This is a genomic window from Peribacillus folii (assembly GCF_030271255.1).
Lineage (GTDB): Bacteria > Bacillota > Bacilli > Bacillales > DSM-1321 > Peribacillus.
In genome coordinates this window covers 459,329-516,999 of sequence record NZ_JASJOM010000001.1, presented here as the reverse complement: position 1 = coordinate 516,999, position 57,671 = coordinate 459,329, and the positions used below count along the sequence as shown (strand labels likewise).

General features: G+C 45.5%; 54 protein-coding genes and 1 riboswitch (1 of these 55 cut by a window edge). Of the genes, 42 read left to right on the top strand and 12 right to left on the bottom strand.

Annotated features, from left to right (window positions below; genetic code table 11):
- Positions 1–62 precede the first annotated feature (62 nt).
- The 21 genes from QNI08_RS02505 (at position 63) to QNI08_RS02405 (ending at position 22,396) form a co-directional block, all read left to right on the top strand.
- The gene (locus tag QNI08_RS02505; protein ID WP_285765836.1) at positions 63–1,649 is read left to right on the top strand and encodes an ATP-binding protein; all 1,587 of its coding nucleotides are present in this window, start codon (positions 63–65) and stop codon (positions 1,647–1,649) included.
- 2 nt (positions 1,650–1,651) lie between these two features.
- A complete protein-coding gene (locus QNI08_RS02500; protein ID WP_285765835.1) occupies positions 1,652–2,341 on the top strand; it encodes a response regulator in 690 nt (229 codons plus the stop codon).
- A 196-nt stretch (positions 2,342–2,537) separates the two neighbouring features.
- Positions 2,538–3,830: a CitMHS family transporter gene (locus QNI08_RS02495; RefSeq protein WP_285765834.1), complete on the top strand. Its 1,293-nt coding sequence runs from the start codon at positions 2,538–2,540 to the stop codon at positions 3,828–3,830.
- A gap of 215 nt (positions 3,831–4,045) precedes the next feature.
- Positions 4,046–5,989: a PTS mannitol transporter subunit IICBA gene (locus tag QNI08_RS02490; protein ID WP_285765833.1), complete on the top strand. Its 1,944-nt coding sequence runs from the start codon at positions 4,046–4,048 to the stop codon at positions 5,987–5,989.
- 85 nt (positions 5,990–6,074) lie between these two features.
- On the top strand, positions 6,075–8,165 hold the full coding sequence (locus QNI08_RS02485; RefSeq protein ID WP_285765832.1) for a BglG family transcription antiterminator: 2,091 nt from the start codon (positions 6,075–6,077) through the stop codon (positions 8,163–8,165).
- Positions 8,166–8,170: 5 nt separating this feature from the next.
- Positions 8,171–9,316 (top strand): mannitol-1-phosphate 5-dehydrogenase, encoded by a 1,146-nt coding sequence (locus QNI08_RS02480; RefSeq protein WP_285765831.1) that lies wholly within the window; start codon positions 8,171–8,173, stop codon positions 9,314–9,316.
- 184 nt (positions 9,317–9,500) lie between these two features.
- Positions 9,501–10,079 carry a TetR/AcrR family transcriptional regulator gene (locus QNI08_RS02475; protein ID WP_285765830.1) on the top strand — a complete coding sequence of 193 codons (579 nt, stop codon included), beginning with the start codon at positions 9,501–9,503 and terminating at the stop codon, positions 10,077–10,079.
- Positions 10,076–10,924 carry a transporter substrate-binding domain-containing protein gene (locus QNI08_RS02470; protein ID WP_285765829.1) on the top strand — a complete coding sequence of 283 codons (849 nt, stop codon included), beginning with the start codon at positions 10,076–10,078 and terminating at the stop codon, positions 10,922–10,924. Before QNI08_RS02475 ends, QNI08_RS02470 begins: the two co-directional genes overlap by 4 nt.
- Positions 10,925–10,956: 32 nt before the next feature.
- On the top strand, positions 10,957–11,601 hold the full coding sequence (locus QNI08_RS02465; protein ID WP_285765828.1) for an amino acid ABC transporter permease: 645 nt from the start codon (positions 10,957–10,959) through the stop codon (positions 11,599–11,601).
- Between the two features lie 15 nt (positions 11,602–11,616).
- Entirely contained in the window at positions 11,617–12,354 is a 738-nt protein-coding gene (locus tag QNI08_RS02460; protein ID WP_285765827.1) for an amino acid ABC transporter ATP-binding protein, read from the top strand.
- 28 nt (positions 12,355–12,382) lie between these two features.
- Positions 12,383–12,829: an OsmC family protein gene (locus QNI08_RS02455; protein WP_285765826.1), complete on the top strand. Its 447-nt coding sequence runs from the start codon at positions 12,383–12,385 to the stop codon at positions 12,827–12,829.
- A gap of 370 nt (positions 12,830–13,199) precedes the next feature.
- Positions 13,200–14,729 carry a nickel ABC transporter substrate-binding protein gene (gene nikA, locus QNI08_RS02450; RefSeq protein ID WP_285765825.1) on the top strand — a complete coding sequence of 510 codons (1,530 nt, stop codon included), beginning with the start codon at positions 13,200–13,202 and terminating at the stop codon, positions 14,727–14,729.
- Position 14,730: 1 nt separating this feature from the next.
- Positions 14,731–15,684, top strand: a complete 954-nt coding sequence (nikB, locus tag QNI08_RS02445; RefSeq protein WP_285765824.1) for a nickel ABC transporter permease — start codon at positions 14,731–14,733, stop codon at positions 15,682–15,684.
- Positions 15,675–16,514: a nickel transporter permease gene (gene nikC, locus QNI08_RS02440; RefSeq protein WP_285765823.1), complete on the top strand. Its 840-nt coding sequence runs from the start codon at positions 15,675–15,677 to the stop codon at positions 16,512–16,514. Before nikB ends, nikC begins: the two co-directional genes overlap by 10 nt.
- Positions 16,511–17,308, top strand: coding sequence for an ABC transporter ATP-binding protein (locus QNI08_RS02435; protein ID WP_285765822.1), 798 nt, complete (start codon positions 16,511–16,513; stop codon positions 17,306–17,308). Before nikC ends, QNI08_RS02435 begins: the two co-directional genes overlap by 4 nt.
- Complete coding sequence (locus tag QNI08_RS02430) at positions 17,305–18,069, top strand: ABC transporter ATP-binding protein (protein WP_285765821.1); 765 nt, start codon at positions 17,305–17,307, stop codon at positions 18,067–18,069. Before QNI08_RS02435 ends, QNI08_RS02430 begins: the two co-directional genes overlap by 4 nt.
- A gap of 73 nt (positions 18,070–18,142) precedes the next feature.
- Positions 18,143–19,480, top strand: coding sequence for an MATE family efflux transporter (locus tag QNI08_RS02425; RefSeq protein WP_285765820.1), 1,338 nt, complete (start codon positions 18,143–18,145; stop codon positions 19,478–19,480).
- Entirely contained in the window at positions 19,458–20,279 is an 822-nt protein-coding gene (locus QNI08_RS02420; RefSeq protein WP_285765819.1) for a nicotianamine synthase family protein, read from the top strand. The genes QNI08_RS02425 and QNI08_RS02420 overlap by 23 nt, the downstream gene beginning before the upstream one ends.
- A gap of 136 nt (positions 20,280–20,415) precedes the next feature.
- Positions 20,416–20,826: a DoxX family protein gene (locus QNI08_RS02415; protein WP_285765818.1), complete on the top strand. Its 411-nt coding sequence runs from the start codon at positions 20,416–20,418 to the stop codon at positions 20,824–20,826.
- The gene (locus QNI08_RS02410) at positions 20,823–21,671 is read left to right on the top strand and encodes a VOC family protein (protein WP_285765817.1); all 849 of its coding nucleotides are present in this window, start codon (positions 20,823–20,825) and stop codon (positions 21,669–21,671) included. The genes QNI08_RS02415 and QNI08_RS02410 overlap by 4 nt, the downstream gene beginning before the upstream one ends.
- A gap of 38 nt (positions 21,672–21,709) precedes the next feature.
- On the top strand, positions 21,710–22,396 hold the full coding sequence (locus QNI08_RS02405) for an FMN-dependent NADH-azoreductase (protein WP_285765816.1): 687 nt from the start codon (positions 21,710–21,712) through the stop codon (positions 22,394–22,396).
- A 56-nt stretch (positions 22,397–22,452) separates the two neighbouring features.
- On the opposite strand, the gene QNI08_RS02400 is transcribed toward QNI08_RS02405, so the two are convergent.
- A complete protein-coding gene (locus QNI08_RS02400; protein WP_285765815.1) occupies positions 22,453–23,865 on the bottom strand; it encodes a sigma-54 interaction domain-containing protein in 1,413 nt (470 codons plus the stop codon).
- 384 nt (positions 23,866–24,249) lie between these two features.
- Here QNI08_RS02400 and pruA point away from each other — a divergent pair, with 384 nt between their 5' ends.
- The 6 genes from pruA (at position 24,250) to QNI08_RS02370 (ending at position 29,978) form a co-directional block, all read left to right on the top strand.
- Entirely contained in the window at positions 24,250–25,797 is a 1,548-nt protein-coding gene (pruA, locus tag QNI08_RS02395; protein WP_285765814.1) for an L-glutamate gamma-semialdehyde dehydrogenase, read from the top strand.
- A gap of 18 nt (positions 25,798–25,815) precedes the next feature.
- A complete protein-coding gene (locus QNI08_RS02390; protein WP_285765813.1) occupies positions 25,816–27,009 on the top strand; it encodes an ornithine--oxo-acid transaminase in 1,194 nt (397 codons plus the stop codon).
- A 26-nt stretch (positions 27,010–27,035) separates the two neighbouring features.
- On the top strand, positions 27,036–28,301 hold the full coding sequence (locus tag QNI08_RS02385) for a Glu/Leu/Phe/Val family dehydrogenase (RefSeq protein WP_285765812.1): 1,266 nt from the start codon (positions 27,036–27,038) through the stop codon (positions 28,299–28,301).
- 37 nt (positions 28,302–28,338) lie between these two features.
- A complete protein-coding gene (locus QNI08_RS02380; RefSeq protein ID WP_285765811.1) occupies positions 28,339–28,593 on the top strand; it encodes a biotin/lipoyl attachment domain-containing protein in 255 nt (84 codons plus the stop codon).
- Positions 28,594–28,935: 342 nt separating this feature from the next.
- On the top strand, positions 28,936–29,607 hold the full coding sequence (locus QNI08_RS02375) for a DUF975 family protein (RefSeq protein WP_285765810.1): 672 nt from the start codon (positions 28,936–28,938) through the stop codon (positions 29,605–29,607).
- A gap of 191 nt (positions 29,608–29,798) precedes the next feature.
- Positions 29,799–29,978, top strand: a complete 180-nt coding sequence (locus QNI08_RS02370) for a DUF4083 domain-containing protein (RefSeq protein ID WP_285765809.1) — start codon at positions 29,799–29,801, stop codon at positions 29,976–29,978.
- Between the two features lie 26 nt (positions 29,979–30,004).
- Here QNI08_RS02370 and QNI08_RS02365 read toward each other — a convergent pair whose 3' ends face one another.
- Positions 30,005–30,136 carry a hypothetical protein gene (locus QNI08_RS02365; protein WP_285765808.1) on the bottom strand — a complete coding sequence of 44 codons (132 nt, stop codon included), beginning with the start codon at positions 30,134–30,136 and terminating at the stop codon, positions 30,005–30,007.
- A 626-nt stretch (positions 30,137–30,762) separates the two neighbouring features.
- Between QNI08_RS02365 and QNI08_RS02360 the strand changes: the two genes are divergently transcribed.
- From QNI08_RS02360 to QNI08_RS02325, 8 genes are all read left to right on the top strand, one after another.
- Positions 30,763–32,004, top strand: coding sequence for a cytochrome P450 (locus tag QNI08_RS02360; protein ID WP_285765807.1), 1,242 nt, complete (start codon positions 30,763–30,765; stop codon positions 32,002–32,004).
- 228 nt (positions 32,005–32,232) lie between these two features.
- Positions 32,233–32,883 (top strand): phosphatase PAP2 family protein, encoded by a 651-nt coding sequence (locus tag QNI08_RS02355; RefSeq protein ID WP_285765806.1) that lies wholly within the window; start codon positions 32,233–32,235, stop codon positions 32,881–32,883.
- Between the two features lie 54 nt (positions 32,884–32,937).
- Positions 32,938–33,552, top strand: a complete 615-nt coding sequence (locus QNI08_RS02350) for a DedA family protein (RefSeq protein WP_285765805.1) — start codon at positions 32,938–32,940, stop codon at positions 33,550–33,552.
- A 507-nt stretch (positions 33,553–34,059) separates the two neighbouring features.
- Positions 34,060–35,691 carry a spore germination protein gene (locus tag QNI08_RS02345; RefSeq protein ID WP_285765804.1) on the top strand — a complete coding sequence of 544 codons (1,632 nt, stop codon included), beginning with the start codon at positions 34,060–34,062 and terminating at the stop codon, positions 35,689–35,691.
- Positions 35,675–36,904, top strand: coding sequence for a Ger(x)C family spore germination protein (locus QNI08_RS02340; RefSeq protein WP_285765803.1), 1,230 nt, complete (start codon positions 35,675–35,677; stop codon positions 36,902–36,904). Before QNI08_RS02345 ends, QNI08_RS02340 begins: the two co-directional genes overlap by 17 nt.
- A gap of 21 nt (positions 36,905–36,925) precedes the next feature.
- Positions 36,926–38,068 carry a GerAB/ArcD/ProY family transporter gene (locus QNI08_RS02335; protein WP_285765802.1) on the top strand — a complete coding sequence of 381 codons (1,143 nt, stop codon included), beginning with the start codon at positions 36,926–36,928 and terminating at the stop codon, positions 38,066–38,068.
- Positions 38,065–38,298, top strand: coding sequence for a YczF family membrane protein (locus tag QNI08_RS02330; protein ID WP_285765801.1), 234 nt, complete (start codon positions 38,065–38,067; stop codon positions 38,296–38,298). Before QNI08_RS02335 ends, QNI08_RS02330 begins: the two co-directional genes overlap by 4 nt.
- 172 nt (positions 38,299–38,470) lie before the next feature.
- On the top strand, positions 38,471–41,668 hold the full coding sequence (locus QNI08_RS02325) for a DEAD/DEAH box helicase (protein WP_285765800.1): 3,198 nt from the start codon (positions 38,471–38,473) through the stop codon (positions 41,666–41,668).
- A gap of 122 nt (positions 41,669–41,790) precedes the next feature.
- Here the strand turns inward: QNI08_RS02325 and QNI08_RS02320 are convergent, their stop codons facing one another.
- The 4 genes from QNI08_RS02320 to QNI08_RS02305 form a co-directional block, all read right to left on the bottom strand.
- Positions 41,791–42,111, bottom strand: coding sequence for a hypothetical protein (locus tag QNI08_RS02320; RefSeq protein ID WP_285765799.1), 321 nt, complete (start codon positions 42,109–42,111; stop codon positions 41,791–41,793).
- 122 nt (positions 42,112–42,233) lie between these two features.
- Complete coding sequence (locus tag QNI08_RS02315; RefSeq protein WP_285765798.1) at positions 42,234–42,548, bottom strand: DMT family transporter; 315 nt, start codon at positions 42,546–42,548, stop codon at positions 42,234–42,236.
- A complete protein-coding gene (locus QNI08_RS02310; RefSeq protein ID WP_285765797.1) occupies positions 42,548–42,889 on the bottom strand; it encodes a DMT family transporter in 342 nt (113 codons plus the stop codon). The genes QNI08_RS02315 and QNI08_RS02310 overlap by 1 nt, the downstream gene beginning before the upstream one ends.
- A gap of 70 nt (positions 42,890–42,959) precedes the next feature.
- Positions 42,960–43,057: riboswitch (guanidine-I (ykkC/yxkD leader) on the bottom strand.
- A gap of 85 nt (positions 43,058–43,142) precedes the next feature.
- On the bottom strand, positions 43,143–44,114 hold the full coding sequence (locus QNI08_RS02305) for a DMT family transporter (RefSeq protein ID WP_285765796.1): 972 nt from the start codon (positions 44,112–44,114) through the stop codon (positions 43,143–43,145).
- A 465-nt stretch (positions 44,115–44,579) separates the two neighbouring features.
- Between QNI08_RS02305 and QNI08_RS02300 the strand changes: the two genes are divergently transcribed.
- Positions 44,580–44,864 carry a transition state genes transcriptional regulator AbrB gene (locus QNI08_RS02300; protein WP_285765886.1) on the top strand — a complete coding sequence of 95 codons (285 nt, stop codon included), beginning with the start codon at positions 44,580–44,582 and terminating at the stop codon, positions 44,862–44,864.
- A gap of 109 nt (positions 44,865–44,973) precedes the next feature.
- On the opposite strand, the gene QNI08_RS02295 is transcribed toward QNI08_RS02300, so the two are convergent.
- The 3 genes from QNI08_RS02295 to QNI08_RS02285 are packed head-to-tail and all read right to left on the bottom strand — an operon-like array spanning position 44,974 to position 48,683.
- The gene (locus QNI08_RS02295; RefSeq protein ID WP_285765795.1) at positions 44,974–46,119 is read right to left on the bottom strand and encodes a Ger(x)C family spore germination protein; all 1,146 of its coding nucleotides are present in this window, start codon (positions 46,117–46,119) and stop codon (positions 44,974–44,976) included.
- 4 nt (positions 46,120–46,123) lie between these two features.
- Positions 46,124–47,608 (bottom strand): spore germination protein, encoded by a 1,485-nt coding sequence (locus QNI08_RS02290; protein WP_285765794.1) that lies wholly within the window; start codon positions 47,606–47,608, stop codon positions 46,124–46,126.
- Positions 47,583–48,683, bottom strand: coding sequence for a GerAB/ArcD/ProY family transporter (locus tag QNI08_RS02285; protein ID WP_285765793.1), 1,101 nt, complete (start codon positions 48,681–48,683; stop codon positions 47,583–47,585). The genes QNI08_RS02290 and QNI08_RS02285 overlap by 26 nt, the downstream gene beginning before the upstream one ends.
- A 244-nt stretch (positions 48,684–48,927) precedes the next feature.
- Here QNI08_RS02285 and QNI08_RS02280 point away from each other — a divergent pair, with 244 nt between their 5' ends.
- From QNI08_RS02280 to QNI08_RS02255, 6 genes are all read left to right on the top strand, one after another.
- A complete protein-coding gene (locus QNI08_RS02280) occupies positions 48,928–49,443 on the top strand; it encodes a YfiT family bacillithiol transferase (RefSeq protein ID WP_483313729.1) in 516 nt (171 codons plus the stop codon).
- Between the two features lie 66 nt (positions 49,444–49,509).
- A complete protein-coding gene (locus QNI08_RS02275; RefSeq protein WP_285765792.1) occupies positions 49,510–49,995 on the top strand; it encodes an SRPBCC family protein in 486 nt (161 codons plus the stop codon).
- Positions 49,996–50,447: 452 nt separating this feature from the next.
- Complete coding sequence (locus QNI08_RS02270) at positions 50,448–52,529, top strand: methyl-accepting chemotaxis protein (protein WP_285765791.1); 2,082 nt, start codon at positions 50,448–50,450, stop codon at positions 52,527–52,529.
- A 237-nt stretch (positions 52,530–52,766) separates the two neighbouring features.
- Positions 52,767–54,122: an arsenic transporter gene (locus QNI08_RS02265; RefSeq protein WP_285765790.1), complete on the top strand. Its 1,356-nt coding sequence runs from the start codon at positions 52,767–52,769 to the stop codon at positions 54,120–54,122.
- A 24-nt stretch (positions 54,123–54,146) separates the two neighbouring features.
- Complete coding sequence (locus tag QNI08_RS02260) at positions 54,147–54,812, top strand: DUF2642 domain-containing protein (protein ID WP_285765789.1); 666 nt, start codon at positions 54,147–54,149, stop codon at positions 54,810–54,812.
- A gap of 256 nt (positions 54,813–55,068) precedes the next feature.
- Positions 55,069–56,271 carry a C40 family peptidase gene (locus QNI08_RS02255; protein ID WP_285765788.1) on the top strand — a complete coding sequence of 401 codons (1,203 nt, stop codon included), beginning with the start codon at positions 55,069–55,071 and terminating at the stop codon, positions 56,269–56,271.
- Here QNI08_RS02255 and QNI08_RS02250 read toward each other — a convergent pair.
- The 3 genes from QNI08_RS02250 to QNI08_RS02240 all read right to left on the bottom strand — a co-directional run.
- Complete coding sequence (locus QNI08_RS02250; RefSeq protein WP_285765787.1) at positions 56,268–56,903, bottom strand: poly-gamma-glutamate hydrolase family protein; 636 nt, start codon at positions 56,901–56,903, stop codon at positions 56,268–56,270. The genes QNI08_RS02255 and QNI08_RS02250 overlap by 4 nt on opposite strands.
- 70 nt (positions 56,904–56,973) lie before the next feature.
- Positions 56,974–57,123: a CapE family protein gene (locus QNI08_RS02245; protein ID WP_285765786.1), complete on the bottom strand. Its 150-nt coding sequence runs from the start codon at positions 57,121–57,123 to the stop codon at positions 56,974–56,976.
- Between the two features lie 30 nt (positions 57,124–57,153).
- Positions 57,154–57,671, bottom strand: partial view of a gamma-glutamyltransferase family protein gene (locus QNI08_RS02240; RefSeq protein ID WP_285765785.1) — the 3' portion only. The gene runs 1,063 nt beyond the window's last position; 518 of the gene's 1,581 nt are visible here — the last part of the coding sequence; its start codon lies off the right edge, out of view; its stop codon occupies positions 57,154–57,156.

Sequence of the window (57,671 nt, the reverse complement as noted above, 5' to 3'; positions counted from 1 at the left end):
AAATGGTAAAATCATTATGCTGCAATAAAATAGAATGAAAGAATTAGGGGATGCGGGTGAAGATGAGGAAAGTATCGTTGGAAACCAAGATTCTTGGGTTAGTTTTATCGTTGAGCCTTTTTTTGATACTTTTATTGGCGATCTCTTTTTCATATATGGAAGGAAGGCAAATCGCGAAGGATAAGGGCCAATTGGCTTTGGGGCTTTCTAAAACGATCAGCTTCATGCCTACCGTGACGGAGGCTTTTGAGACGGATGACCCGGCGGGCATCATCCAGCCGGTTGTTGAAAAGATCCGCAGGGAAACTGGGGCGGAGTTCATCGTGGTAGGGAATGATCAAGAAATTCGTTATTCCCATCCATTGACCTCCGAGATCGGGAAGCGGATGAAGGGCGGCGATAATAGCAGGGCCATTCGCGAGGGTAAGTATTATGTTTCCGAGGCGTCAGGCTCACTTGGCCTTTCCATTCGGGGGAAATCTCCGGTCTTCAATAAAGATGGGAAAATCATTGGGATCGTTTCGGTCGGTTTTTTGGTCGAAGATGTCCGGGCCCAGATTTTCAAGGACCTTTCGAAAGAAATGTTTATCTCTTTATTGGCGATCATGATATCGATCATTGGCAGCTACATGCTGGCAAGAAGCATACGTAAAGATACGTTAGGACTTGAACCATTTGAAATCGCCAATTTGTATAAAGAAAAAAATGCGGTGCTTCAGTCGGTCAAGGAAGGAATTCTCGCCATCGACCAAAATGGATTGATCACCTCGATGAATCAGCCAGCGAAAAAACTGCTTGATATTAAGGAGTCCGTTCGCCATTTGAATGTCGATGGGCTTTTTCCATCGAAGTATTTGTTTGAAGTGCTAAAATCTGGAGAGCCTCAGGCGGATAAAGAGATAACGTGGAAAGATAAATCAATTATCGTGAATTGTACGCCAATCTTCGATAATGAGGGAGTAAGCGGTGTTGTCGCTTCGTTCCGGGATCGAACGGAGATCGAGGAGATGGTCAACACATTATCGGAAGTGAAGATGCATTCAGAGGATTTACGTGCCCAAACCCATGAATTCACCAACAAGCTATATGTTCTCTCGGGATTGATCCAATTAGGGGAATATGATGAAGCAATCGATATGATCCAAAGCGAAACATCCGAATTGCATGTCTTGAATCGTGTCGTGTTCGAACAGATTAAGGATTCCAAGGTACAGGCCCTGTTACTCGGCAAGATCGGCAAAGCATCGGAGAAGAAAATCGTCTTTGAAATAGATGCGCAAAGTTACTTGGAGAAGCTGCCAGATCATATCAAATTGTCACAGCTTACGTTGATCGTGGGCAATATCATCGATAATGCGCTAGAAGCGGTTTCCGCCGCGGATGAGCCGCGCGTCAAATTTTTCGCAACCGATATTGGCAATGATCTCGTCTTTGAAGTGAGTGATAATGGAAAAGGAATATCCGAGGAAGATATTTCCTCCATTTTCGATCGAGGGTTCACTTCAAAAGACAATGGAAGCCCGAGTGGGTATGGACTTTCAAACGCCGATCAGGTCGTAAAAGATCTGGAGGGCATCATTGAGGTTCAAAGTGAAAAAGGAAACACCATATTCACCGTGTATCTTCCTAAAGAACGGAGAGGAGGGTAAACATGCTGAAGATAAAAGCCGTCATCGCCGAAGATGATTTTCGGGTAGCGGATATCCATGAAAAATTTCTGAAAGCCTTTGATGAAATAGAAGTGGTCGGGAAAGCCGTCAATGCCAAAAAAACACTGCGGATGCTGGAGCAAAAAAAACCGGATTTGCTTTTGCTTGATGTGTACATGCCCGACCAGCTGGGTACAGAGCTTCTTCCCGACATTCGAAAAAAATTCCCGAATGTCGATATTATCATGATCACCGCTGCGACAGAAAAGGAACAGCTTGAAAAGGCGCTTCACTACGGTGTCGAGAACTATTTGATTAAACCTGTGGAAATGAAGCGCTTCAACCAGGTGATCGGGGAATATCTGCAGAAAGTCCAGCTGCTGAAGTCCAAACAAGAAATCGATCAGGATTTTGTTGATCTTATATTGAAAAAGGGCGACATACCTCAAGAGCCGAACGAAACTGCCGCCCTGCCGAAGGGGGTCGACGAAATCACCTTGGCGAAGGTGATCGAGGTCCTCGAGGCAAGCGATATCGGCTTATCGGCCGAACAGGTAAGCGGCCAGATCGGTGCGTCCAGGACAACGGCACGGCGCTACTTGGAATATTTGATTTCCGTAAAGAAATGCAAAGCGGAAGTTGTATATGGAGTGGTGGGCAGACCCGAGCGGAGATATTATAAAACGGAATAGTGCCTATATGACACCTCCTCTAATTGGAGGTGTTTTTTTGTTGGAATCAGGGATCTTGTTCACCTGTGAAGTGGCCGCTGTGAACACAATGAACACAATTAACAAAATAGTTTTAAAACACAATAAATTGAAAACGCTTACAGATGAAGCGTTTTCCGATACAATTTAGCTTAACTAGAAGATGGGGAGTGATCATATGCTCGCACTATTGGGATATTTGATGATTTTGGTATTTATGATATTAATTATGACAGGGCGACTTTCAGCCATGATAGCTTTGATTGTAGTACCAAGTGCCTTTGCGCTGATCGGTGGATTTGGCGGGGAAATGGGTGCGATGGCATTGGAAGGGATCAAAAGTGTGGCCCCGACGGGAATCATGATTTTATTCGCGATCCTTTTCTTTGGCATCTTGATCGATGCTGGCGTTTTTGATCCGATCATTCGGACAATCCTTAAGCTTGTAAAAGGAGATCCAGTGAAAATTGCGATCGGCACGGCAGTCCTGGCGTTGCTGATTTCGTTGGATGGAGATGGTACAACTACCTATATGATAACGATTTCCGCCATGCTTCCGCTTTATAAACGGATCGGAATGAAACCGCTTATATTGGCAGGCATCGCCGTTTCCTCATCCGGTGTCATGAACCTTCTTCCGTGGGGGGGGCCGACAGCACGGGTGATGACCGCTTTAAAGCTTGAAATGTCCGATGTTTTCACGCCAGTCATTCCTGCCATGATTGGCGGAGTCCTATTTGTATTATTCATGGCCTATTGCCTTGGTAAAAAAGAAAGAAAACGGATCGGGATCATCGAAATCGATCAATCCATTGCGGCCCAGCATGCCGCTGCAACGGAGGACGCGTATCTTAAGCGCCCCAAATTAATTGTATTCAATTACGCTTTGACGCTGACGCTTCTTGTTGCGCTGATCATGGAGCTTATGCCTTCAGCGGTCTTGTTCATGATCGGTTTTGCTATCGCCATCACAGTCAATTACCCTAATATCAAGGACCAAAAAGCACGTGTCGCCAATTATGCGGACAATGCGTTATCGGTCATTTCGATGATCTTTGCTGCTGGTGTCTTTACGGGAATCCTGGCCGGCACGGAAATGGTCGATGCGATGGCCAACTCCTTGATCCAGCACATCCCTGACCAAATGGGTGCACATTTTGCCGTCATAACAGCCGTCATCTCTGCACCTTTCACGTTCTTCATGTCCAATGATGCATTTTATTATGGGGTACTTCCATTGCTTGCAAAAGCGGGAGCCGCTTACGGTATCGATCCTGCCATGATCGGAAGAGCTTCCCTGTTAGGGCTGCCGGTGCATTTATTAAGCCCGCTAGTGCCATCCACCTATCTATTGATAGGAATGGTTGGCGAAGATTTCGGAGCCCTGCAGCGCACCTTCTTGAAATGGGCCTGCGGATCGACGCTTGTCATGATCGTCGTATCCGTGATATTGGGCATCATCCCTCTATAAAACGTAAAGGTAAGGTCCCATTCGATATGAATGGGACCTTTTTCTTTTGATCCCATGTTAAAATGGAACACAACCTGAATAAAACTGGAAAAATGAGAAACATTATGTTTGTCTTCCCTTCCGCGACAAAGTTAGCTTTAGCTTTTATTGAATACGGAAGGTACGTGATTTAAGATGAATGTAAAATATATCATTAATGAAGGGGAGAGAGTAAAATGGCTCACTTTAATATAAAGGTTGCAGTTCAAAAGTTCGGTAACTTTTTAAGTTCAATGGTCATGCCGAATATTTCAGCTTTCATCGCTTGGGGGCTAATCACGGCCCTATTCATTCCATCGGGCTTCCTGCCAAATGAAAGCCTTGCCAAAATGGTTTCCCCGATGGTCACGTTCTTACTGCCGATTCTAATTGGGTATACAGGCGGTAAGCTATTTCATGATCACCGAGGAGGCGTAGTCGGTGCCATCGCGACTATGGGTGTCATCGTCGGATCTGACATCCCGATGTTCCTTGGTGCGATGATCATGGGACCATTCGGTGGGTATGTCATCAAGAAATTCGATCAAATGATCGAAGGTAAAATAAAAGCCGGATTCGAAATGCTTGTCAACAACTTCTCTGCTGGGATAATTGGCGGCTTGCTGGCCATTCTATCATTCCTGGCCATCGGGCCGGCTGTTGTCGTCTTTACAGGATGGCTTGTAGCAGGAGTCGATTGGCTTGTCGGTACAGGTTTGCTGCCATTGACGAGCATCCTGATCGAGCCTGCGAAAGTATTGTTCTTGAACAATGCGATCAATCACGGTGTATTATCACCAATCGCTCTAGAGCAAGCGAAACAAACAGGATCTTCCATCCTGTTCCTGCTTGAATCGAATCCAGGGCCGGGTCTTGGCGTCCTGCTTGCTTATTGTATCTTTGGAAAAGGAACGGCGAAGAGATCGGCGCCAGGAGCTGTCATCATTCAATTCTTCGGCGGGATCCATGAAATTTATTTCCCTTATATCCTGATGAAGCCGATGTTATTCATAGCGGTCATCCTTGGAGGCATGAGCGGAGTCTTCACTTTAGTCCTATTAGGCGGCGGCTTATTCGCGCCTGCTTCACCAGGAAGCATTTTTGCCATCACGGCTGTAACTCCGCATCATGCTAGTGCATATATTGCCAACTTTGCCGGTGTACTTGTCGCGGCAATCGTATCATTCGTTGTCGCTGCATTCATCTTGAAAACAGGAAAACAATCCGAAGAGAACATTGAGGATGCCGCGAAGAAAATGCAAGAAATGAAAGGCAAGAAAAGTTCTGTTGCCAATGTGTTCGCTTCAGAACCGGGAACAATGCCTACAAACGTCAACAAAATCATCTTTGCTTGCGATGCTGGTATGGGCTCCAGTGCAATGGGAGCTTCCCTGCTTCGCAAGAAGGTGAAGGAAGCCGGAATGAATATTTCGGTAACCAATACGGCAATTTCAAATATTCCTGCTGATGCACAAATCGTCATCACCCAGGAAGAGTTGACGCCAAGGGCCAAAAATAAGGTGCCTAATGCGTATCACGTATCCGTCGATAACTTCTTATCTAGCCCTGAGTATGATTCATTGCTTGCACGGCTTCAGGATGACGGTACAGATGAGCTGCATGAGATTGTCGAAGAGGCTGAAGAAAAGGTTCCCGGTGTTCGCGAGCATTCCATCGAACCGGGTATTGAGGAAGAAGAACAAGCTGATAATGAATTGCTTCGTGAAGAAAATGTCTTCCTCAATCAACAATTCGCCAATAAAGAAGAAGCGATCCGTTTTGCCGGAAGAGCTTTGGTCAAAGCAGGCTACGTTAAGGAAAGCTATATCGAAGCCATGATTGCCCGCGATGAGATGACTTCAACGTATATGGGAAATGATGTAGCAATTCCTCATGGAACCGAGGAAGCGAAGAAGGATGTCCTTAAATCCGGATTCACCGTGCTGCAGATTCCGGATGGTGTTGATTTTGACGGTCAAAAAGCACGGTTGATATTCGGGATAGCCGGTAAGGATGGAACGCATCTGGAAATCCTGTCGGGCATTGCCGTAACCTGTTCTGAAATGGAAAACATCGAAAAAATGGTCAAAGCCACTTCAGCCAGGGAATTGATGGATATCATCCAAGCAGAAAAAAATTAAATATGTTCACTCTGAATAGAAAAGCGATTTACGCTTTTCTATTCAGTATTTTCTCGTGTTACTCCACCAGAAATGAGTTGGTAGCATGTATATTACTTCAAGGGAAAAATCGATCCTTGAACTGATCATAAAAACGTCGGGAAAGCATACGGCCGTCTCCATTGCCGCACAATTGAATGTGAGTGTCCGCACGGTTCAGCGTGATCTGAAATCGATCGAAAAAATCCTGCAATCCTTTGAACTCCAGCTAACACGCAACACCCATGAAGGGCTGTCGATCGACGGCAAGAACGAGCAAATCTTTCGTCTTGTTCAGCATCTGATGGGCAACCATCCAATCGATCAGACGCCGCACGAAAGAAAGCTCCACCTCCTTTTGGCATTGCTGCAGGAAGAATCATTTAAAACGCAAGCAGTTGCTATGAAACTTGGCATCAGTATCTCGACGCTTACCGTCTATTTGGACGAATTGACGGAGTGGCTAAGGCATTTCAATATCGTCATTACAAGGAAAAGGGGAGTCGGTATAGAGCTTGCCGGTACTGAAGAAAATAAACGGAAAGCACAGGCTGCCTATTTCCTGCATTTCTTTAATGAAGAACTGATCGAAAGCTTATTCTTGCTCCAAGAAGGAGAAAATCGGGAGGGGAAAATCCTTCACTATTTTAATCCCGATTATCTGTTGGCCATTGATGGCGTGCTGAACTCAACCTTCAATAGTATCCATTCACGTTTAGCCGATAGCGGGTATATAGGGCTGATCGTACATATTCATGTAACCCTGCAGAGGAATGAAAGCCAATTTTATCTGGAGAAGGATTTCAAGAGACTAAACGACCTCTCTGATGAGAATAACCTGATGGATAAAATCTGCAAGGAACTCAAGCTTCTGCTCAACGTTTCTTTTACGATCGATGATATAAGCTATTTGGCAGCGATCCTGAAGGGCTCCAAGCTACATGCCGCCGATGCCGTTCCGTATGATAGCGTGTTGCTGGGCCAGCTCATCAGGAATTTGATCAAGGATGTGTCCGCTCAGCTGCAAATCAATTTGACCAAGGATTTTCCGCTGTACCAAGGGCTTCTTGCCCATATGGAGCCTTCGCTTTTCAGGATCAAGCAGGAAATGGGATTATACAATCCCCTAACGGATGATATTAAACGAAAGTATCCCGTGCTCTTTTTGGCCGTCAAGACCGGACTGGAAAAGGAGTTTAAGGAAATTAAAGAATTTCCTGAAGATGAAATAGCCTTCATTGTCCTTCATTTCGGGTCTGCGTTGGTGCTTCGGGAAGAAGAAATTTCAATAAGGGCATTGATCGTTTGTCCGACGGGTATAGGTACATCAAAGATGCTGGCAAGCCGCATCAAAAAAGAAATCATCGAAATCCGGACGGTTGAAATTAAAACGATCAAGGATATCCAGAGACAGGACAGCCTGAAACATTATGATGTAATCATTTCCACCGTCCGTCTTCCATATATCGATATGGATTATATTCTCGTGTCTCCTCTTTTGAGTGACGAAAATATCGAGAATATCAGGAATTACATCAGGAAGAATATTGAGAAATTCACGAAGAATAAACGCTATCGCAGTCAGGCAGCCGACAAGGCTTCTCCTTCGAAAAAACCGGACGGCGAACTGAGGGAAGTATTGCATGAATTGAAAAGTGCCCAGGAAAGCATCCAGTCGATCGTCGACAATTTCCGGTTATACCGCCTGCCGTTTTTGACAAAACATCAGGAAATCCTGAACGAAATGGTGATGATCGCTGCAAGGGAACAACTGATCATGAATGCCGATGGTGTACTCGGAGCCCTGGACGAACGGGAGAAGAAAGGCGGTTTAGGCATTCCCGGCACAAGCTTGGGACTGTTTCATGCCCGACATGAAAGCGTGAAAGAGTTGATATTCCAGATCGCCAGCCTTGAGGAAGGTTGTCTTGTCAAAGGAATGGACGGAAAAGACGTCCATATGAAAAGCTTACTGCTAATGCTGGCTCCTGAAAGCTTGAGTGTAAAGCAGCAGGAAATCGTCAGCTTAATCAGTTCAAGCTTGATTGAAAGCAATGAATCGATCATGATTTTTTCATCCTCGGACGAAGAACTGATCAGCGAAAGATTGGAAGCCATATTTTTGGACTATTTATATACTAACTTGATAAAGGGATGATTGTAATGAAACAAGCCGTACATTTTGGTGCAGGAAACATTGGAAGAGGATTTATCGGAGCACTCTTTTCACAATCTGGATATCATGTCACATTTGTAGATATAGCTGATAAAATCATTGATCAATTGAATGAAAAAAAACAATACCAAGTCAAACTGGCAACGGATCAAAAAGAATCCGTCACGGTGGAACATGTTTCAGGCTTGAATAGCAAGAACCAGGAAGATGAAATCATAAAGGCCATCTCGGAAGCAACCTACCTTACCACTGCGATCGGACCGAATATTTTGCCCCATATCGCTCCTTTGATTGCAAAAGGATTGGCTTCAAGAGTGAAGCAAACCGATGAAAAACTTTATGTGATCGCTTGCGAAAACCAAATCTCGGCAACGGACCTATTGGAAGGGTACATCCAGCAGCACTTGGATCAAGAAACGAAGGCAAGCCTTACTGAAAAAGTATACTTCTTCAATTCAGCTGTCGATCGGATCGTTCCTTTGCAAAACAATGAAGGGTCACTGGACGTTTTGGTTGAACCATATTATGAGTGGGTCGTGGAAACGAAAGAAAACATTCCTGCGGTTGAGGGGATGACGATCGTGGAAGAATTGGCTCCATTCATCGAGAGGAAACTGTTCACCGTCAATACCGGACATGCATCGATTGCTTACCTCGGTTACCTCAAAGATAGCAAATGGACGATTGACCAGTCATTGGAGGATGAAGCGATCGTCGAGCAAGTCAAGAAAATACTAGGCGAAACAGGCGCCTATTTAATCCATCAATACGGCTTGGATGCAGACGAGCATCAGCGCTATATTGAAAAAATCATTGCTCGATTCAAAAATGCCTACTTGAACGACTCGGTGAATAGAGTGGGCCGCTCACCGTTGCGCAAGCTAGGGCCGAACGATCGCCTCGTGCGCCCGGCCGTGGAAGCGAAGAAGGCCGGTCTTTCTTATACGAACCTGGCCAAGGCGATAGCATCCGCCCTGCTGTTTGATTTCCATGAAGATGAAGAAGCGATCAAGCTGCAAGCGATGATCAAGGAAAATGGCGTGCCAGCCGTGCTCAAGGAAGTTAGCGGCCTTGACGAAAACAGTGAATTGACGAAAGAAGTCATCGCTCACTACAATGAATTGAAAAAATAATCAACCTGAGCTCCTGAAGTGCATTTTCAGGAGCTTTTTGTTTGTGAAAATATAATACCAACTAAACCGCTAAAGTTAATTGACTACTGAGCATTATTTTTATATGATAATACTGACTGACTAATCAATCGGGAGGTGGCGAAGCATTCCTACTCAAGAAAAGCTGGAAAGAAGAGAGCAAATATTGGCGATTTCGCAACAACTTTTTGCTTCACTTGGTTATCATAAAACGAAGATTTCCGATATCGTCCGCGAGGCTGGCATTGCACAGGGCACTTTTTATTGGCATTTCAAAAGCAAAGAAGCAATTGCATTGGAAATCATCCAACAGGGGCAAAGCGGGCTTCTGGAGGTAGTGGCACATGGGCATCGAAAATCTCCTGGTACGGTTGAGGATGTATTGAATTCTTCGGAGAAGCTATTTGTTGAATTATTTGATTTTTCTCAATCCAATCGATATATGATGGAAATGATATTCAAAGGGATCGAAGGCGAAGAATCACTTAAACAGGCAATCATCGAAACTCGCTTGAAGGTGGAAGAAGCTTTCGGAAATAATATTAAAAGGGCAATGGAGCTGAACATCCTGCCTGAAAGGGATCCGGGATTACAAGCTGCCTTATTGATGAGCTTATTTGAAGGGATTCTGTCCAGGTGGTTATTCGGACCGGTCTCGGATGGCTCGCATATCTGCAATAAGACAACCGCTGAACTATCCAAAGAAATGGTCAGATTCGAATTCTTTGGGTTATTGGGAAAATGAAAAGGAGATTGATTATGAAGAAAAAATATTCCTACCTTACTTTGGTTGTATTACTAGCCTTTACGTTGATTTTAAGCGCGTGCGGGACAAAGGATGAGAAGGCAAGTGAAAAGGACGAAAGCAGTGCCGATTTATTACAACAAATCAAGGATCGCGGAACCATTAAAGTGGGACTTATGGGTACATATCAACCGTATAATTTCTTGAATGACAAAAAAGAGATGGATGGATTCGATGCGGATATCGCCAAGGAATTGGCCAAACGGCTTGGAGTGGACGTTGAATTCGTTTCTCAGGAATTTTCGGGAATGGTGGCCGGCTTGCAAACCAAAAAGTTCGATGCGGTGATAAGCCAAATGACGATTACGGATGAACGAAAAAAACAAATGGACTTTACCGAGCCTTATATCACAAACAATGTGAAGGTGATCGTCCAAGAAAAAAATAATGCGGTGAAATCTGTAAAAGACTTCAAAGGCAAGAACATCGGAGTGGGACTGGGAACGAATGATGAAACCTATCTTCGTACAGAGCTGCTTCCGGAAGTAGGCGATTTTACGATCAAGACCTATGATGACGTGATTACATCTTTAAAGGATTTGGACTCCGGAAGAATTGATGCGACCATCAATAATATGTATGCGCTGAAACCGGTTGTCGAGAAAAACGGTTTTAAGATCAAAGCGGTTGGCGAGCCGGTCAAATCCGATGAAGCGGGAATCGCGATCCGTAAAGGCAATGAATCATTATTGAAGGAATTGAACAAGCATCTGGCCGATATGAAAGAAGACGGCACCTATAAAAAGCTTTTCGTAAAATGGTTTGGGGAAGAGCCACAAGAATAAACCGATTTTCGTAGAAAGGAAACAAGCAAGCTATGGATGTTATTTGGACGAACCTGCCATTTTTATTGAAGGGAGCATATTATACGCTCCTTATCACCATTATTTCCATGTTTTTTGGATCGATTATTGCGGTGATCGTGGCGGTAGCAAGATTAAAAGGCAATAAAGTGAGTAGATGGATCGCCCGTGCATATGTTTCCATCATAAGAGGCACGCCCACATTGGTCCAAATCATCATTGTCTATTATGGACTGGCGGATTACGGTTTTAACCTTCAGCCATTGACGGCGGCCTATATTGCACTAAGCATCAGCATCGGGGCATACCTTTCCGAAACATTGCGCGGAGCAATCCAATCCATCCCGAAAGGGCAATATGAAGCGGCATATGCTTCGGGAATGTCACCTTATCAAACGATGCGCAGAATCGTTTTTCCGCAGGCGATCAGGGTAGCCATCCCGCCGGCAGGCAATACGTTCATCGGGATGTTAAAGGAAACATCGCTTGTTTCCGTTATCACGGTTACCGAATTGTTAAGATCTGCTCAATTATTGATTGCCCAATATTATGTATATATGCCCTTTTATTTAGCGATTGCGCTAATGTATTGGATCATGAGCACAGGATTTTCCTTTGTATTGGAAAGAATCGAAAAACGGTTATCAATTTATGACTAAGTATGGTGAGGTAGAATGATAAACATCCGCAACTTATCGAAGAGTTTTTCAACCTTGGATGTGTTGAAAGATATCAATTTACAAGTGAATAGCGGCGAAGTTGTCGTGATTCTCGGTCCAAGCGGTTCAGGAAAAAGTACCTTGCTTCGATGCATCAATGGACTGGAGGAGTTGACGAGTGGCTCCATCGAGGTGGGCAGCATTGCCGTTGAAGCGAGCAGCAGCCATAAAGTGCGCAATAAGCAAATGAAAAAAGTCCGTCTGCATACGGGTATGGTCTTTCAACAATTCAATCTATACCCGCATAAAACGGTCCTGGAAAATGTGATGGAAGCTCTGCTGATCGTGAAAAAGTGGCCGAAAAATGAAGCAGTAAGAAAAGGTGAAGCACTGTTACAAAGAGTTGGCTTGATCGACAAAAAGGAGGTATACCCATCCCGATTATCCGGAGGTCAGCAACAAAGGGTCGCGATTGCCAGAGCGCTTGCGATGGAACCCGATTTCTTGTTGTTCGATGAACCAACCTCTGCATTAGATCCGGAATTGGTGGATGAGGTATTGGCGGTAATCAAGGAACTCGCCCAAGATGGAATGACCATGGCGATCGTTACACATGAAATGACATTTGCCCGGGAAGTTGCCGATAGAATCGTTTTCATGTCGGATGGCGCCATCGTTGAAGAAAGTCCGCCAGAGGAATTCTTTTCCCGACCGCAAACAGATCGAGCTAAAAAGTTTTTGAAGAAAATGTAGTACATTTAAGAAAGCGGGAGGAACCATCATGAAAGTGGTAACAAAATGGACTGGCCAGCGCGCTTTTACAGCAGTTGGAGATTCAGGCTATGAAATCAATATGGACGCAACGCCTGCATATGGAGGCGAAGGGGAAGGGTGTACACCAACCGAAATGCTTTTGGCGTCATTAGCTGGATGCATTGGTATAGATGTTACGATGATCCTAAAACCCCATTTGTCATCCGTGAATAGGCTTGAAATCGAAACGGATGGTACGAGAAAAGAAGAATTGCCGAAAGGATTCACGTCCATCGTCGTGACCTTCACCATCGATGGCCAAGTGGACAGCAAAAAAATCTGGAGAGCAATCAATCTAGGAAAACAAAAATATTGTGCCGTATCAGATTCATTGAAAGCCGATATCTCATTCCGGCTGATTTTGAATGGAGCAGAACAAGCAGAAATCGGAACACAAGAGCATGGAGCAGAATGATATTCTTTAACGTGGCAAAAAGCACGGTAGACAAACATCTACGTGCTTTTTTTTGTGAAGGAAACGGTAAAAGGTGAGTCAAATTGAAAAAATGCTTGTAAATAGTAATGATTACGTTTTATAATGAGGCAGTCAGTAAATCGTAATGATTATGATTTTATGGAGGAGGGGTTGATTCATCCAGAAGCGAAATGCAGGTTAGTGCTTTCAAGAAGGAATGTAGAGTGAAAGCATCGTTCTTTTTCGGACCATTTATGCGGGTTCGCAGTTACTTTTCTTTACATAGGTTAGATATGAAATATACGATTTAAATCGTAATGTTTTCGATTTGAGACGTAGTAAATCGTAAGTGATTATGGAGGAAATGATGATGTCGAGAAAATATCAATCAATTATTATACTATGTCTATCATTTTTGGTATTGGCTGCTTGTGCCAAGGAGTCGTCCAAGGAGCAAGGAAAAGGGGACAAGGAGGTGAATTTGCTGTTTAATTTTGCGACGAGCTCGCTCGATCCCAATGTGGATACAAGCTATGTGTCCTTGCGGGCAGGCATTACGGAGACCTTGGTGCATCTCAATGATAAGGATTTGACCATCGAGCCGTGGCTGGCCAAAAGCTGGGAGAGCAAGGATGGACAGTTATGGAAGTTCGAGCTGAGGGATGATGTGACGTTCCAGAATGGAAAGCCGATGGACGGCCAAGCGGTGAAGGCGTCGTTGGAGCGGGCAATGAAGGACAGTCTGGCGATCAAGAATGCCTTGCGCATCGCCTCGATTACAGCGAAGGGAAATATACTCACGATCAAGACGGAGGCGCCCTTTCCGGAGTTTCCATCGGAATTGGTCCATCCCAATACCTCGATCATGGATGTAACGGAAAGCGACTTCATGAACAAGCCGATAGGGACAGGACCATTTGCCGTCTCGAAATTCATTCCGGGCACGGCAGTTGATTTAATACGTTACGAGGCCTACTGGAATGGAGCTGCAAAGCTTGCAAAAGCCAGGTTTTCCTTTAATGAAGATGCCAATGCCCGCTCTCTTGCACTTGAGTCGGGGGATGCCGATATTGTCTTCCGCCCTGAAGTCGAAAGTCTCGAAAGTTTAAAAGCGATCGATCGCGTGAAGGTCGAATCGACCTCTACCTTCCGGGTGCATCAAATGACGATGAATTTGGAAAGGAAAGCGCTGCAGGATATTAACGTCCGAAAGGCCATTGATGCTTTGATCGATCGTTCTACGATTGCGGATACGATTTTGCATGGCCATGCCGAGGTTGCCAAGGGACCGTTTCCATCGACATTCTCGTTTGCTCCGGACTATCCGGAAAAAGAAAAGGGGCTAAAGGCCGCAAGAACATTTCTCGAGCAAGCGGGATACAAGGAAGTGAAGGGGGTCATGCAAAAGGAGGGAAAACCGTTAACGTTTACCCTTTTAACCTACAGTTCACGTGCCGATTTACCTTTGATTGCCCAAGTTTTTCAATCGGATGCCGGCCGGTTGGGAATCGAAGTGGAAATCAAGCAGATAGAGATACCGGAGGAATATATGGCCGCCAACAGGGATTGGGATGTTACGACCTACAGTAATTTGACGGCGCCGCGTGGGGATGCCGGCTATTATTTGAATGCGACCTATCACCCGAACGGGGCCTTGAATTTCAGCGGAGCGGATGATGAGCACCTGACGGCCATGATTGATGAACTGAATATGACGGTCGAACAGGATAAACGCTCGGATATAGCTGAGGAAATTGCCTTATACGTGGATGAGCAGGTATATAATTCATTCATATTACATCCGAATACACTAGTCGCTTATGACGCCGATAAGGTGGAAAACTGGGTCACTTCGAGAAGTGAATACTATATGCTGACGAATGAACTGGATGTGAAGTGAAATGCTTGGCATTTTAGTTAGGCGATTCATGGAGGTCGTGATGTTTGTCCTTACGGTTACATTCATTTCCTTCTTGTTTGTCCGGCTTGCCCCGGGAGATCCGGTCCTCTCGATCCTGCAGGTGGAGGATGTATCGGTCACAACCGAACAGGTCAATGAGCTCAGGGAAGAACTGGGCTTCGATGAACCGCTGCTCGTGCAGTACGGGCATTGGTTCATCGGCTTCATCCAATTGGATTTCGGCCGTTCTTACCTTACCAACCAGCCCGTACTGAAAATGATCGTGAGCGGTTTGCCGGCAACACTGGAGCTGGCAATCGGGGGATTGCTTGTCATGCTCATCATCGCCCTGCCTTTGGGATCTCTTGCCGCTTTGTACAGGGGAAGCTGGCTCGATCAGTTGAGCCGCGGCGTTTCTTTATTGGGTGCGGCCATACCCAGCTTTTGGCTGGGGCTGCTGTTGATAGATTTAGTTGCGGTTCGCCTTGGGGCACTTCCGACGATGGGAAGGGATGGAGTCACTTCCATGATTCTGCCGTCCTTGACTCTAGGGCTGGCCATCACCAGTGTATACGTTCGCTTGCTGCGCTCAAGCCTGATCGATTCGCTCAGTCAGGATTTCATCAGGGCTGCCCGGTCAAGGGGGATTTCCGAAATGCGGATATTCTTTGGCCATGCATTCCGCTATAGCCTGCCTCCGGTCATTACCGTATTCGGTGTCAGCCTTGGCAGCCTGATCGGCGGTGTAGTCGTCATCGAGGTGATCTTCGCCTATCCAGGCATAGGCAAGATGGTGGTGGACTCGATCCGGTCGCGGGATTACCCGGTCATCCAAGGGTATCTATTGATCATGGCCATCATTGTATTCATGGTCAATAGTACCGTTGATTTATCTTATCGGTATTTGAACCCAGAGCTTAGATTGAAGGAAAGGAATCGACGGAAATGGAGTTAACGATCAACAAACCAACCAAAAGGAACGGCAAAAGGGCGGTCATTTTTACGGTGCTGGCCCTGACAATGGCCGCTGCGGCGTATGCTTTTCTTTTCCTGAAGCATGATCCGGCACTGGTCAATCTCGGAGAAAGGTTATCGCCTGCAAGTGCGGAACATCCATTGGGTACGGATCACCTCGGACGTGATGTATTGACGCGTCTATTGCTCGGTGCCCAGCTGACGGTTGGCTACGGGCTTCTGGCCTTATTCGCCGCGGTTATCTTCGGTGTTCCATTCGGTTTGATATCCGGGTTTAAAGGGGGGGCGATCGACCGCATCTTCATGCGTGTGGCAGATGCGTTCCTGGCGTTCCCGGATACGATCGTGGCCATCGTGCTGAGTGGCCTCTTAGGACCCGGAATTGAAAATCTGCTGCTGGCGATCGTTGTGGTGAAGTGGGTGAATTATGCACGGCTTGTACGCAGCACAGTGATCACCGAGCGCCAGAAGGACTACGTCACCATGGCCAAAATCAATGGGCTAAGCTCGTTTGCAATCATGAGAAAACATCTTTTCCCGCACATCATCGGAAACGTGCTCGTTCTTTCGAGTCTCGATTTAGGAAAGATCATCTTGCTCATATCTTCCTTATCGTATATTGGACTTGGTGCCCAGCCGCCAGCACCGGAGTGGGGGGCGATGCTGAACGATGCCCGCCCATATTTCCAATCCAATCAGTCCCTGATGATTTATCCAGGGCTCGCCATCGTATGCGTCGTTTTTTTATCTAATATACTGGGTGATTATTTCCGCGATGCATTCGATGTGAAAAAGGAGGTGGAGTCATGAACCTTTTATCAATCAGGCAGCTGCATATCATGGGCAAACAAAATCATATCGTCAAAGGTCTTTCGTTCGATGTGCGTGAAGGGGAGTGGCTGGCAATCGTCGGTCAAAGCGGCAGCGGCAAAAGTATGACGGCCATGGCGATTGGCCGGCTGCTAGCCCCCAATCTCCAAGCGAAGGGGGAAATATGGTATGAGGGAAAGAATGTATTGACGCTATCGGACCCGGCGATCAGGAGGCTGCGCGGAAAGCGTCTGGCTTATATTTTTCAGGATTACCAAAGTTCCTTCACCCCCTTCCTTACCATCGGTCAGCATTTCGACGAATATCAGCGGACCCATCTGGCCCTTTCCAAACAGGCACGGCGCAGGCAAGCTGTCAACGCGCTTGCATCGGTCGGGCTTGATGGAGAGATCTACAGCAGATATCCTTTTCAATTGAGTGGCGGCCAGCTTCAGCGGGTATCCATTTCTTTGGCGCTTTTGCTTAAGCCGGATGTATTGATAGCGGATGAACCGACTACAGCCTTGGACAGTGTTTCATCGTTTAAGATTTTGGAGCTGTTATCAAGGCTGAAGGCAGATACCGGATGTGCAATCCTGTTCATCACCCATGATTTACGCCATGTCAGGAAATATGCAGATCGTATAGGGGTGATGAAAGCCGGGGTGATGATTGAAAGCGGGGATAAAAACCAGGTGCTCAATCATCCGGAGCATCCTTATACCGCCAGCCTGATACATGCATCGCGATCACTCAAAAAAAGTTCAATGAAGCATGAAGGAGCGCTGGGATGAGTTTATTAGACATACGGAATATCCATAAAACATACGATAATGGAGAGGAAGTGCTCAAGAATGTGAATGTTCAAATCGAAAGCAAGGAATGCCTCGGATTAATCGGGGAAAGCGGATGCGGGAAGAGTACGCTTGCGCGGTGCATCCTCCAGATCGAGCCTATTGATCGGGGCAGCATCTTATTTAAGGGGACGGCCCTGCATAACAAAAGTGAACGCCTTTTGAAGCCATATCGAAAAAACATTCAGGCAGTGCTGCAAAATCCTGCTTCCGCTCTCAATCCGAAGCTAAAGATCAAGGAGTCATTGATCGATCCTTTTCAGCAATATGGCAGCCAGATCGATATGAAGCATTTTACGTATCCAAGTGAACGCGGGTTCATTGGACAGTTACTGGAAATGGTGGAGCTTCCAAGCAATTTGGCCGATCGTTATCCTCATGAGCTAAGCGGGGGACAAAAGCAGCGCGTGACCATCGCCCGAGCCGTCAGCATCGAACCAAGCCTCCTCATCCTGGATGAACCTGCTTCAAGCCTGGACGTTCTCTCCCAGGCGTCGTTGCTTACCTTGCTGGAGGAGCTGCGTGAAAGGCTGGATATGTCGTACCTGTTCATTTCCCATGACCTGTCGGCTGTGCAGGAGATGTGCCAAAGGATCATGGTAATGAAAAGGGGGGAAATCGTGGATTCCTTCGAGAAGGAACGGCTTTTTTGTGAGGAGCGCCATTCATATACGAAGGAATTGCTTTCGTTGTTTGAGTGAAGAGGCTGTCTCAAGTTTAATTAATAAATCGTAATGATTTCGTTTAAAGTTTGAATGAGGGGGAGGAAGCAAGGTGAACCATCGATCATATTTGGCTTTGGCCATTCCTCTGACCATCTCGACCATAACGACGCCTCTCCTGGGGGCGGTCGATACCGCCGTCGTTGGCCAGCTGCCCAACCCTGCTTATTTGGGCGGCGTAGCAATAGGTACGGTCGTGTTCAATACCTTATATTGGCTGTTTGGTTTTTTGCGGGTGAGTACGTCGGGATTTGCCGCGCAAGCACTGGGAGCAAACGACGAATGGGGAGGGAAAATGGCTTTCCTAAGGCCCTTCTTTATGGCGATGATGGTCGGGATATGCTTCATAATACTTCAGGGTCCGATTGAACGAGTTGCCTTGACCTTGATGGATCCCGGTGCGGAAGTCCGCTTTTATGCGTCTGAATACCTCGGCCTCCGAATCTGGGGGATTCCTTTCACTTTGATGAATTATGTCATATTGGGATGGCTGATGGGAATGGCGAAAATCAAGGCTTCGCTACTGCTGCAGGTGCTCATGAACCTCTTGAACATCGTGCTGGCTCTCGTATTTGTCCATGTATTCGAAATGGGCGTGTCAGGGGTTGCCATAGCCACGCTGCTCTCGGAGGTGACAGCGTTTATCATGGGGCTATTCATCATTTGGAATGCTTTTCACCGTCGACTGGAAATGCCCTCTTTAAAAGAGATGGCCGATTCCGCGTCGATTAAGAAAATGATGTCGGTGAATCGCGATTTATTCATCAGAACGCTTTGTTTGCTGGCTGTTTTCAATATCTTTACGGCAAAGGGAGCCTCTTACGGGACGGAGACATTGGCGGCCAATGCCGTTCTCATCCAAATCCACTACTTGATGGCCTACTTTTTTGATGGGCTGGCAAATGCTTCGAGCATTCTGGTCGGGAAAGCGGTTGGTTCGGGAGATCGGCATCTATATAAGAAGACGTTGTCATTGTCCTGGCAATGGGGATTGCTGGCGTCCCTCATGATGGCTGCCTGCTACCACCTATTCGGCGATTCCATTCTTACGCTCTTTACACGGATTCCTCGTGTCATTGAAATGGCGCATATTTATGGATTCTGGTTGATCCTGTTCCCGATAGCGGCAAGTGCAGGCATCGTTTTCTATGGTGTTTTTACCGGCGCAACCGAGGCTGCCCCGGTTCGAAACTCGATGCTTTATTCCTTGATTGCTTTTTTAGTGACATTGCATTTCTTCGTTCCAATGTATCAAAACCATGGATTATGGCTTGCCTTTACGGTATTCAGCTTAGGTCGTTCCTTTTTTTTGGCACTGTTTATACCCCGGTTAAGCAAAAAAATATTTCCTGAGAGAGGTGTTCGCCTTGAAAGCGATCAAACGGTCTAGAAACCAAGAAAAAATCATCCATACATATGTGGAGGCTTATCAAACCTTACAACAAGAAGCTGATTTATCTCCTGGCAATCCGATCATCAACCGTGTATTATCCGAGCTTGTTTCGGTGATTTCCAAACCGCTGGACCAGCACTTGGCGGAAGAGATCCTCCACCTCGATGAAATCCAATCGATCCGGAGCGGCATGCTTGCCAAGCTGGCCATTGCCGAAGCATTGATGGAAGAATATTATGCCGAATCGTATGTCGGCAAGGTTCGCACCTTGGAGGATTTTCGTTCCTTCCTCTATTGGAGAAATTATCAAGAACTGATCCAAACGGAAATCAATGAATTGCAGAAGGTAAAATCCGGTATCCGTTCCTTTGCTTTTGTAGGTTCGGGACCTCTGCCTTTAAGTCCATTGCTGCTTCAGCACGAGCTCGGAGCCAACATGACTTGCCTCGATATAGATGAACAAGCTTATTCGCTAGGCAGGCGGATCATCCAGCAGCTGGAGGGGGAAGCGACAGCGGAATATGTGTTGAATGACGGTGCACTCCATGATTATCGGGAATTCGATTTAATCTGGATTGCCAGTCTTGTCCCCAATAAAGCGGACATCCTCAAGCGGATCTATCAAACACAACCTGAAGCGATTGTTGCCATCCGGTCGGCGGACGGCATTCATCAATTATTATATGAGCCCGTTGATGCGACCAAGTTTCATGGTGTGAGATGTGAGGAAGTCGCAAGGACCATTGCCGATTCTTTCATCATCAATTCAACCATATACTATAGGTTCAAACAGTAACACCCATAAAACGAGTTGCTTCGGCAGCTCGTTTTTTTTATGGACTAATAAAATCCAAGAAACTCACTTGACATTATTAACTTATTAAAATATAATAACTTACATAAAGTAACTGAAGAAAAGGAGAATTGATAATATGAATAAACATGATGCAGCACACGTTTTTTTGAGGGTGATTTTAGGTCTTACTTTTTTCATTCACGGCCTTGCTAAGTTTCAAGGGGGAATAAGCAACACGGCTGGTTTTTTCGATAGCCTTGGCATTCCCGGCTTCCTGGCTTACATCGTGGCGGGAATTGAATTGATCGGGGGGCTTGCGGTTATACTTGGTTTGGGGACACGATTCGTTTCCATCTTGTTCTCGGTCATTTTGCTTGGCGCGATTTTTACGGCCAAATTGCCTGCTGGTTTTCTTGGCAACGGACAAATGGCGGGCTACGAGCTTGACTTGGCATTGTTGGCCATGTCCGTCTATCTTGTGTGTGCTAACCGCACCGTTTTTTCTTTAGATGATTTTTTCAGTAAAAAAGGGGAAGTGACAATATGAATGAACAGTTTCATCAAAAACCAGTTACCTTTGTCGGCGAGGTCAGTATAAATGTCTTGGATTTGAATGATGCCGTCAAATTTTATCAAGATATCATCGGTCTTCAGCTCTTGAAGAAGACGAACAGGCAGGCGGTATTGACGGCAGACGGAAAAAATCCGCTGCTGACCCTGGAACAGCCTGCCGATGTGATTCCTAAGGAAGGCCGTACTTCAGGTTTATATCACTTTGCCTTACTGCTGCCGAACCGTGCAGACTTGGCGGTCTTCCTGCGCCATCTACTGCAAACCAAGTATCCGTTTGGAGCGGCAGATCATGGTGTGAGTGAAGCACTGTACATCACCGATCCGGATGGAAATGGCATCGAAATCTACTTCGATCGGCCGGCTGATGATTGGGAATGGGCAGATGGCGAAGTCGCAATGGGGACTGAACCACTGGATGGAAATGATCTCTTGAATGAAGCGGATGGCGAGTGGAGCCGATTGCCTGCAGGAACGCTGATGGGACACATCCATCTGCACGTATCGGATTTACGGAAGACGGAGGAGTTTTACATGCAAGGCCTTGGTTTTTCCGTCGTGAACCGATTCGGAGGGGCGCTTTTCACCTCCACCGGTGGCTACCATCATCATATCGGCTTGAATACATGGAATGGCGTCGGCGTTCCAGCTCCCAAGAAAAATAGTGTCGGACTGAATTGGTATACTCTCGTGTTTGCAGATGAAGAAATGAGGAACAAAGCAACGGAACAACTAAGACGGATCGGTGCTGTTGTAATAGAAGAAGAAGCGTTTTACGTTGTCGCCGACCCTTCAGGAAATGAAATTCATTTAGTGGTCTAAGAGCGTGAGAAATAAAACAGAAAGCAATGGTGAGGATTATGGGATTTTTAAGCAGGCTATTCGGAAATAAAGAAATCGCAGCCGAGGAGAATGGAAAAATGACAAAAGTGCTTTTCGTGAAAGTGAACGACCGTCCGGCAGAGCAGGCAATCAGCGCGAAAATGCATGACACGTTCCTGAAAACATATAAAGACACACACCCTGCAGATGAAGTGACCGAATTGGATTTATTCAAAGAAGAACTTCCCTACTACGGAAATACGGCCATCACTGGGTTGTATAAACGCAATCAGGGGCTTGAACTGACAGCCGACGAGGAAAAGGCCGCCAATCTGGTTGACCGATATTTAGAACAATTCCTCGCGATGGATAAGGTGGTATTCGCCTTCCCTTTATGGAATGCAACGGTGCCGGCACCGCTCGTCACCTATCTTTCCTATTTGGCCCAAGCCGGGAAAATGTTCAATTATACAGCTGAAGGCCCAGTCGGGTATGCGGGTGATAAAAAAATCATGTTATTGAATGCCCGGGGCTCGGATTATGCCTTGGAAGGAATGGCCGCTGGCGAAATGGCTGTCAACCTGGTCAAGAATATCATTAGCCTATGGGGGATCAAAAATCCTGATACCGTCGTCATTGAAGGACACAACCAATACCCGGATCGAACACAAAATATTATCAACGATGGCCTGGAAAACGTAGCAAAAGCGGCCGCAGCTTTTTAATGCTGAAAACAGAAGGCCCTCCATATACTGGAGGGCCTTTTTGTGCAGGAATGCTGCTATTTGACTTGATACTTTTTTAAGCGGTATTGAAGGCTTTGGCGGCTGATATTGAGGGTTTTGGCCGCTTGGGAGATATTCATCCCATGTTCCTTCAAGACCTTCTCCAAGTATTGCTTTTCCGTATTCGCTATATAATCATCGAGCGATAATGTTGACTTTTGTGCTTCGCGATGGACCTGTTCTTCCTCTTTAGCGGCAGGTGTGTCCCCGAGATGGGCCTTCTTCTTGAATAGAGCAGGAAGGTGGTGGGGCGAGATTTTGGTGTCTCCAGGTTCGAGTAAATTCATGGCACCTTCGATGATATGCTCAAGCTCCCTGACGTTCCCAGGCCAGTCGTAATCATAAAAAAGGGCGTAGACTTCTTCGCTTATCCCTTCGATGGTCAATTCGAACAATGCATTGAATTTCTCGATGAAGGATTGCGCCAGCAAAGGAATGTCCTCTTTCCGCTCCCGAAGCGGCGGGATGAACAAGGATACGACGCTTAGGCGGTAATATAGATCCTTGCGTAAATGATCGTTGGCAATGGCATCTATTGGATCTTCATTGATGGTCGCGATGACGCGTACATCGATTTTTTTATCCTTTGTATCCCCGACACGCCGAATCGTCCGTTCCTGCAAGGCCCGTAACAGCTTCGCCTGCAAATTCGGATTCAACGAGTTGATTTCATCCAGAAGGATGGTTCCGCCTTGTGCTTGCTCGAATAATCCCGGCCTTTCGATTGAACCGGTGAAGGCCCCTTTCTTCGTTCCAAACAGGATTCCCTCGATCAGGCTATCGGGCAGTGCGGCACAGTTTTGGCTGATGAAAGGATGGGTCGAGCGGCTGCTGCCATTATGGATGCTTTGGGCAAATAGCTCCTTTCCAGTTCCGGTTTCCCCGACGATTAAGATCGAGGAGGTGGTCCTTGTGGAACGTTTGCTCTTTTCTATGACCTCCAAGAAATTCTCACTCGTCCCAATGATGCTGTCAAACGTATATTTGGTATCTCCCTTATTTAAAATATTATCTTTGATGATTCTTTCCAGATTGGTTATATCCTTAGCGACTTCAATGGCCCCGATAATTTGCTGGTTATGATCCATGATCGGGAACGTATTATTGATGGTCGTGATTACCTGGCCGAGATTGTTGAAGTAGGTCTGCTTCGAATTTTCGGTCTTTTTGCCGGAATGCAAGGCACGAATCAAGGTACTCTCCGTTTCTTCCTGGAATTTAAAAATCTCGTGAATCTTTTTCCCCAATACCTCGTCCGATTCCATTCCTTCGATTTCAGCCATTTTCTTGTTGTATACGATGGTTCTCCCTTTTGTATCGATGATATGTATCCCGCTATCGATCACATCCACGAGTGAGTAGAGGATGGTTTGGAAACCTTCTATTTTGATGATTTGATCTAAGTACATGAATGCCTCCCAGTTTCGTTCTTTTGTTACAGATTATTGTAGAGGAAGCGAACAAAAGGTGCAATGAAAATTTGCGCAGCAAGAAAATTTTGCAGAGTGGTGCAAAATTATTTTGCGAAATAAGGTGAAAATGGTGCATTTTTATGATAAAACAGTTTGGCATGATTATTGCATCTAATAAAAAGAGCAGGGGTTGATCCTGCAAAATTCGGATTAGAGCAAAAAAAAATGGCACACTATGTGAATTTTTCTCGAAAAGTGCTGAAATTCATGGCATATTACGCGCGAAAAGATATTTTTATCAAAAAAATGAAAAGTTGGCACGGAACTTGCTTATTAAGTAAGGGAGAAGAATAGAAATAAACTTTAGGGAGATGAGCCATAATGGTCCAACCATATAAACACGAACCATTTACTAATTTTAAACTTGAAGAAAACAATAAAGCTTTTCAAGCGGCATTGAATGAAGTGGCTAACGATTTAGGGAAGAAGTACCCGCTAGTCATTAATGGTGAAAAAGTGTTCACTGATGAAGTCATTACCTCAGTAAACCCGGCAAACAAAGAAGAAGTCATTGGAGAGGTTTCCAAAGCAAATAAGGACTTGGCCGAGCAAGCGATGCAAGCGGCAGACAAGACATTCCAAACCTGGAGAAAAACGAAAGCGGAAGTCCGTGCCAATATTTTATTCAGGGCTGCAGCCATCGTCCGCAGAAGAAAGCATTATTTCTCGGCCCTATTGGTCAAAGAAGCAGGAAAGCCTTGGAATGAAGCGGATGCCGATACAGCCGAAGCAATCGACTTCATGGAATATTACGCACGTCAAATGCTGAAGCTTAAAGACGGCATGCCAGTTGAAAGCCGTCCGATTGAACACAATGCATTCAATTATGTTCCGCTTGGTGTCGGCGTCATCATCTCACCTTGGAACTTCCCGTTTGCCATCATGGCAGGCATGACGACGGCGGCGCTTGTTTCAGGCAATACGGTTCTATTGAAACCAGCCAGTACAACACCGGTCATTGCAGCTAAGTTCATCGAGGTGTTGGAAGAAGCGGGCTTGCCGGCAGGAGTCGTGAACTTCATTCCAGGAAGCGGTGCCGAGGTGGGCGATTATTTAGTCGATCATCCCCGTACACGTTTCATCAGCTTTACCGGATCTCGTGATGTCGGAATCCGCATTTATGAGCGTGCGGCCAAGGTTCATGAAGGGCAAATCTGGTTGAAGCGTGTCATTGCTGAAATGGGCGGTAAGGATACGATCGTCGTTGATAAAGAGGCTGATCTGGAATTGGCGGCCCAATCCATTGTCGCTTCCGCGTTCGGGTTCTCCGGTCAAAAATGCTCTGCTTGCTCACGTACCGTCGTCGTCGAAGAGGTATATGATCAAGTCTTGAATCGCGTCATTGAATTGACGAAAGAAAAAACGGTCGGGGAGCCAACGGATGTAAACAACTTCATGGGCCCGGTCATCGATCAAGCCGCTTACGATAAAGTCATGAGCTACGTGGAAATCGGTAAAAAAGAAGGGAAAGTTGTGGCAGGCGGAGAAGGAGACAATTCAAAAGGTTTCTTCATCCAGCCAACGATCATTGCCGATGTCGATGAGAATGCACGTGTCATGAAAGAAGAGATTTTCGGACCAGTGGTTGCGTTCTGTAAGGCAAAAGACTTCAATCATGCCATCGAGATTACCAATAACACCGATTACGGCTTAACTGGCGCGGTCATCTCGAACAACATCGAACATATCGAACAGGCGCGTGAGGACTTCCACGTCGGTAACTTGTACTTCAATCGCGGCTGTACGGGAGCCATCGTAGGATACCAGCCATTTGGCGGCTTCAATATGTCAGGAACGGATTCAAAAGCGGGCGGTCCTGATTATTTAGTTCTTCACCTTCAAGGTAAAACAACATCTGAAACGCTATAAACTTTAGGGGGAATCAACATGACAACAATTACGGAAAAATTAATCGAGCAAACAGAACAATATGGGGCAAACAATTATAATCCACTTCCAATCGTCATTTCGAAGGCAGAAGGAGTTTGGGTGGAAGATCCTGAAGGCAATAAATATATGGATATGCTAAGTGCCTATTCAGCCGTGAACCAAGGACACAGGCATCCGAAGATCATCGACGAATTAAAAAAACAAGCGGATCGCGTAACATTGACGTCCCGTGCATTCCATAGTGATAAATTGGGCCCATGGTATGAAATGGTTTCACGCCTTACGCAAAAGGATATGGCCTTGCCGATGAATACAGGTGCCGAAGCCGTTGAAACAGCCATCAAAGCCGTTAGGCGCTGGGGGTATGATGTTAAGGGAATCGCGGAAAACCAAGCTGAAATCATCGCTTGCATCGGGAATTTCCATGGCCGCACGATGGCTGCCGTATCCTTGTCTTCCGATGAGGAATATAGAAGGGGCTTCGGGCCGATGCTGCCAGGTGTCAAGCTTATCCCTTACGGCGATCTTGATGCATTGAAAGAAGCGATTACCCCGCAAACGGCTGGATTTTTAATCGAACCGATTCAAGGTGAAGCAGGAATCATCATTCCGCCACAAGGATTCCTGAAGGAAGCTTATGACTTGTGTAAAGAAAATAATGTCCTATTCGTTTCTGATGAAATTCAATCAGGACTTGGCCGTTCAGGAAAAATGTTCGCCTCCGACTGGGATGGAGTCGTTCCGGATATGTATATTTTAGGTAAAGCGCTGGGCGGCGGGGTGTTCCCGATCTCTTGCGTAGCTGCAAACCGTGAAATCCTTGGCGTATTCAACCCTGGTTCACATGGTTCAACATTCGGCGGCAATCCATTGGCATGCGCGGTTTCCATCGCTTCCTTGGAGGTCCTTGAAGAAGAGAAGCTTGCGGAGCGTTCCTTGGAGCTTGGCCAATACTTTATGGATCGCTTGAAGGAAATCAAGAATCCGATGATTAAGGAAATCCGCGGCAGGGGCTTATTCATCGGCGTCGAATTGACGGAAGCGGCAAGACCTTATTGCGAGCAGCTTAAAGAAGAAAAACTGCTATGTAAAGAAACACATGATACAGTCATCCGTTTTGCACCGCCGCTTGTGATCACGAAAGAAGATTTGGACTGGGCAATCGAACGCATCAATAAAGTTTTATCCTAATTATTATCCCTATGAGGTGAATTCCATTGAGTACATCAATCAAAGAAGAAAAAGAAACGGCCAGCTTGCTAGAATCAACACAGGTTGTTATCAAGGAGGCGCTCGGTAAGCTTGGCTACTCCGAAGAAGTGTTCGAGCTTTTGAAGGAGCCTCTTCGTATGCTGACCGTTCGCATCCCGATTAAAATGGATGACAATACGACGAAGATATTCACGGGATATCGGGCCCAGCATAATGATGCAGTCGGACCGACAAAGGGCGGCATCCGTTTCCATCCCGAAGTCGATGAAGAAGAAGTGAAGGCACTATCCATGTGGATGAGCTTGAAATGCGGCATCGTGAATCTTCCATACGGCGGGGGGAAAGGCGGCATCATCTGTGATCCGCGCCAAATGTCGATAGGTGAATTGGAAAGGCTTAGCCGCGGATATGTCCGCGCGATCAGCCAGATCGTCGGGCCGACGAAAGATATCCCGGCCCCGGATGTTTATACAAATTCACAAATCATGGCATGGATGATGGATGAATACAGTAGAATAAGAGAACACGATTCTCCTGGGTTCATTACCGGCAAGCCTCTTGTCCTTGGTGGTTCGCAAGGCAGGGAAAAGGCTACAGCACAGGGTGTCACGATCTGCATTGAAGAAGCGGCCAAACGGAAGGGCATTGAATTGAAGGGTGCTCGCATCATCGTACAAGGATTCGGGAACGCAGGAAGCTTCTTAGCCAAGTTCATGCATGATGCAGGAGCGAAGGTAATTGGCATTTCAGACGCATACGGTGCTTTATATAATCCGGAGGGACTGGACATCAATTACCTACTTGACCAAAGGGATAGCTTTGGAACGGTTACGACCCTATTCGAAAACAAAATCACCAATCAAGAGCTTCTTGAACAAGATTGTGATATTTTAGTTCCGGCGGCCATTTCCAACCAGATCACCAAGGAAAATGCACATCTTATCAAAGCCCAAATCGTCGTGGAGGCAGCAAATGGACCGACCACTTTGGAGGCAACCAAGATCTTGACGGAACGCAATGTGCTTCTTGTTCCGGATGTATTGGCAAGTTCCGGCGGCGTGACGGTTTCTTACTTTGAATGGGTACAAAATAATCAGGGGTACTATTGGGAAGATGAAGAAGTCCAAAGAAAATTAAAAGAGCTATTGGTCAGCTCATTCAACCAAGTGTATGAGATGTCCGAAACAAGAAGAGTGAACATGAGGCTGGCGGCATACATGGTGGGAGTCAGGAAAATGGCAGAAGCCTCGATATTCCGCGGCTGGGTTTAAGCTTTAGCCAAATAATGAAGAGTGGAGGAGTGATTCCGTGCTAAAACCGATTCATTCAATTGAATGTGCTCAAAACGGGACCGTCGAACAGGTTTACGTTCAAAAGGATTCCTACGTTTACGAATGGGAGAGGCTCTTTCTAGTGAAGACGGAAGATGGAAAGTTGATCGATGTGTCAATAGGTGCGAGTGGCCACATTACGGAAATCAATGTCACGGCAGGGGATCCTATAAATAGAAAGCTACCTTTAGCTTTACTCCAAGACGATTTTGTTATAACTGGTTCTGATTGATGTTGAACATGAGGGTGTTTCAAAAGCGGGGGCGATTCTGCTTTTGGGATGCCCTTTTTAGTTGTTTAGATAATAGTGAAAAAGCTTTAGCAGACATCGATTCTTTCTCGGGATCGAAGGCATATACCTATTTCTCCATTCATAGACTGTTAGGGGCATGCATTTTGGTGGAAGGAGATTAGGTGTTTGATTCATGATCGTTTGAATTTCCCCTCTCATTTATGGGAATTTATACCCACAAATGGTAAGAGTATGTTAAAATCTATACGAGATAAAAAAAAGGGCCATATTACTGTTATTTCAGTGATTTTGCCATTTAAAAAAGGGGAGTTCAATTAAAGGATGAGAATATCCGAGTTAAAAAAGAAAGGTCTTGCAGCGTTAAAAGGCAAGTGGGGAATAGCCGTTTCGCTGATGCTGCTTTTATTCTTGATCCATGTCGTTTTCCCTTTCATTGTCGAAGTAATCGGAAGCGGAGGCTTTGTACAGTGGTTCGAACAGGAAGAAACGCCATTATGGTCGGATATCTTCGGAACGATCCTGTCTATCGTCCTGATACCGCTGACTATAGCGACCACTTGGTTTTACTTGGATCTAGTCAGGAAGGAAAGCCCTGAAATCACCGAGGTATTCGCTATCTATAAAGATGGAAAAACCTCGATTAAGCTGATTGGCGGGTCGATATTACAAGCTATTTTCATATGCTTATGGTCATTATTATTAATCATTCCGGGCATCATCAAAAGCATCGCCTATTCCCAACTGTTTTTCTTATTGAAGGACCATCCGCAATATACCATACTGGAGGCCATTACAGAGAGCAGAAAAAGGATGAATGGATTGAAATGGAAGTACTTCCTTATGAACCTGAGTTTCATAGGCTGGGGATTCCTTTGCATCTTTACGCTGGGGATTGGGTTATTATGGCTGATTCCTTATATCGGGACAACGCTGGCAGCGTTTTATAACGAGTTAATCGTCCCTCAGGAAGACGAGCAGCAAGTAGAAATATAAAGGGCTATGACCGATGGCGAAATCGCCATCGGCTTTTTTGTTTGCCGATTTCCAAGGATTTAGCGGCAGCATGCATCGGTTCATGAAAGAAAAAGTTGCGTTTCACGCTGCATCTCTCTCAAAAAAGATAAACTGTCATTTCAAGTGATGTATAATGGAATAGTGAGTTTGCCATTTAGGGGGATTACATAGTGAGTAGTTATAATATTGCGGATATCATATTTCAATTGTTTTTCCTTGCCTTTCTCATCTTGATCATCGTCGGCGCCATATCCTTATTCCGTTCCGTCAAGCAGCGTAAAACCAGGCTCGATATCCTGGAAAAGAAATTGGATGATCTGCATCAACAGCTAAGAAAGAGTGCGGATTGACGGCTTGATGCTGCGGCGGTCAACCTCTAGACAAACTCCATATGTCGGGTTTGTCTTTTTTTATTGGCATATTTCATTTCACTTTGCGTGAACTTCAGGATGATTAAATAGCCAGAAGTATAAGAACTTTTGTACCTCAACCGTCCGTTCCACTTCATAAAGCTCCCCCTATGTAGAGGCGGTCCGTGGGTCTCATCGGCGCTTGCGCCTGCGGTGTCTCACGCAGACACGGATTTCCTAAGCGGCAGTGTCGCCCCTTCCCTTCCATGCCACTCAAATTCCCTTCACTGCAGGGCTCGCACATCCAAAGGCGGTCTGCCATTTCCTTGCACCATCCAGGTCACTTCCTTGCACATATGTTCAGCATGAAGCTCGAACTTCTTTTCCTTATTGTTCATCCGCTGCTTCCGGCGTTATTCATGACAAAGAAAACGGTTTGTGGCTATTTCAAAATAATTTTAATCTGAAGGTCGCTGGAGAGGGGAGGGGAATGTTACAGGTTGGGCGCATCCTTTAAAGAGACATAAAGAAAGGTAAAAAGAAAGGAAAATGTAAAAAATAAGCAATTTTACATGGTGATGGCGGGAGGTTGCAAGGCAGGAGTTAGTCTGGATGATGCATGGTTTGTGACCTTGTTTTCCCTTATACTGGAATGGATGAAGAGGTAAGGGACCCGTTTATGGTCCATCAGGAATGCTCGATACTATAACAACTCCATGAAGAAAGCGAATGTGGAACATTCCAGCCTTTTATTAGGTATCTTTAAGAAGTGGGAGGAGTCGGTATGATGAAAGAAATTATTGCAGTAAAGGAAATTACTCAGTTTAAAACTAGAGCGGAGGAATTCAGTCCGTATGCTTGGTGCAAAGAGAAGCTGGAAAATGACCCTGTGAGCTATCATGAAGGAACCAATACGTGGAATGTTTTTAAATATGAGCATGTTAAGCTTGTGTTAAGTGATTATAAGCATTTTTCGAGTGAGAGGCAGCGCACGACAATCTCCGTTGGGGCCGACAGCAAGGAAGGCTCGGTGCCGGATAAAATCAGGCTTACTGAAGTCGACCCGCCTGATCATCGAAAACGCCGTTCGCTGTTGGCTGCCGCCTTTACACCACGAAGTCTCAAAAACTGGGAACCTCGGATTCAAGAAATTGCAGATGAATTGATGGAGCAAATGGAAGGAGAAACGGAAATCGATATCGTCTCCTCATTGGCAAGTCCGCTCCCGATCATTGTCATGTCCGATTTGATGGGTGTCCCCTCGAAGGACCGCCTATTGTTCAAAGAATGGGTGGATATCTTATTTCTGCCTTACGATCAAGCAACGCAAAATGAAGTGAATGAAAAGAAGATAGTCGCCGCAAGAGAATATTATGAGTATTTATATCCCATCGTTGTCCAAAAACGGTTGAGCCCGGCGGATGATATCATCTCCGACCTTCTGCAGGCGGAAGTCGATGGTGAAATGTTTACCGATGATGAAGTGGTGCGCACCACCATGGTGATTTTGGGGGCAGGGGTAGAGACGACGAGTCATTTACTGGCCAATAGCTTTTATTCGCTGCTGTATGATGACGATACGGTCTACCAGGAACTGCATGAAAACTTGGACCTGGTCCCGCAAGCGGTTGAGGAAATGCTTCGCTACCGCTTCAATTTAACTAAGTTGGATCGGATGGTATCGGCAGATAATGAGTTATTGGGTGTAAAGCTGAAAAAGGGCGATACCGTGGTAGCCTGGATGAGCGCTGCAAATTTGGATGAAGAGATGTTTGAGGATGCATTCACGCTGAATATCCACCGTCCCAATAATAAGAAGCATCTCGCTTTTGGAAACGGGCCGCATTTCTGCTTAGGAGCTCCGTTAGCCCGCCTGGAAGCAAAAATTGCACTTACTGGATTTTTGAAGAAGTTCAAGAAAATTGAACCGGCAGCAGCTTTCCGATTGGAGGATCATCTCACCGACTCAGCGACCGGACAGACGCTGACGTCTCTGCCGCTTCAGGTGCACCGTTCCTTTTCATAGCCGAAAAAACCTTATGCATGGACTTGCATAAGGTTTTTTTTTGCTGTGATGCGCAATGTGTTAGCTTTAATTTTAGGTGAAAGGCTGCTGAACGGATGTAATTCATAAATCTACAGTACCCTTAAGTTGAGGTGTCTGTGATGGATGGAGTAGTATGAAAAGAAGCGGGTTTTATGCTTGCGCCCAGATTGGCGAGAAGCGAGCTTCGAAAAGTGAAAGGATGTTAGTATGAAATTAAAGCTGCAATTGACGATTGCCTTTATCGTGAGTGTGTTTGCCTTACTGGGATTCAGCTTCATGGCCATTGCCGTAAGTGCCAATGATTACTTGGAATTTGACAGATCGGTGATCTCTTTTGTCCAAGGATGGGAGTCGCCGGGACTGACAAGTATCTTGAAGGTCTTTACATACATAGGGTCCACGGGATCGATGATCGTTCTAGTCTTATTCATTTTGGTTTTTTTGTATAAGGTATTGAAGCATCGTTTGGAGTTGGTCTTGTTCATCGCCGTCATGGCGGGATCCCCCATCCTCAATGCGTTGGTTAAGCTTTGCTTCCAACGGGCAAGGCCGGAGCTGCATCGCCTCATTGAAATTGGGGGCTACAGCTTTCCAAGTGGGCATGCCATGAATGCCATGTCATTATACGGAATCCTGACTTTCTTGCTGTGGCGGCACATTAAGGGTAAATGGGGAAGGATTCTCTTGATCGTGGTGAGCACATTGATGATCCTCACGATCGGGATAAGTCGGATATACTTGGGAGTCCATTATCCAAGTGATATAATAGCGGGTTATTTGGCAGGCGGTTTTTGGATTGCGATTTCGATTTGGTTCTTCCAAAGATATCAAGACCGCCGGAAGGACAAAGGCGAGTAAATAAGAAAAAATATAGCTGGATAAGCAAATGGCGGAAGTTAGGGGGCGTTAGAAATGGAAAACTGGATTACGAATTTCATGAATGATTTTGGTTATATAGGCATCTTTCTCTTGATCGCATTGGAAAATATTTTCCCGCCGATCCCATCGGAGGTCATTCTGACGTTTGGCGGTTTCATGACCACGACAGCGAATATGACGATCCTTGGCGTCGTGATTGCTTCGACCCTAGGGTCAGTGGCAGGAGCGGTCATCCTTTATTGGATCGGTTCCATTCTAGATGTGAAAATCATCGAAAGGTTCGTCGAAAGGTGGGGGCATATTCTACGCTTGACGGTACCTGACGTCCATAAGGCGAATGCTTGGTTTGAAAAGTACGGTGCATGGACCGTATTCTTCTGCAGGCTCGTTCCGTTGATCAGGAGCTTGATCTCGCTGCCAGCAGGCATGTCACATATGAACTTTTGGCTGTTCCTGCTCTATACAACATCAGGGACGTTGATTTGGAACATCATTTTAGTGAATATCGGGGCGGCAGTAGGAGCTTCGTGGGAAGATATCGTGGGATATATGGACATCTACTCCAACATCGTTTATGCCATATTAGCATTGCTGGTCATCTCTTTCGTTGTCTGGATTTTCAGAAGAAACAAAGGCAATGTGGAATGATCCAAGCGTATAGTTGATTGTATATACCAATTTAGAAGGACTTTCGTAAAGGACATTTTTAAAAAAACTAGCAACTTGAAGGGGATGCTGTCTGTATTTTTTACAGGCGGCATTTTTTATTATTCCCTGTCCTCGATCCTTTTTACTTCGCGTTTCACACCTTTTCATTCCTCATGAGTATAACTAATTCCTATCCATTTCCTATAGTCTTGACGATTTGTACCTCGACCGTTCCATTCCGCTGCAGGCACACGTTTCATTCCACTCTACAATGAAACGCCAATATAATTCTGTTAACCAACCGAAATGTTAGTCTGAAGGAAATGGAGATTCCATCTTTGTTCTCACGCACAGGGCCAAATTCTCTAAAAGGGCATCCAGTATGCCGACTCGTTTTCACCGATTCAATCTGATTGATAGGAGCTGAGGAAGAAGGAGGAACACAGAATAAAGGGTATACCCTTTGGACAAAATGAGTGAAACGAAAAAGGAATGAGGGTCGGTGCGATGGTTTCTTTTTTCAAACAAAAAAGACAAGGAAAGCAGCAAGATCGGAAAAAGGAAGAGGAAAAGCAGTCGAAAACAACAGATTATATTGAAAGCTCGCTTTCTGACAATATGGAAATCGTAAAGCGGAAAACGGGTAACAGTCCTGATATCATCTTCAGAACGGTGAAAATCAGTCAAAATCCTGAAATAAATACCACCATTGTGTATGTCCAAGGTCTCATCGATAATCCTAGCGTTACGGATTTCTTAATCGAATCAATGATGAAGAATCCCCATCTGTCAGAGAAAATCCTTCCGCAAAAGGCATTGGATATCATCTCCGAGGATGTCGTTTCACTCGGTGGTGTAGAGACCGTCAATGACTGGGAAAAACTATTTTTGATGCTGTTATCGGGAGATAGCATCATATTCGTTGATGGAATAAACAAAGCGCTAGTTGCCAGTACGAAAGGGGGAGATCGGCGCTCCATCCAAGAGCCAAGCACCCATTTGACCGTCAGGGGATCGCGGGAGGGCTTTACCGAATCGATTGAAACGAATATCGCCATGCTCCGCCGCATCATCAACACGCCTGATTTATGGATCGAATCGATGAAAATTGGCACGGTGACCAAAACGGATGTTTCGATCATGTACATAAATGGTATCGCCAAAAAAGAAATCATCGAAGAGATCAAGAAGCGCTTACAGCGCATCAACATCGATAGCATTCTTGAATCGGGTTATATTGAACAATTGATAGAAGATCAGGTCATGACCCCCTTTCCCACCATGAATCACACCGAAAGGCCGGATATGGTCGCGGGGAACCTGCTGGAAGGAAGAATCGCCGTATTCGTTAACGGGACCCCATTCGTCCTTCTTGCGCCTGCCCTATTCGTACAATTTTTCCAATCTGTCGAAGATTACTATAATCGCTTCGATATTGCATCAGCCACACGTTTTTTACGGATCATCGTCTTTATCATTTCAATCGTGGGACCGGCCCTCTATGTGGCAGCCACGACATTCCATCAGGAAATGATTCCGACGAAATTGCTCGTCATCGTTGCGGCGCAAAGGGAAACGGTGCCATTGCCCGCCGTGATTGAAGCCCTTCTCATGGAGATCACCTTTGAAATCCTCAGGGAAGCGAGCCTCCGGATGCCAAAGGCCGTCGGCGGGACCATGTCGATCGTCGGTGCCCTGGTCATCGGGCAGGCAGCCGTACAGGCCGGGATCGTATCTCCGGCCATGGTCATCATCGTCTCGATCACGGCGATTGCCAGCTTTGCAACCCCTTCTTATTCCATAGCGATTTCTGCCCGGTTGGTGCGTTTTGCTTTTATCATTTGTGCCGGCGTTATCGGATTCTATGGCATGATCTTAGCTTTTATCGTCCTTGTGGTCCACTTATGCAGCCTGCGTTCATTCGGTGTCCCGTATATGTCACCGCTTGCACCATTGAACCCGCAAGGATTGGGTGATACCTTCTTCAGAAGGCCGATGTGGGCGTTCAAGGAAAGGCCCAAGCTCATAAGCTCCAAAGGCAACTTGAAACGGGAAGGCGAAAATCAAAGACCGCTGCCTCCCGAGTCGCGTGGAATGAAAACATCTGACGGGAGAAAAGGTGATGGAAATGAATCATAAAAAACTCGTTCTGCTCTTGATGTTAATCGGAACCACATTCACCACTGGCTGTTGGGATAAAACCGAATTGAACGAGATGTCGATCGTCTCTGCCGTCGGAATCGATAAAAATAAAGACGGAAAGCTAGTGGGGACGTTTCAGATCATTAATCCGGTCAATGTGGCGGGGTCACTCCAGGGAGGAGGGGGAACCAACCCCCCGATATCCATCTATAGGGCCACTGGGGATAATGTGCTTCAATTGGACAGTATCGCTTCAGCCAAAATATCGCGTGACATGTATTTTGCCCATGCTAACCTTGTCGTCATAGGTGAGGATGTTGCAAAGGATATAGGGATCAATTCGATATTGGATGCCTTCGAGCGCTCCCCGGAATTTCGGGCCACCACGAGGCTCGTCATCGCCCGTGGCGTAAAAGCGAAGGATCTCGTCGAAACGCTGACGGCAATCGATAAGGTATCGGCTGAAAAAGTCATCAAAACGATCGAGTCGACCGAAAAGCAACAGGGCGGAAGCATTAGCATCAATTTGCAAGAGGTGATCAAGAATCTTGTCAGCTCCGGTAAAGAGCCGTTGATCAGCGGCTTTACAGTGAGGGGGGATACCGGTAAAGAGAATAAGATGGAGAATACCCAATCCTCCAGTATTGCTGCTAATCCGAATGCTGTCGGGATAGGTGTTTTTAAGGATGGCAAATTGATCGATTGGCTGGATGGCAAACAGGCAGTCGGAACGATGTGGGTGCTGGACAGGATCGTGAATACGAATGTGACCATCGATTGGGGCGGCAAAAAAGGCGCAGTCACCTATCAGGTGCTGCGCCAAAAAACCAATATCAAGCCAAGAATGAAAAACGGCAAACCTAAGATGTATATTACGGTCCGTGCAGAAGGAGATATCCGGGAAGTGAATGTTCCGCTTGATCTTGCGAGTCCGCACGAACTAATAGACATCGAAAAGGAGCTGGCAAAAAATTTAAAGAAGGAAATGGAGGAAGCGATTGCAATCGCCCAAAACAATAAATCCGACGTATTCGGATTTGGGGAATTGATTCATGAATCCCATCCGGAATACTGGAAGAAGCATGAAAAGGATTGGGATGATGTGACTTTTCCTAAGCTGGAAACAGAGGTTAAGGTCGAGACATTTATTCGTCGGTCTGGATTACGGAACAAGCCGTTTCTTTCGGATATCAAAAAGGGCGACCAATAATGGAAAGGAAGTGGCACCCACATGGAAAAGGCAAAAATCAGCGGCTACCAGCTGTTCGTCCTTATTTTCTTGTTTGAAATGGGAAGTGCACTTTTGGTTCCTCTTGCAGGTGAAGCCAAACAAGGTGCCTGGCTGGTCATTCTCATTGCGACGATCGGCGGCATTTTACTGTTTTTCGTTTATTATGGTCTATTTCGCTACTACCCAAATCAGATCTTGACTGAATTTATAAGAAGCATATTGGGCAATTTTTTCGGAAAGATCGTGGCTTTTCTTTATATCCTTTATTTCATGTATCTTGCGGCAAGAGTATTGAGGGACTTCGGAGAGACCCTGCTTACCTTTGCCTATCCGCACGTTCCATTGTTTTTCGCCAACGCAGCCTTCATGTTAGTTGTGATCTATACCGTCCGAAAAGGAGTGGAGGTACTGGCAAGGACGGGGGAACTATTCTTCGTCCTGGAAAATGTGCTATTCATGACCTTCATCCTTCTGATAATCGTTTCGGGCATGATCCACATGAACAATCTTAAACCCGTGCTTGAAATAAATGCTGTCGAGATGGGGAAGATGGCCTTCACCAAAACGATTTTCTTTCCGTTTGGGGAACTCATTGTCTTTTTAATGATTTTTCCTTATTTGAACGAGCCTCAGCGACTGAAGAAAATCGCTATTGCCGGCTTGGCAACAAGCGGCATATTCCTTTCTTTCACAATGGCCATGAATATTGCGGTGCTTGGAGTCGATCTTACGTTACGCTCCCAATATCCGCTGCTGACCCTGATTCAATCCATCGAGGTAGCTGGATTTTTGGAACGGCTCGATGTGTATTTTCTGTTGAAGCTGATGATTGGCGGCTTCATCAAAATTACCGTTTTCACCTATGTGGCAGTAATGGGAACGGCCAATGTATTCAATGTGAAACAATCATCGCGGCTGGCCTATCCGGTCGGCATCGTCATATTGCTAGTATCGATCGTGATAGCAAGCAGCTATTCCGAACATATCCATGAAGGTCTGGGAGCCGTGCCGATGTTCATCCATCTCCCTTTCCAGGTGATCATTCCGCTGCTGCTCCTGATCATCGCTTTTTTCAAAAACCGGAAAAAAACAAGCAAGCACCAGCGCCATAATACGGACCTAAAAGGTGGAGTTGATAAATGAAGTTCTTTGGTATTACGATATTGTTGCTGGTCCCCTTAGTGCTTTTTTCGTTGGGCATGGATATTCTGTTAGGATTCGATTTGGATAATTCCATCAAGCATGCCTTCAACCCATTTTTGGTGAAGGATCGTGCGGAACTGATTCTGTTCATGTTCCTGCTTATCATCTTATTTTTCAGCTTCATTTATCGCAAAAAAGATAAGGATAACAAATCGAAAGGACAGCAATGAATGCGTTCAAAGCCTATTATTGCATGATAGATGAACTCGAATTCAAATCTTGGTTTGAATGAGGGTTTGTCTTTTTGCCTTTTTCCCACCTCGTTCATCATTTTCATAGTATGATGATCAAATGGGCTTGTTTTTTTCCGTCATAAAAAACCTCAGCAGGGAGGTCTATTAGTTGGATATCAAATTGAATCAAAAAATGATAAAAGATATGTGCGGGACAGTCTCCTTCAAAAGAGGAGAAGCCTTCCAGCGTACGAATAAAGTGACATTTACCAGCTATCGCCGTGATGGCTGTGAAGCGATTGTCGATGGTAAGGAAATTTTTCATGTTTCGATTGCAGCGGATGCTGCCGGCAGCATTAAAGCGGAATGCACCTGCCCTACGCTCGCTTCCTTCCAAAAGGATTGCCAGCATATTGCAGCTGTCCTGCTGTCAGTTTACGAACATCAGCGCCATGGAACAGTCCTCAAAGGGATGGAAGCAGACGATCATAAGCTGTCCGAGGGATTGCTGACGCTTTTCGATCATCAGCCTGCAAGGAAAAGCGGGCATCAGCTACACTTCGAAAACCGGAAAATGCTTGAAGCCGGGTTTACGCTGAAGCCAATATCGATGGGCAACAGGGAATACATGCTAGGATTGGAGCTGGAAATAAGCAAGCTTCATGTTGCCGATATCCGGGAATTCCTGAAGCGATTACAAGAGGGTGAACCTGTCCTTCTGTCTCCGTCATTGACGTATGACCCTGGGCTTCATTGCTTTCAGCGCGAAACGGATGCAGTGCTGCAGCAGCTCATTACCGTGATATCGGATGAAAAAATCCATATGGACGCCCTAGCGGATCAATCAGAATACAAAATGGACAATCGCTCATTGCTGCTGCCTCCATCTTCCTTTGCCAGGCTCATTCCGCTCCTTGTCAGTGCGCCGTTGGTGAAACTGGCATATGGGGGGCATACGTTTCATGACTTGCTATTTTCAGGGAAATCGCTTCCTTTGCATTTTACTTTTAACGAAAGCGAGGGTGAAGGATTTCAACTGGATATGAAAGGACTCAGTGAGATGATCGTCATGAATGCATATAAGACGGTTTTATTCGATGGCAGCCTGGTCCGGCTTGAACCGGAGGATTGCCAACGCCTTGCTGACCTGAAGCGAATGGTTGAAGATTCAGGCACGGATCGGATCCCCATCCACCCGGATCAACTGGAATTATTCCTCGACAAGGTCGTGCCGGGCTTGAAAAAGCTCGGTGAAGTCCAGATTGCAAGGTCCATCAGTGAGCGTTTTTTGACGGCCCCGCTTGTGGCAAAGCTATACTTGGATCGAGTGAAGAACAGGCTGCTTGCCGGATTGGAATTCCACTATGAAAATAATGTGATCAACCCTTTGGATGAAACGAAAATACCTTCTATGCTCATCAGAGATGTGAAACAGGAGGCGGAGATACTGACGCTTATGGAGGAGGGCCGTTTCGCCAAAACGGACGGTGGTTATTACCTTCAAAATGAAGCATTGGAATATGAGTTTTTGTACCATATTGTCCCGAAACTCCAAAAGGTTGTCCAAATCTATGCCACGACAGCGATAAGAAATCGGATTTCCCGGGGGAATTCGGCACCGCGCATCAGGGTGAAAATCAAGAAGGAACGGACGGATTGGCTGGAATTCAAATTTGAAATGGACGCGATCCCCGATAAGCAAATACGGGAGGTTTTGGCAGCGCTTGAAGAAAAGCGGAAGTATTACCGTTTAAGGAATGGATCGCTGCTTTCCCTTGAAACGAGGGAATTCGAGGAAATCCAACGTTTTCTGAAGGCACTTCCGAATCAGGATCAAGACCTTGAAAGCAGTTTAAACATGCCAATTATAAAAGGGCTTCAGCTCATGGATTACGTGAACGGCAGCGATACATTCACGGTCGAGGAATCATTCCGTAATTTCCTGGAAAGCATCAACAATCCGAGTGGATTGGAATTCGCCGTGCCAAAGAGCCTGGAGCATATATTGCGCGAGTATCAAAAACACGGCTACAAATGGATGAAATCCCTTGCCAGATATGGATTCGGAGGAATTCTTGCAGATGATATGGGACTCGGGAAAACCCTGCAAAGCATTGCGTTCATCGTCTCGGAGCTGCCCGATATTCGTAAGGGAAAGCTCCCGGCCCTCATTGTATGCCCCTCCTCCTTAACCTACAATTGGCTGGCTGAATTCACTAAGTTCGCTCCTGATTTACAGGCTGCCGTCGTCGATGGCAGCAAGATCGAGCGAACGAAGCTATTGCGGAAGGCGCTGGACCTGGATGTAGTGATCACCTCTTATCCGCTGCTGCGAAGGGATATTTCATGGTATGGAAAACAGCCGTTTCATACGGTGTTCTTTGATGAAGCTCAGGCATTCAAAAACCCCGTGACCCAAACGGCACGGGCAGTGAAGAGGATAGAGGCCGGACATCGCTTCGCGTTGACGGGCACGCCGATCGAGAATTCACTTGACGAGCTCTGGTCCATATTCCATGTCGTTTTTCCAGAGCTGTTCATGGGGTTAAAGGAGTATAGCAACCTCTCAAGAAAGAAAATTTCCCGGAGGATCCAGCCGTTTTTGCTGCGAAGAATGAAAGAGGATGTACTGGGCGAGCTGCCGGAAAAAATCGAGTCGCTCGAATCGATGGAATTGCTGCCAGAGCAAAAGAAACTATACGGTGCCTATCTGGCGAAGCTTAAAGCTGACACGCTTAAGCATCTCGACAAGGATACCTTCCGCAAAAACAGGATCAGGATCCTTGCTGGCCTGACCAGGCTGCGGCAGATTTGCTGTCACCCCGCCTTATTTGTCGACGGGTATACAGGCAGCTCAGCCAAATATGAACAGCTGCAGCAAATCATCAAGGAATCGCAGCTTTCCGGAAGGCGAGTGCTGATTTTTTCGCAATTCACCAAAATGCTTCAACTAATCGGCAGGGATTTAGCTGGGCAGGGACATGATTATTTCTATTTGGACGGGCAAACACCATCAAAGGAACGAGTGGATGTCTGTGATCGGTTCAACTCCGGAGAACGGGACATTTTCCTCATTTCACTGAAAGCTGGAGGCACGGGGCTCAATCTGACGGGTGCCGATACGGTCATTTTATATGACCTTTGGTGGAATCCAGCCGTTGAAGAGCAGGCGGCTGACCGTGCCCACCGAATGGGGCAGAAAAACGTGGTCCAGGTCATTAAACTCGTGGCCCGGGGCACCATCGAGGAAAAAATGAATGAGCTCCAAGAGAAGAAGAGACATCTGATTGAGGAAATCATCGACCCTGGTGGAAAGTCATCCTCCGTACTTACAGAAGAGGATATTAAGGAAATTTTGATGATCTAAGAAGGGCCGCCCGTATGCGGGCGGCCTTTTTTGCACGGTCGAACCATGTAAGGCAATCACGATTATAGAACAGCGGCAGGCTGAGCGTTTGCTCGGCTCAGCCTGCTGTTAAGTATAATTAGTTACACCTCTCCTTTTTCTAATTTTTTGTTTAAAAGGATATAATCCCTTTTATTGAAGGTTATCGCTACTCGATCTAATCTATCTCCATTTGGGTACAAATATAATTGTTGATTGAATTTTATACCTAAAGGTACAATTGTCCGCTGAATAAGATCTGAAATTTTGAAACATTCTAAATCTACCCCTTCTTTTACATGATTTTTAATATGGATGACTACAAAATCATCAATATATTCAAACCTGGGTTTTCGCGGTGAAATATTTTCAGCTTTACAAAGTCTTTTTAATAAATCATGATAGTAGTCATGATTTTGTGCCATTTGAACCACCTCATATTTCAATTAGACCGAAGCAATTTTTTACTTTCATCGACAATCCCTTTCTTAATGCCGAGAATAATTATGAGAAAATATGGAATAATGTAAAGAAAGATATTGACTATCTAGGACACGAGTTTTAACCCGACAGCCGCACTTAGCACCATCGCTATGAACACGATCCTCCGCCAATCCTTGGATTCACCATAAAGGAGCATCCCGATTATCGCTCCGCCGGATGCGCCGATTCCCGTCCAAATTGCATAGGCCGTTCCCATCGGCAATGTTTGCATCGCATAAGCAAGGAAGAGGAAGCTTGCACCGAAGCCGATGAATAACAGCGTTAAGGATTGCCAATTCCGATCTTTATGCAGCTTATTGATCATCGCAACACCAAACATTTCACAAAGACCAGCTAAAATTAAAGAAATCCAAGCCATCAAGATTCATCCCCTTTTGCAGCTTTATCGTCGGTTACAACCTTGAGACCGATTACCCCTAATAACAAGAGGAGGATCAAAAGCGTTTTACTTAACTTGAATGCTTCCCCGAAGAAGATGATTTCTGATAAAACGGTTCCGGCGGTTCCCATCCCGACAAATACGGCATATACCGTTCCGACGGGAAGCTTCCGTCCAGCCATGATCATCAAATAAAAGCTGATGATGATGGAAATGATCGTTCCGGTCCAAGTCCAAAAGCCATCAGCATGCTTTAAGCCGACCACCCAAAATATTTCAAAAAAAGCGGCAATGAATACTTTGATCCAAGTGATATTCATGACACCAACACCTCCTATATTATTGTTTACCAAAAAAACAAAAAAGCCTGGGAGATGACTGTTAAACAGTTTCTCCCAGGCTTTTATCCTTCCGTGACACAGCAAGCTGTGAGTTTTCTCTCGGACCAGCCGGCAATCACTTGCCGCGGAACCCTAGAAAACATTTGTCATATGCAATTACTTTATATTATACCTATTTTTTGAATGAACTCAAGCCCAATCGAATGATGGGAACTTCCCGGGAGCGCCTCAATCAGGCACTGACTGTCCGTTTTCGGGTTGGCCCTTCCTTTTTGTGTGAAACATAGCTATGGAGGACCATGCCTATGATCACGATGAAGATGCCGAACCACGATAATGGGGAAGGAATCGGTAAAGCAAGAAATGCCAATTCACCAGCAAGGGCAAAAAGCACTTCCATCGATTGAGTGGCTTCAACGGAAGCTAATTTCTGCATATGTCCCCTTACCATATCGGTCGCCTTGAAAAAAAGGACGGTGGCGATGACCCCGGAAAACAACGCTACCATAAGGGATTGAAAGCTCTGCATTTTCGTAGGCGCGCCCACTGTCATGAAGCCGTATAGAGAAAGCAGGAACCAAAACGGCAGACTTGCCAGCGTCATGCCCAATACTCGTTGATAGGCATCCAGCCGTCCTTCTGACACCTCCATCATTTTGCGGTTGCCCAGAGGATAGGCGAAGGAGGCGATGATGATGGGTATTACACCCAACCAAAGGTTGGCCATGGAAATATGCTTCGTATGCTCAAGCTGCATCAGGATGATACCAAGCAGGATGATCATCGACATGAAGAGCCCTTTTACGGAGATCTTCCCTCTTTGCCTTTCAAGCTGATCTTTCGTTTGGATGGTTTCAAAAAAGAGCGGGGCAAGTAAAGCACCCGAAATGATCGTGATTTGCCATGTGCCGGCAATCAGCCAACCTGGTGAATAGGCCGAGGCAAAGCATAAGGGCGCATAAAATAGCCCGAAGCCTACAAAGCTCCAAAGCAACCAAGATCCCGGCCGTTCCTTCATCACTTGCAACAGGGGACGCAGGTTCTTTCGGCTTATTACAATGCATAATAGAAAAGGCACCATGAAAATATACCGCAGCGAAGCACTCCAAATCCAGCTTCCTCCTGACAATTCCATCGCCTGATTCAAAACGAACGTGAAGGCAAAAAAGAAAGCTGCACAAATACCTAAAATAATCGGACGCAATTGACTCACCTCAATTTGTTTTTATGAGCCAATATTTAACCAAGACTCATTTCGGCTTTTATAATGACATCAATAAGAACTACGAATTTTCCAAAAATAAAAACAACCAACATAAATTGTCCTTCAAAAAGGAAAGAAAATCAATAGGATTCTACTAGATTTGTAATACCAAGCTTCACCAGCCGCCATGAAATACCTTCGGCCCAGAACGGAAGCGCTATCATTTCTTTTGGTTATTTGCCAATATATTCTAACGGTAAGGCTGATAAATGCTGCTGTGACGGAGTTTGGGAATATATGAATGTCCTATAATCCCAAAAATCATAGAAAGGCAGATACTATATGAAGATACGAGAATTGACGGATATGGTAGGGAGTGGTATCTTTATAGAAGTGCAAATAATGTCGAATGCTGACGAATTACATAGATGCAACATTCGCAAGAAAAAGAGTGGGGTAAATAAAATGAAATCTACAGGTATTGTACGTAAAGTTGACGAATTAGGACGGGTAGTCATTCCGATTGAATTACGCCGTACATTAGGAATTAATGAAAAAGACGCTTTGGAGATTTACGTTGAACAAGATCGCATCATCCTTCAAAAATATAAGCCTAACATGACTTGTCAGGTAACAGGCGAAATATCCGATGACAATATGAAACTTGCTGACGGTAAATTGATTCTTAGCTCTGAAGGTGCTGAGCTTCTAATCAAGGAAATTCAAGCCAGCCTGGAAATGGCTAAATAATAGAATAAAGTCTTAAAAGTGCAGGGAAAACATTTCCCTGCACTTTTTTCGTGGCGAAATGCTAATAAATGTAAAGGTTTATGGGGCGCCCCGTATATTGATCGTTCCATCATTCTAAAGGCTTGGCTTCCAGACCGCCTGTATTCTTGATGTGGACCTTTACGTTAATAGTATGGATTGAATGGGGGTTCAGGAAATCCTTCGGTTCTTTCAGGTCATTTTTCTGCCAGTACTTTGTTTCTTTGATATAAAGGATTTTGCCTAGACTTAATGGATCCGCGTTCTTTTTCAGGCCGGCTTCAAAGGTTGTTTGGATTTCATTTTTGATTTCGCTTTCGAATTTCCGTTTAACGCTATTCATATCCATTTGTGTATCGAGTCCGAGGATATTGCCTGGCACGACTACATCAATATCGAATTTATACGTTCCGTTTTTGAAAACGGGTTTCACTTTATGATACGGATGGGAGAAGGACGCATAGATATCTTCCTTGTTAAAGCTAATATTTACGGGTGCCTTGTTGGTCGATTTCGTGAGCCAGCGCACGCCGTTCAATTCCTTCTCGGAAAACCAGGGCTGTGACACTTTGTAGTAAATGACGAAAGCACCATCCATATAAAGGCTTTTTCGATGATTATCTTTTTCTTTCCACACCTTATTGTTCCAGCTGATGGATGGCAAGATGGTGGTCGATGCTTTTTCGCGTTGATTGGAATAATATTTCTGGACCGTTATGGGTTTAATGAAGGATCGATATCGATAGACATCTTCGGGCAGATATAAGGTTGTGTATAAAGGTGACAAATTAAAATAGCCATTGATGGAAAAAAGAGCATCCATCGAGCTTTTCGTGGCAAAAATATTGGCTGAATATCGAAGTAATTGGTTCCTATAAATATAATCGACTATCTCGGTGCTTTGTCGTTTCAGGACATTTTCACTGATTACGAATGTGGAAACATGTCCTATATAAAGGGCCTGCTGTGTATGATGCATCAGCTGATTCATGGCCGTCGAGATGGAACGCCCTTTTTCCTTTCCTACATATACAGGGGGATTTTGCGTCGGCTTTGCTTCCGTTTTAGCTACAGCCGCGAAATCCACAAGCTGCGCATATACGATATATTCCCCGTCTTTGAAATCGATGCCGATAGCCGTTATATAGTGGAAATCCTGGATCGTTTTTTCGTCCCAGCATCCGGAAAGTAACAGGAATAAGGGAATGGTCAATAAAATTTTCGTGATGCGGAACATGGCCTTACTGCCCCTTTCTTGTCTTATCTTTAGCGCCGAGGGTTCGCTTCGCCATGGAATTCCATGGCCGCTTTATGACGGCGTCCAGCACTTTTGTCAATCTTGGCGGGTTCAGTCCGCCGAGATAGGCAATACCGAATGAATCGAGCCTTGATAACAAAGTGACGATGGATAGGAAGCCGATGATACAGCCATAGATTCCGTACAAGCAGCTGAGTGCCAGGACAAACATCCGCAAGATGGTGACGGCTCCCGTCAATGACTGATTGACAAGGGTGTATGAGGCGACAGAGGTAACGGCCGTCACCACGAGCATCGTTTGCGAGGTCAGTCCAGCCCTGATCGCAGCATCACCGACAATGAGGCCGCCGACTACTGCAACGGTCTGCCCGACGGCTTTAGGCAATCTGACGCCGGATTCTCGGAATAATTCAAACAAAATGAGCATGAGAATGAATTCCATCGTCGCGGATAACGGAAGCCCGAGTCTTGATAGGGTTATGGTGGCCAGCAGCGTGAACGGGACCTGTTCAATATTGAAGGCGGATATCGATATCCAAAACCCAGGCAATAAAATGGTAATGCCCAGCCCCAAAAACCGAAGAAGTCTTTCCAGGCTGACATATAGATAAGGGAGATTCGAATCTTCTGCTGTTTTGATTTGCAATAATAATGTAGAAGGGGCCACAATCACCGTTGGCATTCCATCCACGATCAGGATGAACCTGCCCTGATTGAGCGCTTCCACAACGAAGTCCGGACGGCTCGTATAATGAGTGAGTGGAAATATGCTGTATTTGCTGTTTGAGATCATTTCCTCCAATTGCTGGCTGCTGACCAAAATATCAATATCGATCGCGTTCATCCTGTCTCTAATATTGGTGATTAGTTCTTTGTTGATGATATCATCCATATACATCAACGCTACTTTCGTTTGACTGCGCCTGCCCACGATAAAATCCTCGTAGGCTAGCGATTTCGTTTTTAAACGCTTCCTGACCAAGGCAGTATTTATGCTTAAATCCTCGACAAACCCATCTCTTGGACCACGTACCGAGACCTCGAAGGACGATTCCTCAGGCTGCCGATTTGGGACATTGGACAAGTTAAGCGAATACACCTTTTGGGTGGAGGGAATGAACAATAAGGCATATCCAGAGAAAATGTACTGTTGCACACTTGTGAATCCATCATCAATGGTCACTTTCGTCAAATCTATCAGGGGATTCAGCTTGTTGATGGCGTCCTCCGCACCAATCTTTTCATCGAGCTCCGTCATTTTGCTCAGCTTTTCCAATATCCCCTCATTCAATAAACTGATATCGACCATGCCTGAGCAATAAAAGATAAGGGCAGGAAGGGGGTTTTCGGTTTCCCCGATATAAATCGTGTCGAAGATGATATCTGAACTTTTCCGGAATAACTGCCGAAATGTTTCCTCGTTCAATTCAGGCAGCTCTTGCTCACTTGTGGATCGTTTCATTCTCATGCTTTCTAGCCTCCTTCCTATGGATGAATGTGCCGAAAAACAAAAAAACGGACAAAAATAAAAGGAAATAAAAAGTGCCAGGGTAATAATAGGTTTGATTGATATGCATGAACTTGTAGTTACTGAAGGGAACAATGGAGATGATCACCATCAGAAAGCCGTTGGCGAAAAGAATCCCGAGCTTCAGTTTGTTCGATTTTCGTTTGAAAACCTCCGTTATAAGGAAGAGAGCCAAGGAAACCCGAATATAGGCACCGGCCAGCCATTGGTAAATGGAAAAGAAATCGGTATGCTCGATATATTTCCCGATTGTCAGCAAGCGCCATTGTTCATAGGCAGGGTATCTCATCGCTTCGGCTAATGTCGGTCCGAATTCCGCGATGGCGGCAGTCAGCGGTCCGAGAAGCAGGAACAACAGGCCGGCGCATAAGATGGTCAAGCCCTTGCGGCCGAGTGTATCCGAAAGGTTATCCTGGAAAAAAGCAAATAATACCAGTTCGGCAAAGCCGTATGATGTAAAATGAAAAGATTTCATGCCATGAAAATGGCCATTTTCAAAAAGGGGAAAAAGATGGCTATAATCTTTGGTCGGAATGTTTCCGGTCGCAACAAAAATGCCAAGAATCACGACGATCGGCAATAGCATGGAAGAACTGATGGCAATGGAACGCAAGCCTGAGTGGGCCATGAAGATGCATAGCAGGACAAACGGAATGATGATGGCCAAACTTGGGGTTTCGAAAAGGAAGCTCGTTGTGATCCAATCCATCGTTTCCTTCGTGGTCGCCAAAACCAGGCTTATCAAATAAAGCATGATGAAGAATAACACGACATTTTTAATAAGCTTACCGAATCTGTTTTCAAGCCAGCTCTCCAGGGATTCATTGTTCATGTTCTTGACGATCCTGGATAAGAGATAGACCCAGACCGGAATCAATGCAATAGTAAGGATGGCAAAAAACCAAGCATCCCTTCCCCCGATGGAAAGAAGGAAGGGGATTAAGATGACATGATTAAGAAGGCCGATAGATAAAAAGAAAATACTAAGAACTTGGACCGAATTTATTTTCTTCAAAATGATCTTATCCCCCTTTCCATTGTGGAGTGCATCGAATCTATATATTTGATTATGGTTGCTAAATTTGGAAATAGTATACGTCTTAATGTCTTGGATTAATATTCCTTCTGGGGAATCAATCCATGAACAAAGCAAAACGTTCAACATGAATGTTGCTAAGGTGCAAAGGATTTCTCCTAAGGGATAAAGAATGTAATACTATTGGTGCCATATTTTGATGAATGTCAAGGGAGCGATGAAGATGGATTTGAAATACCCGGTTGGGAAATTCAAGCTTGATGGGGAAATGGCAAGCATGTCCGATGGTTGGATCGAAGAGATTGGTGCCTTGCCTGGACTGCTTAAGCAGGCTGTAAGCAGCCTGGATGATGAACAGCTTGATACGGCTTATCGTCCGGGAGGGTGGACGGTGCGTCAGGTTGTGCACCATGTTGCTGATAGTCATATGAATGCATATATCCGTTTTAAGCTTGCTCTTACAGAAGAAAATCCAGTCATAAAACCATATGAACAGGAACGCTGGGCAAAGCTGCCTGATTATGGGCTGCCGGTAGCTATATCGCTGACTCTACTGGAAGCGGTCCATAGCCGCTTGCACACGCTTTTATCGGGTCTTTCCGCAGCCGATATGGAGCGGACATTCATTCATCCTGAGTCAGGAGCGGTGAAGGTCGGCGAGAACATTGGCATGTATGCGTGGCATGGCCGGCATCATCTCGCACAGATTACTTCCCTATCAAAGCGCCAAGGCTGGTGAATAGGGAGAGCCTGATTGAACGATGGTGGAAACCATCATTATACAAAATGGAATGGGGGGATTTACATGCAAGCTGTACTCGAAAAAAGAGGGAATGGATTGATCGCCAGGTTCGAACGCCTGTTCAATCATTCCGTGGAAAAGGTCTGGGGTGCCTTGACGGAAAATGGCAAGCTCGAGAAGTGGATGTCCAATCTGGAAATGAAGGACCTTCGAAAAGACGGGAAGCTAACCTTCCATTTCAATGATGGATCAGGGAAATCCTTTGATATGAAAATACGGGACTATCGGGAATTTGCCGTTTTGGAGTTTGAATGGGGGGAAGGCTGGGTCCGTTTCGAATTATCTCCTGAGGAGTCTGGGTGCTCGCTGACATTGACAGAATCCTTCCGTACAAGCAAGGAGCACACAGCAAAGGACTTGGCAGGCTGGCATGTGTGCCTTGAGATGCTAAGGGCAGTATTGGATGGCCGTGCAATGGACTTTCCGATGGATGCATGGGAAAGTTGGCATGAACAATATACTCGCGCCGTCAAGCGGATTGATGGATAGAAGAAAAAAAGTGCATGCAATACAAAAAACACAGGCAGCTCTCCTGTGTTTTTTTGTTTGGGGAACCTGGTAAGGTCACAAAAGGAGTGGGCCGCCCAAAGGAGCATAGTCTCATCCTGGGTCGAAAAGCACACAATGAATATGTAATTTGTGGGAATTATGCAATCCGATGTTGCCCGGTAAAATGAAGGCGGTCAGGCGAGGAATGCATATTTATCGTATGTTTTACCGCCATTAGAAGCGTCATCCATGGTGTCTTTGAGTATCTATCGTACCTTTGGACCCACTGCATTTAGTTAAATTGGTAATTGACAATAATAAATTAGGTATATAGTATGTTTATGTGGAAAAATAAAGTAAGTGATGATAATTAAGGAATGATCCATTTTGAGCATAGATTGAAGCTTTGTTTTTACACGAAGTATGGTTTACGTATAAGGGGGAAAATGTCAATGAGAAGGTCACCGGCAGGCAAGAAGGAAAAAGTAAAAAGAAGGATATCGATCCGGATAAAATGGTTATTATTCATTTGTTTATCCGTTTTTCTTGCTATAGTCGTAGCCGTTTCGATTATGGGGGTAAAGGTAACGTCCATTTTTAAGGAAGATCGTATATCCCTAAATAAAAGTTCGGCACAAGATGCTGCGACACAAATCAATCTGAGCATGGCTACATATGAAGATTCGCTTGAGCAATTATCTCAATTAATCGCCAATCAGGTAAGAAGCGGTGATTCAATCAAGGATATCCGCAAAACGATTGAAGCATTCCAGACCAATAATGAGGATTTAATTTCGGTTTATTATATGGATGGGAAGGATGGCTCCTTAAACGCTTCACCGGAAATGGATTTCGATCAGGACGCGCGTGAAACCAAAACCTATAAGCAGCTGAGGGAAAACCCGGAAACGAAATGGATGGATGTATATAAGGATACGACTTCCGGAACGATCATGACTTCCGTTGTCACACCGGTAATGGTGGACGGTAAAATGGCAGGGGCGCTTGGTTATGATATCGACCTCTCGACAATCGGGAAAATGAGGGCCAATATTGAAAAAGATTCCATTAGCAGTCTGATCATTTTGGATTCACAAGGGTTTATCGTCAGTTCTTTCATGAAAGATATGGACGGTAAGAATATGAATCCTGAAAAAAGCGGAAAGGAAGAAGGCGTCGAGGATTTCGTTGCAGACACAGGCCGCTTCGATTCGGAATACAAGTGGGTGGCCGACATGTATAATGGCGAAACGACGGCCAATCAGCCCTTGAACCTTGGAAATGAGGATTATACCGGTGAAGTGAGTACGGTACAAGGAGTGAACTGGAAGGTATTGGCCTTCACGCCGGACAAAATCCTCCAAGCCAAGCTCGCTGATATCAATCGGATCGTTTTGATATCGATTGTTTTAGGATTGTTATTCGGGACAATATGTGCTTTATATCTTGCAGGGAAGTTAACGAAGATCATGGCCGACTTTAAAAAGGTCATCGAAAAGACGGCAAATGGCGATTTAGTCACCGAATTTGGATTCACCTCGAATGATGAGATTGGCGACTTGAGCAAAAGCTATAACTCCATGCTTGCGAAATTGAGGGGGTTGGTTGCCAAGGTGAACGGCAATGCTGAATCAGTGACGAATGCCAATGCCGGACTAAGCCAAATAGCTGCAGAGAATAGCTCGGCGATTACGGATGTTTCACGCGCGATAGAAGAGATTGCATCGGGTGCATCCAATCAATCTCAGCAAGTCGAGCATGGCGCGGGCACCATCCAGGTGTTAAGTGATGAAATCGATGGATTGTCCAAGCAATCACGGGAGACCCAAACCGTATTGGAACTCGCTTCAGAAAAAATCGAAGCCGGAAAACAACAGGTAAGCGGCCTGGAAACCTCTTATCAGAAATTGGAGCTCGCGTTTACGGCAGTCACCGACATGAGCTTAAGACTTGTGGAAAAATCGAAAACGATTTCCGATGTGACGAATGCCATTTCAAAAATATCCGAGCAAACCAATTTGCTATCACTGAATGCATCGATAGAGGCTGCACGCGCCGGTGAATCAGGCAAAGGCTTTGCCGTCGTGGCCAATGAAGTACGGAGCCTGGCGGATGATTCGAAAGAAGCTACCAAAAACATTCAGGATATCATCCAGAGCATTCTTGCGGATACGGAGGAGCTGCTAAAAACGACGAATGAAACGAATCAAATCAGCAAGGATCAAAAAAATGCGGTGATTACGGTAAGTGAGGCCATGAAAGAGCTGGAGGATTCGGTCGGAAGGATATCATCTTCCATCCAGGAAGAAACACGATCGATCGAAACCATCAATCAACAGAAAGAAACCGTCGTTCAGGTGATTGAAGAAATCACGGCTGTTTCCCAGCAAACAACGGCTTCATCAGAAGAAATTGCCTCATCCATGGAGGAACAAGCCGCTTCATCCAATGAACTTGCTCAATATACGCAACAGCTTACCCAATTGATAAATGATTTGGAGACTACACTTGGGGAATTCCAAATAAACAAATAGAATCACGGAAAAGGCAAAAAGGGGGGACCGCTAAGATGGTTTCCCCTTTTTGGCATGTGCGTGCGGGTGGAATTTCCGTGTATCGCAGGGGCATTTCTCTTCAGTGGACATTTCACTAGGTGTACAAAGGTACAATTTAGCGAGTCTGGTCAAGCAACCAATACCTTTTCCGGTAAGGTGAATATACATATAGGAGTCGGACAAGTAGGGTCCAAAAGGCCCAAAGGGGAGAACAGCATGCATTTCGAAATTGGAATGGCCATTTTTGTGTTCGTCATGACCATGGTCGTTATTTTATGGAGGCCGGGAGGAATAAATGAAGCATGGCCAGCTTCGATTGGTGCAGCGATGATTTTGCTATCTGGCACGGTATCCCATGGTGATATTGTGGATATCATCAGCAAGATTGGAGGGGCATCGATCACCATCATGGCAACGATCGTGATGGCGGTCATCCTGGAAAGCTTCGGTTTTTTTCACTGGGCCGCCGCAAGGCTCGCCATACTTGCCAGAGGATCTGGTTATCGCCTGTATTGGTACATTCAATTATTGTGCTTTTTAATGACTCTGCTATTCAACAATGATGGCAGCATTCTGATCACAACGCCGATTTTGATACTGCTTCTGAAAAATCTCAGACTGAAGCCGCACGAAGCGATTCCCTATCTATTGAGCGGAGCGTTGATTGCAACCGCTTCGAGTGCCCCGATCGGTGTCAGTAACATTGTTAATTTAATCGCTTTGCAAATCGTGCATATGACGCTTTATATGCACACAGCCATGATGTTTTTACCTGCAACCCTAGGCTTGGTTTTCATGTCATCCTTGATGTTCTTGGTGGTCAAGAAAAAATTGCCCAAGAAATTACCTGAGCTTTCATATGACATTGAGGAAAGCTTCTTCACAAAGAATTTCCATCCTTTAAAGGGGAGGATGACGGTTGAAACGAAACGGCAGCGTACGATATTCATGCTGAAAGTATTGCTTTATGTGTTTGTTGTTCGCTGTTTACTCTTCGTCGCTTCTTACTTTTCGATTCCCATTGAATGGGTTGCCGTGCTTGGTTCATTATCGCTGCTTGTTTGGAGATGGTATCACTTACGGACCCATCCGGTCGATATTTTAAAGAAAACCCCATGGCATATCCTGATATTCGCGTTTTCCATGTATGTCATCATTTATGGACTTCATAATGTAGGGCTTACGGCCATACTCATAAAAATCTGTGAGCCGATAGTGAACCAAGGATTATTGAGTGCCAGCTTTGTCATGGGCGGCTTGGTATCGCTGTTATCAAACATCTTCAACAACCATCCAGCCTTAATGATAGGCACCATTACATTAACGGAGATGGGCCTCGATCCGATCACCTTAAAAACCATCTATCTGGCCAATATAATCGGCAGTGACATCGGCTCGTTGTTACTGCCCATCGGTACCCTTGCCTCGCTTATCTGGATGCATATCCTGAAGCAAAATAAAGTGAAAATCACATGGAAAGATTATGTAAGCGTATCGTTGGTGGTCATCCCACTGACTACCGCGGCGACATTGCTATTCTTGTATTTTTGGGTCCACCTGATATTCAGCTGAAAAACCGTCTAGGAGGAGATAATAATGAGCGATGCGGGTGCATTACTGGGCAAGCAAGTCGATGTCCACCTTTCGGCGAAAAAAACGTTCAAAGGAATATTGACCGATTTGGGCATGGATATCCTCGTGCTGTACGATGGAAGGCGGTTTCTGTATTTTCCGATGCTGCAGATCCATCAATTGAATGTAAGTAAAGAAATAGATGACGAGATTGCCTATCCGTTAGATTCTCCGATGATGGAGGATACCGGGGCGATATCCTATCGAAAAACGTTAATGAACGCAAAAGGGGTGTTTTCGGAAATCCACGTTGCCGGCCACATTCCGCTGCACGGCTATATCACCAATGTGTTTAATGATTATTTTGCGTTTTACTCGCCTATATACAAAACGATGTTTATCTCACTGCATCACCTGAAATGGCTTTCCCCCTATATTCATAATGCGATTCCCTACTCCCTGCGCAAAGAATGCTTTCCCGTCCATCCATCAGCCGTGCCAATGGTGCGCTCCTTGGAAGAGCAATTGAAGAAAAATGCAGGAAAGCTTGTGGTCCTTGACGGAGGAGAAGATCCCATGAAAATCGGGGTGCTGGAAGCGGCAGCCAATAATTTTGTCGAATTGACGACGGCAAGCGGTGATCAAGTGTTCTTGAAGCTTTCCCATATAAAAAGTGTATACATGCCATAGATTCAAGGTTGGAGGGGAAGCTATACAGCTTTCCCTTTTTCGTGCTAGCACGTCACGAAAAACCCTCTTGATCAAAACGTCATAGGTCGAAAAGTATTGAAAGAAGTGTTTGTATATTATTTTTACCGAATGATAGGCTAAAAGATTCATGAATGTTGCCGATAATAGTTTTGGTAGTAGGTATTAAGTTGGTTTCGACTTTGTGCTTACAGGTAAAAGGGGTCGTTTACTTTTTGATCAAGAAGGAAGGGTTGACATGTATAAAGCAAAACGTAACAGCGGGGCACTGATCGTGGCATTCTTCGTCAGTTTCATTTTTTTCCCTGGCTTGATGGCAGAGGCGGCAGATCGTGTTCATACCGTAGCTTCTAAGGAAACGGTGGAATCGATTGCGAGGACCTACCATATATCCACGGCGCAGTTGATGGATACGAATGGATTGCCAGATAGTAAGTTATACGCCGGACAGAAGCTAAGAATCATTCAAACGGCCTATACTCCTGCCGTCTATCAGTGGTCGGAGAGGGGAAAAAGGATTTCCAACTATGCGAGAACCTTTGTTGGATTAAAAAAAATGGCAGGAGAAGAGACGCCTGAAAATGGCTTTGACTCCAGCGGATTGATCCATTGGGTGCTTTCTGGGCAAAATGTTTCCATCGACCGTTTGACAGTCGATGGTTTTTATAAGCAAGGAATGGATACATCATCTCCGAAGGCAGGAGACCTTATCTTCTTTCTTGAAAAAGACGGTTCGAAGGTCGTGACTGCCGGTATCTATCTCGGCAAGAACCAATTTGTTCATTCCGGATATGGGGCGGAAACGGTTCAGGTGAGATCGAGTACGGAAAATTACTTTGGTAAATATAACATCGCCTATAAAACGTATGTCCCAAAAGGTGAGCATATCGTCCAAAGCGGGGAAACACTAAAAATGATAGCGGAAAAATACGGCATTTCCATGGATACGATCAAAATTCGAAATGCCCTTCCAAGCTATGAATTGATAAAAGGGCAGTATCTTCAAATTTACAGCAGCCCTTTGTTTCCGTTTTACGTAAATCAGGAGACTGCTTATGATGAGGCCGAGGCTGTCATTAAGTACGCCTACACGTTTCGTGGGTTCACCTATGTGTTTGGGGGAGATGATCCAATGATGGGGATGGATTGCAGCGGATTCATCTACTGGGTCATGAAGGAGCAAGGCCTTTCGGTTAAGCGTGGTTCGGCAGAGGACTATTTCTCCTTGCTGCCGCATATCGAAAACCCAAAAGCGGGAGATTTAGTATTTTTCAGGGATACGGGCGCAAGACAGGGTGTGACGCATGTTGGCATTTACTTGGGGGCAGGGCGCTTCCTTCATACAACCGAAAAACCTGGCGTTCATATTTCCACTCTTTCTTCAGGATATTTTGCCGAGAAGTTCGAAAGTTTTGGACAAGGTGATTTCCTTATCAACTAAACCTTGATATACCGTTTATAGGTGAGGGCTCCTATTTCAAGAGCATGAACGAAGTGATGAAAAGCATTCGAGCGATTGCTCCTGTTCTTGCTGCTTAGGTCATGATCTTCGAACAAGCTTTTCCTAAGCTTTGTGGAAAGCTCCAGCTGCACGCCGGCACCGATTTTGCAGGTGTTGGTGATGTTCTTGGCGCCCATACCCAAAAGGTGCTTTGGGGCTTCGTAGGTTTGAAATCCGGCCGAGTCGAGAGACTGCTTGATCAAATTCTTGAAGATTTCATTCCGTCCTCCCATATAGATAAACGAATCCTCGTCGTTACGATGTCCATGAATGGTAAGGGCAGTCTGTGCGTTCGCTGCCATGGAGACGCCGGCCGGTTCATCGAACAAATCGGATTTAATATGAAGGATGCTGTTGCCCCGGCGCTTCAGACCTTCAAAGGAATAGGTGCTTGCGCCGAGTTTTTCTCCAAGGGCAAGAGCAATTTCACTTGTGCCAGGTTCGATATTCCCGCCATGGATGGCAAGGATGGCAATAGCCGGGTTGCGGTGATAGGGTCTGATGCAATAATCGATGCACTTTTGTTCATTTTTTGTAAGCTCGGCGAAAGAAGTGTAGCTAGTTGAAGTCATGGTGATCCTCCCGAATGTGTAGTTTAATGATGAGGGCAAAAATAAAAAAGCGGGGAAGGCCCCGGCTTTTTTATTTTTCGACTGCCGTATATTGTTCGATTTTCTTTTGCTCGACAGGTGTTAACGTTTCCGTCCGCTTGAATATATTCATCGTCACAAGCAAGGCGGCAATGAGGAAAACAGGTATGACCCAGCTCATTATTTTTTTTGCGATATTCATAGTCTCATCTCCTGTATTCAATCTGCCCGTTTATTGATGGGCTTTCCAGCTTCCGTCTCTTCGCTTATCCCCAGCTCCGGATAACCGTCCGTTGTGTTCATCTCTTACAAGAACTTGAACCCCGCCATAGTACATAGGGTCTGGATCATGAATGACTTCGTATCCTGAATCCTCCAGCTTGGATATGGTTTCATTCGAAAGTCTTGTTTCTGTGTGAATGTTCATTCCGTCAAAGACGAACCGATAACGATCGATGATATCCTGGAAAGAGCCTTCCTTTTGCGAATAGGAATAAAGAACCTGCATCAATACTTGCGGGATTCGATCACCGCCGGGTAACCCGATCCCGATCGATTCCTTCCCTGGTTTTTCAAGAATGGTCGGTGCCGTGAACGTTCTGGACCGTTTATAAGCCTCTTGATCATTCAAGTCGGAACCGAAATTTTTCAATTGATCATTAAGGAAAAATCCATTCGTATAGTCACCAGACCCGAAGAAATTGCTTAAAGTATTCGTTGCAGAAACGACTGTGCCATACTTATCCATGA

What these genes read in the sequence shown, in the direction of transcription:
- QNI08_RS02505 (WP_285765836.1), top strand. Translation starts at nt 63, where the DNA reads ATGAGGAAAGTATCGTTGGAAACCAAGATTCTTGGGTTAGTTTTATCG.
- QNI08_RS02500 (WP_285765835.1), top strand. Translation starts at nt 1,652, where the DNA reads ATGCTGAAGATAAAAGCCGTCATCGCCGAAGATGATTTTCGGGTAGCG.
- QNI08_RS02495 (WP_285765834.1), top strand. Translation starts at nt 2,538, where the DNA reads ATGCTCGCACTATTGGGATATTTGATGATTTTGGTATTTATGATATTA.
- QNI08_RS02490 (WP_285765833.1), top strand. Translation starts at nt 4,046, where the DNA reads ATGGCTCACTTTAATATAAAGGTTGCAGTTCAAAAGTTCGGTAACTTT.
- QNI08_RS02485 (WP_285765832.1), top strand. Translation starts at nt 6,075, where the DNA reads ATGTATATTACTTCAAGGGAAAAATCGATCCTTGAACTGATCATAAAA.
- QNI08_RS02480 (WP_285765831.1), top strand. Translation starts at nt 8,171, where the DNA reads ATGAAACAAGCCGTACATTTTGGTGCAGGAAACATTGGAAGAGGATTT.
- QNI08_RS02470 (WP_285765829.1), top strand. Translation starts at nt 10,076, where the DNA reads ATGAAAAGGAGATTGATTATGAAGAAAAAATATTCCTACCTTACTTTG.
- QNI08_RS02465 (WP_285765828.1), top strand. Translation starts at nt 10,957, where the DNA reads ATGGATGTTATTTGGACGAACCTGCCATTTTTATTGAAGGGAGCATAT.
- QNI08_RS02460 (WP_285765827.1), top strand. Translation starts at nt 11,617, where the DNA reads ATGATAAACATCCGCAACTTATCGAAGAGTTTTTCAACCTTGGATGTG.
- QNI08_RS02455 (WP_285765826.1), top strand. Translation starts at nt 12,383, where the DNA reads ATGAAAGTGGTAACAAAATGGACTGGCCAGCGCGCTTTTACAGCAGTT.
- nikA (WP_285765825.1), top strand. Translation starts at nt 13,200, where the DNA reads ATGTCGAGAAAATATCAATCAATTATTATACTATGTCTATCATTTTTG.
- nikB (WP_285765824.1), top strand. Translation starts at nt 14,731, where the DNA reads ATGCTTGGCATTTTAGTTAGGCGATTCATGGAGGTCGTGATGTTTGTC.
- nikC (WP_285765823.1), top strand. Translation starts at nt 15,675, where the DNA reads ATGGAGTTAACGATCAACAAACCAACCAAAAGGAACGGCAAAAGGGCG.
- QNI08_RS02435 (WP_285765822.1), top strand. Translation starts at nt 16,511, where the DNA reads ATGAACCTTTTATCAATCAGGCAGCTGCATATCATGGGCAAACAAAAT.
- QNI08_RS02430 (WP_285765821.1), top strand. Translation starts at nt 17,305, where the DNA reads ATGAGTTTATTAGACATACGGAATATCCATAAAACATACGATAATGGA.
- QNI08_RS02415 (WP_285765818.1), top strand. Translation starts at nt 20,416, where the DNA reads ATGAATAAACATGATGCAGCACACGTTTTTTTGAGGGTGATTTTAGGT.
- QNI08_RS02410 (WP_285765817.1), top strand. Translation starts at nt 20,823, where the DNA reads ATGAATGAACAGTTTCATCAAAAACCAGTTACCTTTGTCGGCGAGGTC.
- QNI08_RS02405 (WP_285765816.1), top strand. Translation starts at nt 21,710, where the DNA reads ATGGGATTTTTAAGCAGGCTATTCGGAAATAAAGAAATCGCAGCCGAG.
- QNI08_RS02400 (WP_285765815.1), bottom strand. Translation starts at nt 23,865, where the DNA reads ATGTACTTAGATCAAATCATCAAAATAGAAGGTTTCCAAACCATCCTC.
- pruA (WP_285765814.1), top strand. Translation starts at nt 24,250, where the DNA reads ATGGTCCAACCATATAAACACGAACCATTTACTAATTTTAAACTTGAA.
- QNI08_RS02390 (WP_285765813.1), top strand. Translation starts at nt 25,816, where the DNA reads ATGACAACAATTACGGAAAAATTAATCGAGCAAACAGAACAATATGGG.
- QNI08_RS02375 (WP_285765810.1), top strand. Translation starts at nt 28,936, where the DNA reads ATGAGAATATCCGAGTTAAAAAAGAAAGGTCTTGCAGCGTTAAAAGGC.
- QNI08_RS02365 (WP_285765808.1), bottom strand. Translation starts at nt 30,136, where the DNA reads ATGAAGTGGAACGGACGGTTGAGGTACAAAAGTTCTTATACTTCTGGC.
- QNI08_RS02360 (WP_285765807.1), top strand. Translation starts at nt 30,763, where the DNA reads ATGATGAAAGAAATTATTGCAGTAAAGGAAATTACTCAGTTTAAAACT.
- QNI08_RS02355 (WP_285765806.1), top strand. Translation starts at nt 32,233, where the DNA reads ATGAAATTAAAGCTGCAATTGACGATTGCCTTTATCGTGAGTGTGTTT.
- QNI08_RS02350 (WP_285765805.1), top strand. Translation starts at nt 32,938, where the DNA reads ATGGAAAACTGGATTACGAATTTCATGAATGATTTTGGTTATATAGGC.
- QNI08_RS02345 (WP_285765804.1), top strand. Translation starts at nt 34,060, where the DNA reads ATGGTTTCTTTTTTCAAACAAAAAAGACAAGGAAAGCAGCAAGATCGG.
- QNI08_RS02340 (WP_285765803.1), top strand. Translation starts at nt 35,675, where the DNA reads ATGGAAATGAATCATAAAAAACTCGTTCTGCTCTTGATGTTAATCGGA.
- QNI08_RS02335 (WP_285765802.1), top strand. Translation starts at nt 36,926, where the DNA reads ATGGAAAAGGCAAAAATCAGCGGCTACCAGCTGTTCGTCCTTATTTTC.
- QNI08_RS02330 (WP_285765801.1), top strand. Translation starts at nt 38,065, where the DNA reads ATGAAGTTCTTTGGTATTACGATATTGTTGCTGGTCCCCTTAGTGCTT.
- QNI08_RS02320 (WP_285765799.1), bottom strand. Translation starts at nt 42,111, where the DNA reads ATGGCACAAAATCATGACTACTATCATGATTTATTAAAAAGACTTTGT.
- QNI08_RS02315 (WP_285765798.1), bottom strand. Translation starts at nt 42,548, where the DNA reads ATGGCTTGGATTTCTTTAATTTTAGCTGGTCTTTGTGAAATGTTTGGT.
- QNI08_RS02310 (WP_285765797.1), bottom strand. Translation starts at nt 42,889, where the DNA reads ATGAATATCACTTGGATCAAAGTATTCATTGCCGCTTTTTTTGAAATA.
- QNI08_RS02300 (WP_285765886.1), top strand. Translation starts at nt 44,580, where the DNA reads ATGAAATCTACAGGTATTGTACGTAAAGTTGACGAATTAGGACGGGTA.
- QNI08_RS02295 (WP_285765795.1), bottom strand. Translation starts at nt 46,119, where the DNA reads ATGTTCCGCATCACGAAAATTTTATTGACCATTCCCTTATTCCTGTTA.
- QNI08_RS02290 (WP_285765794.1), bottom strand. Translation starts at nt 47,608, where the DNA reads ATGAGAATGAAACGATCCACAAGTGAGCAAGAGCTGCCTGAATTGAAC.
- QNI08_RS02280 (WP_483313729.1), top strand. Translation starts at nt 48,928, where the DNA reads ATGGATTTGAAATACCCGGTTGGGAAATTCAAGCTTGATGGGGAAATG.
- QNI08_RS02275 (WP_285765792.1), top strand. Translation starts at nt 49,510, where the DNA reads ATGCAAGCTGTACTCGAAAAAAGAGGGAATGGATTGATCGCCAGGTTC.
- QNI08_RS02270 (WP_285765791.1), top strand. Translation starts at nt 50,448, where the DNA reads ATGAGAAGGTCACCGGCAGGCAAGAAGGAAAAAGTAAAAAGAAGGATA.
- QNI08_RS02265 (WP_285765790.1), top strand. Translation starts at nt 52,767, where the DNA reads ATGCATTTCGAAATTGGAATGGCCATTTTTGTGTTCGTCATGACCATG.
- QNI08_RS02260 (WP_285765789.1), top strand. Translation starts at nt 54,147, where the DNA reads ATGAGCGATGCGGGTGCATTACTGGGCAAGCAAGTCGATGTCCACCTT.
- QNI08_RS02255 (WP_285765788.1), top strand. Translation starts at nt 55,069, where the DNA reads ATGTATAAAGCAAAACGTAACAGCGGGGCACTGATCGTGGCATTCTTC.
- QNI08_RS02250 (WP_285765787.1), bottom strand. Translation starts at nt 56,903, where the DNA reads ATGACTTCAACTAGCTACACTTCTTTCGCCGAGCTTACAAAAAATGAA.
- QNI08_RS02245 (WP_285765786.1), bottom strand. Translation starts at nt 57,123, where the DNA reads ATGAATATCGCAAAAAAAATAATGAGCTGGGTCATACCTGTTTTCCTC.